This window comes from Leisingera aquaemixtae (genome assembly GCF_001458395.1).
GTDB lineage: Bacteria > Pseudomonadota > Alphaproteobacteria > Rhodobacterales > Rhodobacteraceae > Leisingera > Leisingera aquaemixtae.
The window spans coordinates 166154-221325 of record NZ_CYSR01000010.1 but is presented as its reverse complement, the minus strand read 5'-3'; the positions used below and the strand labels follow the sequence as shown (position 1 = coordinate 221325).

55 protein-coding genes and 1 tRNA gene (2 of these 56 running past the window's edge) are annotated in these 55172 nt (G+C 65.3%); 34 read left to right on the top strand and 22 right to left on the bottom strand.

All coding sequences use genetic code 11. The features are described 5' to 3' along the window. On the bottom strand, positions 1-394 hold the 5' portion of the coding sequence (locus PHA8399_RS04800; RefSeq protein ID WP_058285044.1) for a MauE/DoxX family redox-associated membrane protein. 371 nt of this gene lie to the left of the window's left edge; the window shows 394 of its 765 coding nt (coding positions 1-394); its start codon is at positions 392-394; its stop codon lies beyond the left edge, outside the window. 310 nt (positions 395-704) lie between these two features. Here PHA8399_RS04800 and PHA8399_RS04795 point away from each other — a divergent pair, with 310 nt between their 5' ends. Both PHA8399_RS04795 and PHA8399_RS04790 read left to right on the top strand, forming a co-directional pair. Further along, on the top strand, positions 705-1751 hold the full coding sequence (locus PHA8399_RS04795) for a PAS domain-containing sensor histidine kinase (protein WP_058285043.1): 1047 nt from the start codon (positions 705-707) through the stop codon (positions 1749-1751). Between the two features lie 238 nt (positions 1752-1989). Next, positions 1990-2898, top strand: coding sequence for a hypothetical protein (locus tag PHA8399_RS04790; RefSeq protein WP_058285042.1), 909 nt, complete (start codon positions 1990-1992; stop codon positions 2896-2898). 88 nt (positions 2899-2986) lie between these two features. On the opposite strand, the gene rplT is transcribed toward PHA8399_RS04790, so the two are convergent. The 3 genes from rplT to pyk form a co-directional block, all read right to left on the bottom strand. Continuing rightward, positions 2987-3352 (bottom strand): 50S ribosomal protein L20, encoded by a 366-nt coding sequence (gene rplT / locus PHA8399_RS04785; protein ID WP_008557989.1) that lies wholly within the window; start codon positions 3350-3352, stop codon positions 2987-2989. Between the two features lie 15 nt (positions 3353-3367). Continuing rightward, positions 3368-3568 (bottom strand): 50S ribosomal protein L35, encoded by a 201-nt coding sequence (gene rpmI, locus PHA8399_RS04780; RefSeq protein ID WP_008557770.1) that lies wholly within the window; start codon positions 3566-3568, stop codon positions 3368-3370. Between the two features lie 284 nt (positions 3569-3852). After that, on the bottom strand, positions 3853-5298 hold the full coding sequence (pyk, locus tag PHA8399_RS04775; RefSeq protein WP_058285041.1) for a pyruvate kinase: 1446 nt from the start codon (positions 5296-5298) through the stop codon (positions 3853-3855). A 119-nt stretch (positions 5299-5417) separates the two neighbouring features. Between pyk and PHA8399_RS04770 the strand changes: the two genes are divergently transcribed. From PHA8399_RS04770 to PHA8399_RS04760, 3 genes are all read left to right on the top strand, one after another. Further along, a complete protein-coding gene (locus tag PHA8399_RS04770) occupies positions 5418-6155 on the top strand; it encodes an N-formylglutamate amidohydrolase (protein ID WP_058285040.1) in 738 nt (245 codons plus the stop codon). A 148-nt stretch (positions 6156-6303) separates the two neighbouring features. After that, on the top strand, positions 6304-6543 hold the full coding sequence (locus tag PHA8399_RS04765; protein ID WP_058285039.1) for a DUF6868 family protein: 240 nt from the start codon (positions 6304-6306) through the stop codon (positions 6541-6543). Between the two features lie 80 nt (positions 6544-6623). Beyond that, the gene (locus tag PHA8399_RS04760; RefSeq protein WP_058285038.1) at positions 6624-6938 is read left to right on the top strand and encodes a DUF1244 domain-containing protein; all 315 of its coding nucleotides are present in this window, start codon (positions 6624-6626) and stop codon (positions 6936-6938) included. A 92-nt stretch (positions 6939-7030) separates the two neighbouring features. Here the strand turns inward: PHA8399_RS04760 and PHA8399_RS04755 are convergent, their stop codons facing one another. Then, a complete protein-coding gene (locus PHA8399_RS04755; RefSeq protein WP_244270152.1) occupies positions 7031-7519 on the bottom strand; it encodes a winged helix-turn-helix transcriptional regulator in 489 nt (162 codons plus the stop codon). A 73-nt stretch (positions 7520-7592) separates the two neighbouring features. Here PHA8399_RS04755 and PHA8399_RS04750 point away from each other — a divergent pair, with 73 nt between their 5' ends. After that, entirely contained in the window at positions 7593-8420 is an 828-nt protein-coding gene (locus PHA8399_RS04750; protein WP_058285037.1) for a dienelactone hydrolase family protein, read from the top strand. A gap of 36 nt (positions 8421-8456) precedes the next feature. On the opposite strand, the gene PHA8399_RS04745 is transcribed toward PHA8399_RS04750, so the two are convergent. The 6 genes from PHA8399_RS04745 to PHA8399_RS04720 all read right to left on the bottom strand — a co-directional run bounded on the left by PHA8399_RS04745 (position 8457) and on the right by PHA8399_RS04720 (position 14396). Then, positions 8457-9293: a CE1 family esterase gene (locus PHA8399_RS04745; protein ID WP_058285036.1), complete on the bottom strand. Its 837-nt coding sequence runs from the start codon at positions 9291-9293 to the stop codon at positions 8457-8459. A 198-nt stretch (positions 9294-9491) separates the two neighbouring features. After that, the gene (locus tag PHA8399_RS04740) at positions 9492-9695 is read right to left on the bottom strand and encodes a hypothetical protein (protein WP_058285035.1); all 204 of its coding nucleotides are present in this window, start codon (positions 9693-9695) and stop codon (positions 9492-9494) included. A 328-nt stretch (positions 9696-10023) separates the two neighbouring features. Then, positions 10024-10884 carry a D-amino-acid transaminase gene (locus PHA8399_RS04735; protein WP_058285034.1) on the bottom strand — a complete coding sequence of 287 codons (861 nt, stop codon included), beginning with the start codon at positions 10882-10884 and terminating at the stop codon, positions 10024-10026. A 10-nt stretch (positions 10885-10894) separates the two neighbouring features. Next, entirely contained in the window at positions 10895-11860 is a 966-nt protein-coding gene (dgcA, locus tag PHA8399_RS04730) for an N-acetyl-D-Glu racemase DgcA (RefSeq protein WP_058285033.1), read from the bottom strand. 152 nt (positions 11861-12012) lie between these two features. Continuing rightward, positions 12013-13014, bottom strand: a complete 1002-nt coding sequence (gene dgcN / locus PHA8399_RS04725) for an N-acetyltransferase DgcN (protein ID WP_058285032.1) — start codon at positions 13012-13014, stop codon at positions 12013-12015. Between the two features lie 110 nt (positions 13015-13124). Next, on the bottom strand, positions 13125-14396 hold the full coding sequence (locus tag PHA8399_RS04720) for an MFS transporter (protein ID WP_058285246.1): 1272 nt from the start codon (positions 14394-14396) through the stop codon (positions 13125-13127). A 174-nt stretch (positions 14397-14570) separates the two neighbouring features. Between PHA8399_RS04720 and PHA8399_RS04715 the strand changes: the two genes are divergently transcribed. Beyond that, positions 14571-15530 (top strand): L-malyl-CoA/beta-methylmalyl-CoA lyase, encoded by a 960-nt coding sequence (locus tag PHA8399_RS04715; RefSeq protein WP_058285031.1) that lies wholly within the window; start codon positions 14571-14573, stop codon positions 15528-15530. Between the two features lie 99 nt (positions 15531-15629). Beyond that, positions 15630-16223, top strand: a complete 594-nt coding sequence (locus PHA8399_RS04710) for a hypothetical protein (RefSeq protein ID WP_058285030.1) — start codon at positions 15630-15632, stop codon at positions 16221-16223. A gap of 442 nt (positions 16224-16665) precedes the next feature. Here the strand turns inward: PHA8399_RS04710 and PHA8399_RS04705 are convergent, their stop codons facing one another. Beyond that, positions 16666-17118: an Lrp/AsnC family transcriptional regulator gene (locus PHA8399_RS04705; protein WP_058285029.1), complete on the bottom strand. Its 453-nt coding sequence runs from the start codon at positions 17116-17118 to the stop codon at positions 16666-16668. A 73-nt stretch (positions 17119-17191) separates the two neighbouring features. Here PHA8399_RS04705 and PHA8399_RS04700 point away from each other — a divergent pair, with 73 nt between their 5' ends. The 3 genes from PHA8399_RS04700 (at position 17192) to PHA8399_RS04690 (ending at position 19952) form a co-directional block, all read left to right on the top strand. Then, entirely contained in the window at positions 17192-17788 is a 597-nt protein-coding gene (locus tag PHA8399_RS04700; protein WP_058285245.1) for a LysE family translocator, read from the top strand. A 159-nt stretch (positions 17789-17947) separates the two neighbouring features. Then, positions 17948-18910: an acetyl-CoA carboxylase carboxyltransferase subunit alpha gene (locus tag PHA8399_RS04695; protein WP_058285028.1), complete on the top strand. Its 963-nt coding sequence runs from the start codon at positions 17948-17950 to the stop codon at positions 18908-18910. A gap of 169 nt (positions 18911-19079) precedes the next feature. Next, positions 19080-19952: a DUF1206 domain-containing protein gene (locus tag PHA8399_RS04690; protein WP_058285027.1), complete on the top strand. Its 873-nt coding sequence runs from the start codon at positions 19080-19082 to the stop codon at positions 19950-19952. Positions 19953-19961: 9 nt separating this feature from the next. Here the strand turns inward: PHA8399_RS04690 and PHA8399_RS04685 are convergent, their stop codons facing one another. The 3 genes from PHA8399_RS04685 to PHA8399_RS04675 all read right to left on the bottom strand — a co-directional run bounded on the left by PHA8399_RS04685 (position 19962) and on the right by PHA8399_RS04675 (position 23322). Continuing rightward, entirely contained in the window at positions 19962-20624 is a 663-nt protein-coding gene (locus PHA8399_RS04685) for a GntR family transcriptional regulator (RefSeq protein ID WP_008556941.1), read from the bottom strand. Positions 20625-20705: 81 nt separating this feature from the next. After that, positions 20706-22511, bottom strand: a complete 1806-nt coding sequence (locus PHA8399_RS04680; protein WP_244270151.1) for an adenylate/guanylate cyclase domain-containing protein — start codon at positions 22509-22511, stop codon at positions 20706-20708. A gap of 124 nt (positions 22512-22635) precedes the next feature. After that, entirely contained in the window at positions 22636-23322 is a 687-nt protein-coding gene (locus tag PHA8399_RS04675; RefSeq protein WP_058285025.1) for a M48 family metallopeptidase, read from the bottom strand. A 99-nt stretch (positions 23323-23421) separates the two neighbouring features. On the opposite strand from PHA8399_RS04675, the gene PHA8399_RS04670 reads away from it, so the two are divergent. The 4 genes from PHA8399_RS04670 (at position 23422) to PHA8399_RS04655 (ending at position 26268) form a co-directional block, all read left to right on the top strand. After that, complete coding sequence (locus tag PHA8399_RS04670; protein ID WP_058285024.1) at positions 23422-23748, top strand: TIGR02300 family protein; 327 nt, start codon at positions 23422-23424, stop codon at positions 23746-23748. 185 nt (positions 23749-23933) lie between these two features. Next, positions 23934-24009, top strand: a tRNA-Ala gene (locus PHA8399_RS04665). Positions 24010-24274: 265 nt separating this feature from the next. Further along, positions 24275-24691 (top strand): VOC family protein, encoded by a 417-nt coding sequence (locus tag PHA8399_RS04660; protein ID WP_058285023.1) that lies wholly within the window; start codon positions 24275-24277, stop codon positions 24689-24691. 536 nt (positions 24692-25227) lie between these two features. Beyond that, positions 25228-26268: a radical SAM/SPASM domain-containing protein gene (locus PHA8399_RS04655; protein WP_058285022.1), complete on the top strand. Its 1041-nt coding sequence runs from the start codon at positions 25228-25230 to the stop codon at positions 26266-26268. Positions 26269-26346: 78 nt separating this feature from the next. Here the strand turns inward: PHA8399_RS04655 and PHA8399_RS04650 are convergent, their stop codons facing one another. Beyond that, positions 26347-27144, bottom strand: a complete 798-nt coding sequence (locus PHA8399_RS04650) for a phytanoyl-CoA dioxygenase family protein (RefSeq protein ID WP_058285021.1) — start codon at positions 27142-27144, stop codon at positions 26347-26349. A gap of 99 nt (positions 27145-27243) precedes the next feature. On the opposite strand from PHA8399_RS04650, the gene PHA8399_RS04645 reads away from it, so the two are divergent. Further along, positions 27244-28173: a LysR family transcriptional regulator gene (locus tag PHA8399_RS04645; RefSeq protein ID WP_058285020.1), complete on the top strand. Its 930-nt coding sequence runs from the start codon at positions 27244-27246 to the stop codon at positions 28171-28173. Here the strand turns inward: PHA8399_RS04645 and irrA are convergent. Next, positions 28138-28554, bottom strand: coding sequence for an iron response transcriptional regulator IrrA (gene irrA / locus PHA8399_RS04640; RefSeq protein ID WP_058285244.1), 417 nt, complete (start codon positions 28552-28554; stop codon positions 28138-28140). The genes PHA8399_RS04645 and irrA overlap by 36 nt on opposite strands. A 215-nt stretch (positions 28555-28769) precedes the next feature. On the opposite strand from irrA, the gene fabA reads away from it, so the two are divergent. The 3 genes from fabA to PHA8399_RS04625 are packed head-to-tail and all read left to right on the top strand — an operon-like array spanning position 28770 to position 31352. Further along, entirely contained in the window at positions 28770-29279 is a 510-nt protein-coding gene (fabA, locus tag PHA8399_RS04635) for a bifunctional 3-hydroxydecanoyl-ACP dehydratase/trans-2-decenoyl-ACP isomerase (RefSeq protein ID WP_058285019.1), read from the top strand. A 45-nt stretch (positions 29280-29324) separates the two neighbouring features. Beyond that, positions 29325-30554 carry a beta-ketoacyl-ACP synthase I gene (fabB, locus tag PHA8399_RS04630; RefSeq protein WP_058285018.1) on the top strand — a complete coding sequence of 410 codons (1230 nt, stop codon included), beginning with the start codon at positions 29325-29327 and terminating at the stop codon, positions 30552-30554. Positions 30555-30560: 6 nt separating this feature from the next. Then, a complete protein-coding gene (locus PHA8399_RS04625; RefSeq protein WP_058285017.1) occupies positions 30561-31352 on the top strand; it encodes an enoyl-ACP reductase FabI in 792 nt (263 codons plus the stop codon). A 302-nt stretch (positions 31353-31654) separates the two neighbouring features. Here PHA8399_RS04625 and PHA8399_RS04620 read toward each other — a convergent pair whose 3' ends face one another. Further along, positions 31655-32083, bottom strand: coding sequence for an FKBP-type peptidyl-prolyl cis-trans isomerase (locus PHA8399_RS04620; protein WP_058285016.1), 429 nt, complete (start codon positions 32081-32083; stop codon positions 31655-31657). A gap of 137 nt (positions 32084-32220) precedes the next feature. Between PHA8399_RS04620 and PHA8399_RS04615 the strand changes: the two genes are divergently transcribed. The 11 genes from PHA8399_RS04615 (at position 32221) to PHA8399_RS04565 (ending at position 42232) form a co-directional block, all read left to right on the top strand. Further along, the gene (locus tag PHA8399_RS04615; protein ID WP_058285015.1) at positions 32221-32907 is read left to right on the top strand and encodes a haloacid dehalogenase type II; all 687 of its coding nucleotides are present in this window, start codon (positions 32221-32223) and stop codon (positions 32905-32907) included. Between the two features lie 8 nt (positions 32908-32915). Beyond that, the gene (locus PHA8399_RS04610) at positions 32916-33746 is read left to right on the top strand and encodes an alpha/beta fold hydrolase (RefSeq protein ID WP_058285014.1); all 831 of its coding nucleotides are present in this window, start codon (positions 32916-32918) and stop codon (positions 33744-33746) included. Next, positions 33743-34720, top strand: a complete 978-nt coding sequence (locus PHA8399_RS04605) for a threonine ammonia-lyase (protein WP_058285013.1) — start codon at positions 33743-33745, stop codon at positions 34718-34720. Before PHA8399_RS04610 ends, PHA8399_RS04605 begins: the two co-directional genes overlap by 4 nt. A gap of 43 nt (positions 34721-34763) precedes the next feature. Continuing rightward, on the top strand, positions 34764-35960 hold the full coding sequence (locus tag PHA8399_RS04600) for an endonuclease/exonuclease/phosphatase family protein (protein ID WP_058285012.1): 1197 nt from the start codon (positions 34764-34766) through the stop codon (positions 35958-35960). 132 nt (positions 35961-36092) lie between these two features. Continuing rightward, a complete protein-coding gene (gene pcaD / locus PHA8399_RS04595; RefSeq protein ID WP_058285011.1) occupies positions 36093-36884 on the top strand; it encodes a 3-oxoadipate enol-lactonase in 792 nt (263 codons plus the stop codon). Further along, positions 36877-37587 (top strand): alpha/beta fold hydrolase, encoded by a 711-nt coding sequence (locus PHA8399_RS04590; protein ID WP_058285010.1) that lies wholly within the window; start codon positions 36877-36879, stop codon positions 37585-37587. The genes pcaD and PHA8399_RS04590 overlap by 8 nt, the downstream gene beginning before the upstream one ends. Continuing rightward, complete coding sequence (locus PHA8399_RS04585) at positions 37587-38924, top strand: class-II fumarase/aspartase family protein (protein ID WP_058285009.1); 1338 nt, start codon at positions 37587-37589, stop codon at positions 38922-38924. Before PHA8399_RS04590 ends, PHA8399_RS04585 begins: the two co-directional genes overlap by 1 nt. Before the next feature lie 183 nt (positions 38925-39107). After that, on the top strand, positions 39108-40196 hold the full coding sequence (locus PHA8399_RS04580) for a Zn-dependent alcohol dehydrogenase (RefSeq protein WP_058285008.1): 1089 nt from the start codon (positions 39108-39110) through the stop codon (positions 40194-40196). Positions 40197-40220: 24 nt separating this feature from the next. Further along, a complete protein-coding gene (locus PHA8399_RS04575; RefSeq protein ID WP_058285007.1) occupies positions 40221-40589 on the top strand; it encodes a hypothetical protein in 369 nt (122 codons plus the stop codon). Between the two features lie 3 nt (positions 40590-40592). Further along, entirely contained in the window at positions 40593-41825 is a 1233-nt protein-coding gene (locus PHA8399_RS04570; RefSeq protein ID WP_058285006.1) for a mandelate racemase/muconate lactonizing enzyme family protein, read from the top strand. A 122-nt stretch (positions 41826-41947) separates the two neighbouring features. Beyond that, positions 41948-42232 (top strand): ArsR/SmtB family transcription factor, encoded by a 285-nt coding sequence (locus PHA8399_RS04565; RefSeq protein ID WP_058285005.1) that lies wholly within the window; start codon positions 41948-41950, stop codon positions 42230-42232. 140 nt (positions 42233-42372) lie between these two features. Here the strand turns inward: PHA8399_RS04565 and PHA8399_RS04560 are convergent, their stop codons facing one another. Further along, a complete protein-coding gene (locus PHA8399_RS04560; RefSeq protein ID WP_058285004.1) occupies positions 42373-43221 on the bottom strand; it encodes a fumarylacetoacetate hydrolase family protein in 849 nt (282 codons plus the stop codon). Positions 43222-43253: 32 nt separating this feature from the next. Further along, a complete protein-coding gene (locus PHA8399_RS04555) occupies positions 43254-46199 on the bottom strand; it encodes an ABC transporter transmembrane domain-containing protein (RefSeq protein WP_208856268.1) in 2946 nt (981 codons plus the stop codon). A 247-nt stretch (positions 46200-46446) separates the two neighbouring features. Between PHA8399_RS04555 and PHA8399_RS04550 the strand changes: the two genes are divergently transcribed. Next, on the top strand, positions 46447-46839 hold the full coding sequence (locus tag PHA8399_RS04550) for a DUF3307 domain-containing protein (protein ID WP_058285002.1): 393 nt from the start codon (positions 46447-46449) through the stop codon (positions 46837-46839). A gap of 123 nt (positions 46840-46962) precedes the next feature. Here the strand turns inward: PHA8399_RS04550 and PHA8399_RS04545 are convergent, their stop codons facing one another. Next, on the bottom strand, positions 46963-47421 hold the full coding sequence (locus PHA8399_RS04545) for an Lrp/AsnC family transcriptional regulator (protein WP_058285001.1): 459 nt from the start codon (positions 47419-47421) through the stop codon (positions 46963-46965). 147 nt (positions 47422-47568) lie between these two features. Between PHA8399_RS04545 and PHA8399_RS04540 the strand changes: the two genes are divergently transcribed. Beyond that, on the top strand, positions 47569-50991 hold the full coding sequence (locus PHA8399_RS04540; RefSeq protein WP_058285000.1) for an indolepyruvate ferredoxin oxidoreductase family protein: 3423 nt from the start codon (positions 47569-47571) through the stop codon (positions 50989-50991). A 32-nt stretch (positions 50992-51023) separates the two neighbouring features. On the opposite strand, the gene PHA8399_RS04535 is transcribed toward PHA8399_RS04540, so the two are convergent. Further along, positions 51024-51689, bottom strand: a complete 666-nt coding sequence (locus tag PHA8399_RS04535; RefSeq protein ID WP_008556855.1) for a TetR/AcrR family transcriptional regulator — start codon at positions 51687-51689, stop codon at positions 51024-51026. A 418-nt stretch (positions 51690-52107) separates the two neighbouring features. Here PHA8399_RS04535 and PHA8399_RS04530 point away from each other — a divergent pair, with 418 nt between their 5' ends. Further along, on the top strand, positions 52108-53889 hold the full coding sequence (locus PHA8399_RS04530) for an ABC transporter ATP-binding protein (RefSeq protein WP_058284999.1): 1782 nt from the start codon (positions 52108-52110) through the stop codon (positions 53887-53889). Then, on the top strand, positions 53882-55172 hold the 5' portion of the coding sequence (locus PHA8399_RS04525; protein WP_058284998.1) for an ABC transporter substrate-binding protein. It continues 623 nt past the right edge of the window; only the first 1291 of its 1914 coding nucleotides appear in the window; it begins with the start codon at positions 53882-53884; its stop codon lies off the right edge, out of view. Before PHA8399_RS04530 ends, PHA8399_RS04525 begins: the two co-directional genes overlap by 8 nt.

The following is a 55172-nucleotide window of genomic DNA, read 5'->3' as shown; positions in this document are numbered from 1 at the left end:
GCAGCGTCCGCCCGCCCGCCAGCGCCCCGAAGGCGGTCCACTGCGCTGCCAGTGCGATCCCCAGCGCCATCGCAAACAGCGCAATCACCGGCACATAGGTGGTCTCCCCCTCAGCACGGACCGGAATGCCGAAATGGGCGCGCAGGTCCTCATAGCCGCCAATCCGCTCGCCGCCGATATAGGTCTGCGGCGTTGTTTCGACCCCCGCCTGCTCCTGAAAGCGCTCAACCTCCTCGCGGGTGGTCAGCCGGTGGTCCTCGACCTCATACCCCTTCCAGCGCAGCAGCGCCCTGGACTTCAGCCCGTAGGGGCACAGATGGCCCGGCATATCCATCCTGTAGAGTGTTGCTGTCTTCTGTGCGGCATCGCTGTGCGCGGGGTCTGCGGCGGTCATTGCGTGCTCCTGTTCCGGTCCCGGCCAATGGGTTGTCGTCACTGGCTCAACGCCGCACCCCCGCCCCTAAGTTCCGCCTGACGTCCGCTGGCCCGCAAACAGCAGCAGGGCAGCGCCTTTGGGCTCCGGCACCGCCTCCCTGCCCCAGCCGGCGCCCGCTTCCGCCCCTGTGGCACCAGGCCTAGCGGCCAGGCGTGGCAGCGGAGGATCAGAGGCGGCATTTTGGCTGCCAGACCGGCATGTTAGCACTTGCAAGGCGGGGGTTTGCATGCGCACGGTAAACGGCACCTTGCAAAATGGATGTACCGCCATGCCGACGCACCTGGACCGGAGCACCTTGACCTGGAAGGTCACCCCCGACCTTCTCGGCGTCGTTGACGCTTCCGGTGTCTTCACCGACACCAACCCCGCCTGGTTCACCACGCTGGGCCTGTTGCCCGAGGAAATCGAAAGCCGCCAGTTCTTCCACTTCGTGCACCCGGACGACATCTCCCGGACAGAGGCTGCGTTCGAGCGCGTCAAGCACGGCCATCCGGTCCTGCAATTCGAAAACCGCTACCGGCACAAGGACGGCTCCTACCGCTGGCTGTCCTGGAACGCGGTGCCGGAAGGGAGCCGTTATTTCTGCAGCGCCCGTGACATCACCCGCGCCAAGGAGAACGAAGCCAACCTTGCCACCCGCGAGCAGGAGGCCCGTTTCCGCGAACAGTTCATCGCGGTCCTGGGCCATGACCTGCGCAACCCGCTGTCGGCCGTCGGCGCGGCGCTGCGGCTCCTGGAGAATGAACCGCAATCCGCCAAGGCGCTGGAGATCCTGGCCCTGGGCCGCCAGTCCGTCACCCGCATGTCGTCGCTGATCAACGACATTCTCGATTTTGCCCGCGCCCGCCTTGGCAACGGCATTGAGATCGAGCGCGCCCGCAAGTCAGAGCTGCGGCCGGTGCTGAGCCAGACCGTGGAGGAAATCCGGCTGGCCAATCCGGGCACGCCGCTGCGCGAAGAGTACAGCTTCCAGGATCCGCTCGACTGCGACCCTGAGCGCATGGCCCAGCTGGTTTCGAACCTGCTGTCGAATGCGGTGACGCATGGCACCCCGGGCAAACCGGTGACGGTGGCCGCGCGCGACGACGGCGGCGATTTCCTTCTGTCCGTCACCAACGCGGGCGTGCCGATCCCGGCGGAAACCATGGATCGCTTGTTTGAGCCGTTCACCCGCGCCGAGATGCGGGACTCGCAGAACGGGCTGGGGCTGGGGCTGTTCATCGCCCAGCAGATCGCCAAGGGCCACGGCGGCCTGCTGACGGCGCAATCGAACGATGAGCAAACCGTTTTCACCCTGCGCCTGCCCAGAGGCTGACCTGCACCAATCAGGTTTTTGACTGAATTTCCACACGCCCCTAGCCGGTTGCGTGTTTTAAGCAATTTAAAAGCATCATTTTAAAGACGAATCCAGATGGCAATGTGCAATCTCTGATTGCTCACTATTCATCGAAAGGGTTTGCAATGGACGGCGCATTCAGCAAGGAACTTCCGGTTTTTCCCAGAACGAAATCAAGGAGCTCAAAGAGAGCGGCGGCAAGATCGTTAAGCACCACATGGGCGGCGGCGGCGGCGGCCGGTTCGACCCTGTTTCCCTGCGCGAGTTGCGCCTCAAAACCGGCACTCTGATTGACGCCATTTTCCTCAACGGCGATCGTCACGGCGGCGAGGGTGGTGGTATGGGCGACTCGGTCACTCTGTCGCCAGATATTCTCGTCCAGGATATCGGCTACGACATACGTGACAGCTTTCTCAGCGGGCTCAAATTCTATTTTACAGACGGCACAACACTTCAGGGCGGCATCCTGAATGACGAAAAACTGCTGTCCGCGGAACTGGGCTGTTCCCGGGAGGACCTGCTTGTGATCGCCCTGGGCGGCAGCAGCGGGAACTTCCTCGATTCACTCGATGCCGTTTGCGTGGTGGGCTACAGCAGCAGCACGGTCCTTGCCCGGGACGTCACCGCCATTGTTGGAGCGATCACCCCCGGGATGGAGCTCACCGAGTATACCGAAGTTGCCTCCCGCAAAACGGAATCCTACGAACGCGCGCTGTCCCAGACCCACAGCGTGACAACCAGCGCCTCCGTTTCCGGCACCTATTACGTCACCGCCTCGGTGGAAACCGAATACGCTTACAAGTGGTCCTCCCAAACCACGATCGGCCGGGACTTTGAAGAAGTGCTCGCAAACAAGACAACCCAGAAGATCAGCGTGCCAGAGAACGCCTGGGCCTATCTGGAAGTCACCCGCGGCGACATTATCTCACCCGATGGGAGCCCCAAAAAAAGCGTGTTCATTCCGTCGGGCAATAACGCAATCAACTACCGTCTGGTCGACGAGCAATCATTCACCAACCTGGCTGGGTACTATGATCTGAACGGCTATTGCGCAAATCTGCCCGCCGACCGCGTGTCAACACGGCTGGACGAAACCACGGGGCTGATGATCGTGGAATGCAACTGAGACTGCGCCGCAACTGACAGCGCCCGCCAATAAAAAAGGCCGCTCCACACCGGAGCGGCCTTTTCTGAATTCAGATCCGTCTGGAGCCTTAGGCTGCCAGCGCGTCCTGTGCCTGGCGCACGATCGCACCGAAGGCTTCGGGCTCGTGCACGGCCAGGTCGGCCAGAACCTTACGGTCCACTTCGATGCCGGCCAAGGTCAGGCCGTTGATGAAGCGGGAGTAGGTCAGCGCTTCGTCATGCGAACGCACAGCCGCGTTGATCCGCTGGATCCACAGCGCGCGGAAGTTGCGCTTGCGGTTCTTACGGTCGCGGGTTGCGTACTGGTTCGCCTTGTCGACGGCCTGACGGGCAACCTTGAAGGTATTCTTGCGGCGGCCGTAGTAACCTTTGGCTGCCTTGATGACCTTCTTGTGACGGGCGTGAGTCGTGGTACCACCTTTAACGCGGGACATATCTCAGATCTCCTCTTAGCGGTCGTAGGGCATGAAGCCCTTGACGATCTTTGCGTCGGGGGCCGACAGAACCGTGGTGCCGCGGGCGTCACGGATGAATTTCTTGGTGCGTTTGATCATGCCGTGGCGCTTGCCGGCCTGACCTGCGATAACCTTGCCGGTCGCAGTCACCTTAAAGCGCTTCTTGGCGCTCGATTTTGTCTTCATCTTGGGCATTTCCGTCTCCTTCAATGCGGGTTCGCTAGACGCGCGACTCGGCATGCCTCGACGGCCGGCCGCGCGGAACAGAGCTGCCCTTTAAGCAAACCTCACCCGGGGGGCAAGCGGAATCTCTGGAATTAGCGCCGAGGATCCCGGAAAACGCCCCAGGCCAGTCTTTCCCGGCATCCCAGCCGGGCTTTGCCGCCCAGGCATAGGTGAGCAGTTGGGCGCCGCCCGCGCAAGGCGGCATCACCGGGGGCGCAACGCCCCCGGCAATCAGCCCGCTAAGCGGGGTGCGGTTACTCCGGGTCGGTGCTGTAAATCAGCCGCTCGTCGCAGGGGGCAATGCGCAGGATGTTGGTGGTGCCCGGCACGTTGAACGGCACCCCCGCGGTGACCACGATCTGGTCGGTGTCCCCGGCATAGCCGCCCGCCCGGGCCGCGCGCGCCGCATTCACGACCGCGCCCTTGAAGCGGTCCAGCTCCGGTGTCATCACGCATTTGCAGCCCCAGCTGAGGCACAGCCGCCGCGCGGTGGCGCTGACCGGGGTCATCGCGATGATCGGCACGCCGGGACGCTCGCGCGCGGTCAGCAGCGCAGTGGTGCCCGATTGGGTAAAACAGCAGATCGCCTTAATCTCGGTCTTCTCCGCAATCTCCCGCGCCGCGGCGACGATGCCATCGGCCACCGTGGTGCCCTTGGCAGAGCGCGAGGCGGCGATGATCTGGGTATAGGTCGGGTCGGCCTCCACCTCGATCGCCACCTTGTCCATGGTCTGCACCGCCTGCACCGGATACTGGCCGGCCGCGCTTTCGGCGCTCAGCATCACCGCATCGGCGCCCTCATAGATGGCGGTCGCCACGTCGGAGACCTCGGCCCGGGTCGGCATCGGGCTTTCGATCATGCTTTCCAGCATCTGTGTCGCCACGATCACCGGCTTGGCGGCGGCCCGGCACTTGCGCACCAGCCGCTTCTGGATCGGCGGCACCGCTGCCACCGGCAGCTCCACGCCCAGATCGCCCCGCGCCACCATGATACCGTCCGAGGCGTCCAGGATCGCCTCGAAATCCTCCACCGCCTGCGGCTTCTCGATCTTCGACAGCACCGCGGCGCGGCCATCGGCCAGCGTGCGCGCCTCATAGACGTCCTTGGCCCGCTGCACGAAAGACAGCGCCAGCCAGTCGACGCCCAGATTGCAGACAAATTCCAGATCCGCCCGGTCCTTCTCCGACAGCGCCGCCAGCGGCAGCACCACGTCGGGCACATTCACCCCCTTGCGGTTGGAAATCGTGCCGCCGGCCTCCACCGTGCAGTCGGCAAAATCCGGGCCGCAGGCGTCCACCACCAGGCGGATCTTGCCGTCATTGACCAAAAGATGCGCGCCCGGCTCCAGCGCCTGAAAGATTTCCGGATGCGGCAGGCAGACGCGGCTGGCATCGCCCTCGGCCTTATCCAGATCGAGGCGGAACTTGGCCCCCTCCTCCAGCTCCTCGGCCCCATTGGCAAAGACCCCGACGCGCAGTTTCGGCCCCTGCAGGTCCGCCAGGATCGCAATCGGGCTGTCGAGATCCTGTTCCACCTGCCGGATGATCTTGTGCTTTTCGGCAATCTCCGGGTGGCTGCCGTGCGACATGTTCAGCCGGAACACATCGGCACCGGCCTCATGCAGGGCGCGGATCGTTTCATAGGTTTCCGAAGCCGGCCCCAGGGTGGCGACAATCTTGACATTGCGCGAGCGTTTCATCGGGGTCTACTCCTCCGGACCTGAAATATGTTATCGCAAACAGCGTTGAGCTGCTTATCCCCTAATTCCCATTTTCCCGCAACTCCCCTAAACAGCCGTCACCAAAAGATGACAGGCCCATGACATATACACCCTATTTCGTGCACGGCGCCGACCGTCCCGCCCGCTGGCTGATCACCTGCGATCATGCGACAAATGTTGTGCCGCCCTTTGCCGGCGGCGGCGACCTGGGCCTCCCCCGCGAGGATATGGAGCGCCACATCGCCTATGACGTTGGCGCCTATGAGGTGTCGAAACTCTTGGGCGAAATGCTGAATGCGCCGGTGGTGGCGTCGAATTTCTCCCGCCTGGTGATCGACCCCAACCGCGGCGAGGATGACCCGACCCTGCTGATGAAGCTTTATGACGGCACCATCATCCCCGCCAACCGGCACGCCGGCGCGGCAGAGCTGAAGGAACGGCTGGAGAATTGCTACCGCCCCTACCACCGCGCCTTGGCACGGCTGGCGGAACGGCCGCGCACGGTGATCGTCTCGGTCCACAGCTTCACCCGCCAGCTGCGCGGCCGGCCGCCGCGGCCCTGGGAAATCGGTATCCTGTTCCCCGAAGGCGAGCGGTTCTCGCCCTTCGTGATTGAGGAACTGAACCGCGAGGACGGCCTGTGTGCCGGCGTCAATGAGCCCTACACCGGCCACCTGCCCGGCGACGCGATCGAGACTCACGCCACCAAGCCCGGCCGCCCCAACACGCTGATCGAGCTGCGCAACGACCTGATTGCCGAGCACGCAGGCCAGCACGTCTGGGCCGAGCGCCTCGCCCGCATCCTGCCCCGGGCACTGGACGCCTCCGGTCTCTGACCCGGAATTCGGCGCGAATTCCGGCTCGGAAAACACGTGTTTTCCGGGCCGTTTTCCGCGCCGGAAAACAGCTGCCCGCGTTGCCGAACCGGCCCCCCGCCCCCATATCTGTAACAGAAACGCGGGATTTTCCGGAAAGGGAGCCGTCATGACCCAGGAAGCCCTCTCTGCCTTTTTCGGCTGGCTGACCGTCTTGCACATCGGCCTGTTCACCCTGTCGGCCATTCTGCTGATGCTGATGCACGACTGGGCCGCCGGCCTGCACGCCCGCCTGTTCGGGCTGGCGCCTGCCGATGTCAGCCTCACCTTCTACCGCTGGCTCGGCACCTATAAGATCATTATCTTCGCAACGGCCTTGGGCCCCTGGCTGGCGCTGCAGCTGATCTGACCGCGGCCCGCCATTGCCCGCCCCTGCCGCGGCTGCTAGGCCTGTGCGCATACGCGCCGATTACCCGAGGATTTTCTGCTATGGACAAGCAAACCGAGATCGAAATCCAGGCCGCCGCCTTCCGCCGCCTGCAAAAGCACCTGATGGAAGACCGCACCGATGTGCAGAACATCGACCTGATGAACATGGCCGGCTTCTGCCGCAACTGCCTGGCGCGCTGGTACCAGGAGGCCGCCAACGAGCGCGGCATCGACATGGACAAGACCGAGGCGCGCGAGATCTACTACGGCATGACCATGGAAGAGTGGAAAGCCAGCTACCAGACCGAGGCCAGCCCGGAGAAGCAGGCCGAATTCAAGGTGGCGTTCAAGGAAAACGTCACGGACAAGCAGTAAGCGGCGGCAGGGGCGCTGCCCCTCTTGGCCTGACGGCCAATTCACCCCGGAGTATTTGACCAAAGGTGAAAAGAGGTGGTGCGGCCGCGGCCTCAGCGCCTCAGCCGCAAGGCTGCGCGCGCAGGATCGGCCGGCGCGCCCTCCGCATCCACCAATGCAACGTGCAGCGGCGCGCCGGTCTCCCGGTCCACAACCCCGACCGGCGCGGCGCCGCCGGTCACATGCGCCTCCCCCCATTGCGCCAGCGCCAGAAAGGTCAGCGCCAGCCCCTGCCCGGCCTGCGTCAGCACATAGGCCTGGCGCACCCGGTCGCCCGCCTCCTGATAGGGCCGCTTTTCCAGGATCCCCCGAGCCACCAGACTGTTCAGCCGGTCCGTCAGGGTGGAGCGCGGCGCCTTCAGGTCTTCGCGCATATCGTCATAGCGGCACACCCCGTAAAACGCCTCCCGCAGGATCAGCAGCGTCCAGCGGTCGCCCAGGATTTCGGCGGCCAGCGCCATCGGGCACTGCTCCTTGGGCACCAGGGCGCGGCGGCGGACGGCGGGCGGGGTTTCACGGGAATCAGAAGCTGAGTTTGACATGCAGACCCAGATAGGGGATTTCTATCTGAGTTCAAAATTCAGACTTAGATTCGCAGGCAGGAGGGACACCCCAATGACCCAGCAACACCCCATGGACCGCGACGACGCGCTTGAGGATTTCGAGCCGCGCCGGATCACTCTCAACAATTCAGAGAAAACCGTGCATGTGTCCGGCAAGGGCCCGGCGGTGATCGTGATGGCGGAGATGCCGGGGATCAGCCCGCATGTGGCCCGCTTTGCCCGCTGGGTGCGCGATGCGGGGTTCACCGTCTACATGCCCTCGCTGTTCGGGCGTGACGGCGCTGCGGCCACGGCAGAGGACGGCGCCGAAGTGTTCCGCCGCGCCTGCGTCAGCGCCGAGTTCCGCGCCTTTGCGGGCGGCGGCGCCAGTCCCGTAACCCAGTGGCTGCGGGCGCTGGCGCGGTTGGCTCATCGCGAATGCGGCGGTCCCGGCACCGGTGCCATCGGCATGTGCTTCACCGGCAACTTTGCCCTGTCGATGATGCTGGAACCCGCCATGCTGGCACCGGTTCTGGCGCAGCCGTCGCTGCCGCTGGACACTCCCGCAGGCCTCGAAAGCCCGCCCGAGGAGCTGGCCGCCGTGCGCGAGCGGCTGGAGCGCGAGGACCTCACCGTTCTGGCCTACCGGTTCCAGGGCGACGCCTTCTGCCAGGCACAACGCTTTGCGGCCTACGCCGAGGCTTTGGGAGACCGCTTTGACGCCCGCACCCTGCCGGACAGCGCCGCCGCGCGGGAGGTGCCGCCGTTCTTTGCCAAACACGTCCCCACCCCGCACAGCGTGGTCACCGCGCATCTGGTGGATGAGGCAGGCCACCCGACCCTGCAGGCGCGGGATGAGATCCTGGCGTTCTTCAGGCAGCGGCTAACGCAGGGCGGCTGATCGCACAAACGGCAGGGCAGCCCTGCCCTGCCCCGCTCAGCGCTCCAGCCCTTCGAACCAGTCGAGCGCCATGGCGCTCCAGCCCTTGGGCAGGCCATGGCCGCCTTGGTGCACGATCAGCTCCAGCCCGCCGGCCTGGCACTCCCAGCGCTTGCGCCAGACGCCGTCTGCGGCCTCATGGCCCGCGGCATTGCTGGGGCAGGTGTTCTGCCGCCGCCACAGCTGCAGCCCCTGCCAGATATCGCCCTGCACGATCCCAGCTTCGGAGCCCGGTATCGCGCGGCCTTCCAGCGGCACAACCGTATCGGCAAAGCCATGAATATGCAGCAGCTGCACCGGACCCTTGCACTCCTGCGTCATCGGCAGCCAGAACCCGCCCGACACCGCCGCATAGGCGGCGGCAAAGCCGGGCGCCAGACAGGCCACCTCCCAGACCATCGACCCGCCGCGGGAAAACCCGCTCAGCAGCAAACGGTCCGGATCGACGCCGGCATTCGCCGCAGCATCCGCCAGCACCGCGCGCAGAAAGGCCAGGTCGTTGCGGGGATAGGTGTTCCAGCCGTCGCGCACGGACCAGTCCGCGGGCTTGCCCTGCCTCCAGGGCAGGCCGCTCGGGGCAATCACCGCATAGCCCCGAGCGGTGAAAGCCTTGACCAGCCCGGTGTTTGCTATGACCTTGGCGCCGCTGCTGCCATAGCCGTGCAGAAACATTACAGCGGGGCCGCCCTGCCAGCCCGCCGGCAAGGCAATGCGGTATTCGCCGCCCGCAACCGCGCAGGGGATTTCGCCGCCGCACCCTGCCGTTTGGTCCGCTGCCGCCGCGGGCGCGGCAATCAGCACCGCTGCCAGCAGCATCCAAATCCGGCTCAGCATCTGCACCCCTCCCTGCCTGGTTCACCGCCCCAGACTAGCACATTCCGCCGCGGTCACTGCCGCTTGCGCCGTACAGCAGGAAAATTCTCGCAGGCGGCAAAAAAGGCCGCCCGATCCGGGCGGCCTGCATTTGAATTTCCTTAAACAATAACCGGCGGCCGTTCCGCAGCCGGGCGCGCTCCCCCCCCGGATGCGCGCCTAGCCGCGGAACCTGCCGACCAGCCGTGCCGCCAGCGACCCGGCAAACCAGCCCCCCCGAGCGGGAGCCTGAGCGTAGCCGGGATGCTCCACCACCTCGGCGGTCAGCACCCGGCGGACGGCTGCAAGAATTTCGGTGTCGCTGGGCTCCGCAGCCTGCGCCGCCGCCATCTGACCCATTTCCGGCTGATAACACTGTTCCATCTGGCCCCTTCGCGGCTTGTTACTCTGGCAGGCGGCCCGTCCCCCGGCGCCTCTTCAACTGAAATCCAGACTATCCTATTTCGCCGTTGACGCGCCCATTTTGTATAAAATTAGTTAAAATCCTGAGCGGAAGCGCCGGCTTCCGGCGACAGTGGCGCAGCTGCGGCAGCGATTATTGACGAATCTCGAACAGTACCCCTGCCTGGCAGACCCGGATCGCGCCCTTTTCACGCAATTTTACCGCCCGGCATCGCGCCGCATGATTCCCCAAAACGCGAAAAAGCCGCCCACACCGGGGCGGCTTTCCAATCCGTGCCGGCAATCCGCCTCAGACGGCTTTCTTGCGGCTTTCTTCCAGATAGATCTCGCGCAGGCGCTTCGCGATAGGGCCCGGGGTGCCGTCGCCCAGCTGCACGCCGTCGATCTCCACCACCGGCATCACAAAGGCGCTGGCGGAGGTGGTGAAAGCCTCATCCGCCTCCTTGGCTTCCTCGATGGTGAACAGGCGCTCCTCGATCTCCATCTGCGCTTCTGCCGCCAGCCGCAGAACCGCGGCGCGGGTGATGCCGTGCAGGATGTCGTTGCTGAGCGGCCGGGTCACGATCTTGCCGTTCTTGACGTAATAGGCGTTGTTAGAGGTGCCTTCGGTCACATAGCCGTCCTCGACCAGCCAGGCGTCATCGCAGCCTGCCTTCTTGGCCATCATCTTGCCCATCGACGGGTACAAGAGCTGCACCGTCTTGATGTCGCGGCGGCCCCAGCGGATGTCCTCGATCGAAATCACCTTGGCGCCCTTTTGCGCGGCCGGGCTGTCGGCCAGGCCCGGCTTGTTCTGGGTGAACAGCACCAGCGACGGCGGGGTGTCCGCGGAGGGGAACACGAAATCCCGGTCCCCGTCGGAACCGCGGGTCACCTGCAGGTACACCAGGCCCTCTTCGATGCCGTTCAGCTCCACCAGCTTGCGGTGGATCTCCAGCAGCTCTTCCTTGGAGCAGGGCGACGCCATGTCCAGCTCTTTCAGCGAGCGCTCCAGGCGCACGGCGTGGCCGTCGAAGTCGATCAGCTTGCCGTCGAGGACCGAGGTCACCTCATAAACCGCATCGGCGAACAGAAAGCCGCGGTCAAAGATTGAAACCTTGGCTTCACCTTCGGGCAGGTATTCGCCATTCACATAAACGGTACGGGTCATTGTTGTCTCCTCAGCCCCACAGGGCAGCCTTGGGCGGGTGCACGCCCCCGGCATCAAATGTCAAAGGTTCCTCGCGGTCTTCGGCCAGCAAGAGCGGCCCGTCAAGATCCGTTACCGCCGCACCCTGCGCCACAAGCGTCGCGGGCGCCATCGCCAGCGAGGATCCGACCATGCAGCCGACCATCACCTGATAACCCTCAGCCAGCGCCGCCTCGCGCAGCTTCAGTGCCTCAGTCAGGCCGCCGGTCTTGTCCAGCTTGATGTTGACCACGTCGTATTTGCCCTTGAGGCCGGGCAGGCTCTCGCGGTCATGGCAGCTCTCATCGGCGCAGACCGGCACCGGGCGCTCCATCCCGATGAGGGCCTCGTCCTCGCCCGCGGGCAGCGGCTGCTCCACCAGCTCTACGCCGAGGCGCACAAGATGCGGGGCGAGTTCGGCGTAAACCTCAGCCGACCAGCCCTCATTGGCGTCGATGATGATCTTCGCCTCCGGCGCGCCAGCCCGCACCGCTTCCAGGCGCGGCATGTCGTCGGGGGTGCCGAGCTTGATTTTCAGCAGCGGCCGGTGGGCGTTCTCCGCTGCCTGCGCCTGCATCTTGTCTGCTGTGTCCAGCGACAGCGTGTAGGCGGTGATTTCCGCCTTGGGCTCCGGCAAGCCTGCCAGTTCCCAGACGCGCTTGCCGGCCTGCTTTGCCTCCAGATCCCACAGCGCGCAATCCACTGCATTGCGGGCGGCACCGGCGGGCAGCAGCGATTGCAGCTCCTGCCGCGTGAAATCGGCGGGCAGGCCCTTGATCTCGGCGGTCACGCTCTCCAGCGTCTCGTTATAGCGGGCATAGGGCACGCATTCGCCCCAGCCGGTGACGCCGTCCTTCTCCACCCGCACGGTCAGCACCTTGGCCTCGGTGCGCGAGCCGCGTGAGATGGTGAAGACCTGCGCCAGTTTGAAGACGTCCGGGGTGACGGTGATTTTCATGAAACTGCCCTTTCCTGCGGCCCTGCGCGCAACAGCAGCGGGCCTTGGCGCGATGCCCGGCAACCGGGGCACCTGCCTTTTCATCTTTCCCAAAATACTCCCGCCGGAGGCATCCCTGGCTGCGCCTGGGCACCTCCGGCGGGGCTGTTAGATCAGAGCGCGGCCAGCGCGTCCACCAGACGGCCGGCGCCGTGGCGGTAGGGGTCAACGGCGGGCAGGCCCATCCGTTCTTCGACCTCGGAGAGGTATTTCACCGCCTCGTCCTCGGACAGATGCTGGGTGTTGACCGAGACGCCGACCACCTTGCAGGCCGGGTTGGCGCGCTGTGCCAGCGGCAGGGCCACGTCGCGCAGCTCTTCCAGGGTGGGCACGTCATAGTCCGGCAGGCCGCGCATATGGGTGCGGGTCGGCTCGTGGCACAGGATCAGCGCGTCCGGCTGGCCGCCGTGCACCAGCGCCATGGTGACGCCCGAGTAGGAGATGTGGAACAGCGAGCCCTGGCCCTCGATCAGGTCCCAGTGGCCGTCATCGTTGTCCGGGGTCAGATATTCGATCGACCCCGCCATGAAGTCGGCGATAACCGCGTCCAGCGGCACGCCGTGGCCGGTAATCAGGATGCCGGTCTGGCCGGTGGCGCGGAAGGTCGACTTCATGCCGCGCTTCTGCATCTCGGCGTCCATCGCCAGCGCGGTGTACATCTTGCCGACCGAGCAGTCGGTGCCCACCGCCAGGCAGCGCTTGCCCTTGCGCGGTTTGCCGTTGGCGATCGGATAGCCGACGGTGGGCACGCGCACGTCGTGCAGGGTGCCGCCATGGGTCTGGGCCGCGGCCACCAGGTCGCCTTCGTCGCGCAGCAGGTTGTGCAGGCCGGACGCCAGATCATAGCCCATCTCCAGCGCCTCGATCAGCACCTTCTTCCACGCGGGCGAGATCACGCCGCCGCGGTTGGCAACGCCGATCACCAGGGTCTTGGCGCCGGCTTCCTTGGCCTCGGCCAGGGTCATTTCGGTCAGCCCCAGGTCCGCGCCGCAGCCCGGCAGGGTGATCTGGCCGATGGCGTGGTCGGGGCGCCAGTCACGGATGCCGATGGCAACTTTGGCGGCCAGCATGTCGGGCGCGTCGCCCAGGAACAGCAGATAAGGGGTTTCGATCATGGCGGGTTTCCTCTTCACTCTTGCCGGTGAGTTTGCGGAGATTCCTGCACAAGTTCATACCTTTTCCGCCGCGCGCCGCCTTCGAGACGCAAGATTATCCTGTTGTTTTGTCATTTTGCAGGAGATTCCCGCGTTACGTCACCCTTGCTGACATTATTTTCCTCCTCCAGCCAGGATTCGGCCTGAAGCACCCCGGTTTGGGGCGCGCCAAGCACTGCAATCGCCTGCTGAGAGCCGGTTTCCTCTGGCGCATCGGCCTGACTGCGCCGCAGCGCGGCAACGCCTGCAACCATAAAACACAGGACTGCGAGCAGGATCAGCAATCCATTTCCGTCAGCAATTCTGACCATATTTGGGGCGGCCAGCGTGCCGGTGAACTGGCCGACGTTCAAAAGGAACACCATGGTGCCGCTGGCGGGCACGATCTGCGCCGGTTTCAGCTGGTCGTTGGCATGGGCCGAACAGACCGCATACATCGGCAGGCTGGCGCCTGCGAGCACCGCAAAGCCGATCACCAGCGCCTGCGGCGCGGGGGTGGCCAGCATCCACAGGCAGGCAGCGCCGCCGATCACGCCCAGCCCCATCAGCACCAGCCGCCGGTCGGTCTTGTCGCTGATCCAGCCGGCCGGATACTGCACCACTGCGCCGACAACCATCGCCACCACCAGCACGCCGGAAGCCTCTGCCGCACTCATGCCGCGCGACAGCGCATAAAGCGGCAGCGCGATAAACCAGCCCGCCACAGCGGCGGCGCTGACCAGATTGCCGAGCACCGCCATCGGCGACACCCGGTAGAGCTTGCGCACCGGCATCCGGTCCGGCATCTGGTATTCCGGCGCCTTGTTGCCCGACAGCAGCAGCGGCACGATCGACAGCGAAATCAGGATCGACACCACCCCGAACAACAGGTTGCCGCCGGGATCGGGCAGCGCCACCAGCGCGGTGCCTATGGCCGGCCCTGCCATCCAGATCATGAAATAGATCGACAGGATCTGCGCCCGGTTGCTGTTTTCCGACTTCGCCTGCAGCCAGCTTTCGGTGATCACATACATGCCGGGATAGCAGAAGCCAGCCAGGAACCGCATCGCCGACCAGGAATAGGGATCCGAGGTCAGCAGGTGCAGGATCGCCGAGATCGACACCAGCGACGCCAGCGCCGAAAAGGCCCGGATGTGGCCCACCTTGGCCACCATCCCCGGCGCCAACGCGGTGCCCAGCAGGGCGCCAGCCGGATAGGCCGCCTGCATGATCGAGATGGTAAGGTCGGAGAAGCCCAGCCCCGCGCCCCGGATTGTCAGCAGCGTGACCAGCAAGCCGTTGGCCACCATCAGCATCAGCATGCCCAGAAACAGGGCCCAGTTTTCAATGAATGCGCGTCTCATGCCCGGTTGCTCGCACGGACGGCCTGCCCCTGCGCGCCTGTTTGCGGCAATGTTTGCGGCGCCGCAGCGCAGCGGCGCTTTCTGCATGTGCAAAATTCCCTTGCACATGCCAGCGCAACTTTCTAACACTTCACCCCAGCAGAATTGAAATGTCATTACCCGGAGGATTGCCCCATGAGCTTCCGTATCCAGCCCGCCGCCCCGGCGCGCCCCAACCGCTGCCAGCTGTTCGGCCCCGGCTCCAAAGTGAAGCTGTTCGAGAAGATGGCGGCCTCCGCAGCGGATGTCATCAACCTCGACCTGGAGGATTCGGTGGCGCCCAGCGACAAGGACCAGGCCCGCGCCAATGTGATCGAGGCGATCAACAGCGTCGACTGGGGCAGCAAATACCTGTCGGTGCGGATCAACGGGCTCGACACCCCCTACTGGTACCGCGACGTGGTGGACATTTTGGAGCAGGCGGGCGATCGGCTCGACCAGATCATGATCCCAAAGGTGGGCTGCGCCGAGGATGTCTATGCGGTGGACGCGCTGGTCACTGCCATCGAGCGCGCCAAGGGCCGGACAAAGCCGGTGTCCTTTGAAGTGATCATCGAATCCGCAGCGGGCATCGCCCATGTGGAGGAGATCGCCAAATCCTCCCCGCGGCTGCAGGCGATGAGCCTGGGCGCTGCGGATTTTGCCGCCTCGATGGGGATGCAGACCACCGGCATCGGCGGCACGCAAGAGAATTACTACATGATCCGCGAGGGCCAGAAGCACTGGTCCGACCCCTGGCACTGGGCGCAGGCGGCGATTGTCGCGGCCTGCCGCACTCATGGCATCCTGCCGGTGGACGGGCCGTTCGGGGATTTCTCCGACGAGGAGGGCTATATCGCGCAAGCCAAGCGTTCGGCAACGCTGGGCATGGTCGGCAAATGGGCGATCCACCCCAGCCAGATCGCGCTGGCCAATCAGGTGTTCACCCCGTCCGAAGAGGCGGTGGCAGAAGCCCGCGAGATCCTGGCGGCGATGGAAGAGGCCAAGGCGTCGGGTGCCGGCGCCACCGTCTACAAGGGCCGTCTTGTCGACATCGCGTCGATCAAGCAGGCTGAGGTGATTGTGGCGCAGGCCGAGCTGATCGCGGGCAGCTGACGCCGGTCCGCGCGTGAAGGTTTCAAGGGCGTCCCGCGGGGGCGCCCTTTTTGGTTGGAGAGAAGCCCGCGGGGGCGCCCTTTTTGGTTGGAGAGAAGAATGCCGGATTTGACCTTGCTGCATACGGCTGCGGTGCATGTGGAAACCTTTCGCGCTTTGGCGCCGGGGGCGGATCTGGACCAGCAGGTGCGCGCCGACTGGCTGGACCGGGCGCAGGATGGGATTGATGCCGCCCTTGGGGCGGAAATTGCCGCGGCGGTCGCCGCAGTTAACGGGCCGGTCCTATGCACCTGCACCACCCTCGGCCCGGCGGCGGAGGCAGCCGGCGCCACCCGCATCGACTGGCCGATGATGCAGGAAGCGGCGCGCATTGGCGGGCCGGTGCTGATGGCCTATTGCCTGCAGAGCACGGCAGAGCCCTCAGCAGCGCTGCTCCGCCGTGCCTTCGGCGTGTGCGACCCGGACCTCACCTGCCTGGAGCTGGGCCGCCACTGGCCGCTGTTTGAGGCCGGGGACAGCGCCGGGTTTGCGGCTGCGATCGCCGGGGATGTTTGCGAAGCGCTGGCGGCGATGGATTTTGCCTGCGTCGTGCTGGCGCAGGCTTCGATGGCGGGGGCGGCAGAGCTGCTGCGGCAGCAAACTGAGGTGCCGGTGCTGGCTTCGCCGGAGATTGCGGTGCGCGCGCTGCTGTAGGGCGGGCGATTCCGCCCGCTCAACGGGTCACGCGGTTTTACCCGGCCAAGGCCCCTGCCCTGCCGGTCTGCTGCTTCCGTGTCTGGCTGTGTCCGGTATGCCGGTTCAGCGAAGGCGGTTAAGGACTGACGGCGCCGCCAGAATGGCGGAGATGGACGGGCGTATCCGCCCGCGTGCTAAACGTTGTCTCTGCACGGCCCCGCTGCCAGGCGGGAGTCCGGTTCCAAGGGTGCCGGGGAGCCAAGCCCCGGCGGGTGATCGCGACCGGGGCCAAGACTGCCACCGGCGGCTTAAGATCCCGTGAGAGCGGCGTACGCAGGGTGCGCAACACCTGCAGCCGCGCGTCTGAAGCCAACGCAGCGCAGTGAGTATTTGGGGAAAGATGAAGCGCATCAGTCTTTCATCTTTCCCCAAATACTCAATATCCAGCCTCAGCCAGAGTTCACGCCCGCAGATCCTTGGGCGAGCCCATCACCACATAGGTGGTGATCGCGGTGACATAGGGCGAGGTGCCGAGGATATCGGTGTGGAACCGCTTGTAGCTCGGCAGGTCGGCGCATTCGACGCGCAGCAGGTATTCAATGGTGCCGGTGATATTGTGGCATTCGACCACTTCCGGCGCCGCCTGCATTGCGCGCTCGAAAGCTTCCTGCGCCTCTTTGGTGTGCTCCCCCAGGCCGACGCCGATGTAGGTGGCAAAACCCACACCCAGCTTCTGCCGGTCCAGCACCGCGCGGTAGCCGGTGATGACGCCTGCGCGCTCCAGCTCCTGCACCCGGCGCAGGCAGGCGGAGGGGGAGAGGCCCACGCGCTCTGCCAGCTCAAGATTGCTGATCCGGCCGTCGCGGCTGAGTTCTTGCAATATTTGCTGGTTTATCTTGTCATTTTTCGCCATTGGTTGCGAAAATAGGCGCAGAACACAGCAAAACGCAATTTCATTTGGCGCGTTTGGCGCAATGATTTTGCGCATGACTTATGAACTCCTCACCGCGCTGGCGCTGTTTGCCTTTGTCTCCTCGATCACGCCGGGGCCGAACAACCTGATGCTGATGGCCTCCGGCGCCAATTTCGGCTTCCGCCGCACCATCCCGCATATGCTGGGGGTGGCACTGGGGTTTGTGTTCATGGTGCTCTTGGTGGGTGCCGGGCTGGTGCAGGTGTTTGATGCCTTCCCGGTCAGCTACACGGTGCTGAAGGTGGTGTCGGTCGCCTATCTGCTGTGGCTCGCATGGAAAATTGCAAATGCCGCGCCGGTGCAGGCGAAGGGGGCGGAGGGCCGCCCGATGACGTTTCTGCAGGCGGCGGCGTTTCAGTGGGTGAACCCCAAGGCCTGGGCGATGGCCCTCACGGCGATCAGCGTCTACACGCCGGATCAGACCCTGGCGGCGATCCTGCTGGTGGGGGTGGTGTTTGGCGCCATCAACCTGCCCTCTGTCGGCTCCTGGACGGTGCTGGGCCAGCAGATGGCGCGGTTCCTGACCAGCCCGCGCCGCCTGGTTCTGTTCAACTGGACCATGGCGGCGCTGCTGGTGGCCTCGCTCTATCCGGTGATCTGGCCGCAATAAGGCGGGGCCCTCTCTCTGTCCGGGCTTAGCGCTTGGCGGCGCTGCTGCTGCCGCGCGGTGGCAGCCTGTGGCGCCCAGGTCGGTGATCCCGGATCTTGCCGAGTTGCATCTTGCGGCGCAGAAGGCCATATAGCTGCAAACCTGCAGAGCAGAGGCAACATGACCCAGTATCTGGAATTCGAAAAACCGCTGGCCGAAATCGAGGGCAAGGCGGAAGAGCTGCGGGCGCTGGCGCGCGCGAATGAGGAAATGGATGTGGCGGATGAGGCCAAGGCGCTGGACGCCAAGGCGGCGCAGCTGCTGAAGGACCTCTACAAGAGCCTGACGCCCTGGCGCAAATGCCAGGTGGCGCGCCATCCCGAACGCCCTCATTGCAAGGATTACATCGAGGCGCTGTTCACCGAGTACACGCCGCTGGCCGGCGACCGGAATTTTGCCGATGACCTGGCGGTGATGGGCGGGCTGGCCCGGTTCAACGACCAGCCGGTGGTGGTGATCGGCCATGAGAAGGGCAGCGACACCAAATCCCGGATCGAGCGCAACTTCGGCATGGCGCGGCCCGAGGGCTACCGCAAGGCGGTGCGGCTGATGGAGATGGCCAGCCGGTTCAAGCTGCCGGTGATCACCCTGGTGGATACGGCCGGCGCCTATCCCGGCAAGGGCGCCGAAGAGCGCGGCCAGTCGGAAGCGATCGCGCGGTCGACCGAGATGTGCCTCAAGATCGGCGTGCCGCTGATTTCGGTGATCATCGGCGAAGGCGGGTCTGGCGGCGCGGTGGCCTTTGCCACCGCCAACCGGGTGGCGATGCTGGAGCACTCGATTTACTCGGTGATCTCGCCGGAGGGCTGCGCCTCGATCCTGTGGAAGGATGCAGAGAAGATGCGCGAAGCGGCGGAAGCGCTGCGGCTGACGGCGCAGGATCTGAACAAGCTGGGCGTCAATGACCGGATCATCCCGGAGCCGCTGGGCGGCGCACACCGGGATCCGAAAGCGGCAATTAAGGCCGTTGGCGGCGCCATCCAGGAGATGCTGGACGAGCTCATGGACAAGGACGCCGCCGAGCTGGTTAAGGACCGGCGCCAGAAGTTTCTGGACATCGGCTCCAAGGGGCTGGCGGCATAACAGCCCGGACAATCTGGTGAATTTGGAAGCCCGGCCGCTGTGCCGGGCTTTGCCGTTTCAGGGCCGCGCCGCCGCGGCGGCGCGGGCGCGGTAACAAGCGGGAACAAAACCGGGTTTGGCGCATTGAGTTAGAGAGAGCCCTCTCTTTGCCCAGCCGGGATTTGATGCCATGACCTCTGACAGCTTTTTCACCGATGCCCGCCGCAAGCGTCTGCAGGATGTGGATCCGGCGGATTTTGCCTGGGCGGTGCCGGTGATGCGAACCGGATATGCGGGCCGCGCCCTGGTCTATCTGGCGGTGGCCGGCGTGTCGCTGCGCTCGATCTGGGAGGGCGGCGAGGCCAAGGGCACGGCGGCGGCGCTGGAATGGCTGCAAGGCGGCTGGGGCACGGCGGTCATCATCCTCATCACGATCGGGCTGTTTGCCTATGCGGTGTGGCGCATGGCGGACAGTTTCTGGGATTTGGAAGCCTACGGCAGCGGCGCGAAAGGGCTGATCGCGCGCGCCGGCATGATTGTGACCGGGCTGATCCACCTGGGCCTTGGCATTCTGGCCCTGTCGGTGCTGACCGGATCCGGCGAGGCGGCGGAAGGCGGCGGCGGCTTGAGCGGCTATTTCAACAGTGCGGCCGGAAAGGCCGCGCTGGGGATAGCGGGGATCCTGACCATCGGGGCCGGCGGGTATTACATCCGCAAGGCCTGGAAAGAGACCTACCGCAACCACCTGCGGGCCAATCCTGTCACCCTGCACCTGAACTCCGCCCTGAAGGCCGGGCTGGCGGCGCATGGGGTGGTGATTGCCATTATCGGGTTCTTGATCCTGCAAGCAGCCTTGTCTGCCTCCGGCGCGCCTGAGGCCGGTATCGGAACTGCGTTCGACTGGCTGCATGACAAGGTGTATGGCCGCATTCTGGTGACCGTGCTTTGCGTCGGCCTGCTGGGGTTCGCTCTGTTCTGCCTGGTCAATGCACTGTACCGGATTGTGCCGAAAGCCTCGGACAGCGCGACCGAAACCCTGCGCGCGGCGCTGGACAAAAGCTGAGGCCCGCGCCTAGCCCGCCAGCAGCCGCAACCCTTGGGTCACATCGGAGCGCACGGCCAGCCGCAGGCCCGGCTCATCCCCTGCCTTGAGCGCCGCGATGATCAGCCGGTGGTTTTGCGGCGGGTCGGTGCGGCGCAAGCGGCCGTACAGCGCCCGCATGGTGGGGCCAAGCTGCAGCCAGACGGTTTCCGCCATCGCCAGCATCGCCGGCGCCTGGGCGCGCAGGTAGAGGGTGCGGTGAAACTCCAGGTTGGTGCGGATGTAGCCGACCGCATCGCGTTTGGAGACCATCTCGGCCACCGTTGTGTTGATCATCTGCAGCCGGTCGATCAGGGCGATATGGGCGCGCGGCAGGGCGCGGCTGGCAAGCTCCACCTCCAGCAGGGCACGCAGGGCGGCCAGCTCCTCGATCCGCTCGTTGCTGAGTTCCGGCGTCGACACCCGGCCCGAGGAGGACAGGAACAGCGCGCCTTCGGCAGCCAGCCGCCGCACCGCTTCGCGCGCGGGCGTCATCGAGACTTCGAATTCGCGGCCGATGCCGCGCAGGGTGAGCGCGGCGCCGGGCGTGATCTCGCCATGCATGATGCGGGTGCGCAGGGACCGGTAAACACGGTCATGCGCAGGAACGGAGGCAGAGGCGGCATCCTGAGAGGAGCGGGCAGTCAGATTCATGCCCTCATGTGATCACAAACCACGCCCCGGTCAAGCGGACAGTTCCGCGCGCAGTGACGCGCACTGTAACCGTGCAACTGGTCAGGGGCGGCCGGACAGCCCGGCCAGGCTGAGACCGGTGCGCAGCCGCCGCAGCGGCGCCTGCGCCGTGTAGGGAAAGCCTGCGGCCGCCTGATCCAGCGTCAGCGGCGCGCCGGCAAGCCTGCCGCAGGCCGCTGCTGCCTCCTCGAAGCTGCCGAGGGCGGCCAGGCTGGCGCAATGCAGAACCAGCGCATGCTGGGCCCCGGGCTCCAGCGCCAGGGCTTCGGCGGCAGCGGCGGCAGCCTCCGCCTCGTGCCCGGCGGCCAGCCGGATGGCGGCCTGCACGGTCAGAACGGCCGGCTGCGGGACCGGGTCAAGGCGGCGGACCTGATCCAGCACCTTCTGCGCCGCACCGCCCTGCCCCGCCAGATGCAGCAGCCAGGCGCGCGTCAGCTGGCCCGAAGCGTCATTGGGGTAGTCCTCCGCCAGGGTTTCGGCGCGTTGCAACGCCTCGGCGGATTGGCCCGCGAATTGCGCCGCCAGCGCCCGCAGCTGCAACACGGCGGCCCCTTGCGGCAAGCCCGCGGTCATCTGCGCGGCCTCAGGAGCACGCTGCGGCAGGCCCGCCAGCGGGCCGGACAGCGGGTCCAGGTGCCACAGCGCGGCAAGCGCCTGCGCCTCCGGCCAGTCCGGTGCCAGCTGCAGTGCCCGCTGCAAGGAATGCTTTGCGCCGCTGCGGTCGCCCTGCTGCATCATGCTGCGGGCTGTGAAGAGCTGCAGGACGGCGTCATCTGAGGTAGCGCCCGAGGGGGCAAGTTCCGGCACCGCCTTGCCGAAATACCGGACAACACTGGCCGCCAGCGCCGCGGCAAGCCCGGAGACCGCATCCTGCGGCTGCGGCGGCAGGATGCTGAGCGGCTCCGCCCCGGTGCCGGCCTGGAGGATCTCCAGCCTGACCCCATCCTGCAGACGGCCCGGCAGATGGCCGGTGACCACAAAATCCGCGTCCAGAAGGGCGGCCGCTTCGGCGGGCAGCAGGCCCTCGGCGGCGCGGGTGCTGCCCGGTGCGATGACGCGGATCCCCCCGGCCGGCGCCAGGCTGCGGATCACCTCCTCTGACAGCATACGGGCGACAGCGGGCTGCAGCTGGCCTGCGGTGAAGGGCAGGACAGCGATCACCGGGCGGCCCTCGAAGGCGGCGGCAGCCGGGCTGCCGGGCGCCACCGCCGCGGCGCTGTTCTGCTGCGCCGCCTGCTGCCAGCCCCAAAGGCCGGCCGCAGCGGCGGCGACCGCGAGGCTCCCTGCCAGAACCAGCACGGCAGGCCGCATGGCCTTGTGCGGTCTGGCAGCCCTGGGTTTGGGCGGCGGCGGTCTGCTGCGCAGGCTGGGCAGCGAGGTCAGCTCCTGCCCCAGCACATAGACATGCACCGGCTGCGGAATGTTCTTGACCTCATGCAGGCCCAGATCCTCAAACGCATAGGGGATGCGGCCCTGCACCTGCGCGTAAGCCGCAGCCGACAGCGCCACCCCGCCCAGCGGTGCCAGCGCCTCCAGCCGGGCGGCGATATTGACGTCGTCGCCGTAGACATCGCCCTGGGCAATCAGCACCTCGCCCAGGGTAACGCCGATCCGCAGTTGCAGATGACGGTTGCGGGCGGCGCCGGCCTGCACCTCCGCCGCGGCCTCCACCGCCGAGATCACGCTGGGAAAGATGGCCAGCACCCCGTCGCCCATCAGCTTGACGATGCGGCCCTGACGGCCGCGGATCGCCGGGGCGATCAGGCTTTGCTGCTGCGCCAGAACCTGGTTCAGCGTGCCGGCGTCATCCTCGGCCATCAGGCGGCTGAACCCGGCGATATCCAGCACGAAGATGGCAGCAAGGCGTCTTTGCGGTTTGTCTGGCACGGGCTGGCCTCAGGAACCGGGGCAACAGGGAGCGGAAACGTGATGCGAGCTTAGCCCGCGCGGCCCGGCCCGCAAAGCACTGCGTTCATTCGCCGAACCGGTAGCGGTGCAGGCTGGCGCCGTTTTCCCGCAGCCAGGCGCGGGGGGCTTGCCAGCGCCCGTGGATCCGCTCCACCGTGTCCCAGAACGCCTGCGAGTGGTTCATTTCCGCAAGATGCGCGACCTCATGGGCGGCCACATAGCGCAGCACCGCAGGCGGCGCCAGGATCAGCCGCCAGGAATACATCAGCGCGCCGTCCGCCGTGCAGGAGCCCCAGCGCGAACGGGTGTCGCGCAGGGTCAGCCGGCTGTAGCCCTTACCGAGCCGCGCGGCATAGAAATCGGAGGCCTCTGCCAGACGGTTGCGCGCCAGCTCCTTCAGGTAGCGCTGCAGCGGCCGCGCCGGGCGGTCCCCCGGCACAGCAATCCGCCCCGCCTCCAGCTGGATCCGCCGCCCGACGGCACGCTCGACCACCCGGTCCTGGCCGTCGATTGGCAGCAGCGCGCCAAACTCCGCCTGCACCGCCTCGGGGTGTTTTTGCAGATGGCCGCGGATCCAGTCGGCCTTTTCCTCGGCGAAGGCCAGCGCGGCGCGTTCCGGCAGGCTTTTGGGCAGGGTCAGCGTCACCCGCCCGTCGAGCGAGGAAATCCGCAGGCTGATCCGCCGCGCCCGCCCCGACCGGCGCAGGGTCAGCGGCACCGGCGGATCTCCGGGCAGGTGATAGTCGGCCATGCGCGCCCCCTTCCAGGCAAAGGCTTTGACAGTGCCCCCCTCATATGGCAAGGCACCGGAATCGTCGATACGACTCACCAGTAAATCAAGGGGATCCACATGCCCAAGGAAGAATGGGGTGTAAAGCGCGTCTGCCCTACCACTGGAAAGCGCTTTTATGACCTGAACAAGAACCCGATCGTCAGCCCCTACACCGGCGAGGTCGTGGAGCTGGATACCGGTAAGACCCGGATGATCGAGGCGGATGCCGAAGACGCGGCAACCCTGAAGGCCAAAGAGAACATGGACACGGATGACGTGGTCCTGGATGATGACGACGACGTTGATGTCGATCTGGGCGATGATGTCCTGGATGATGACGATGATGACGACAACGTCTCGCTGGACGATATTGCCGACATGTCGTCGCCGGACGACGATTCCTGAGGCAATTCAAGCTGTTCGGGGAAGCGTTTGGCCTTCCCCGGACCGCACTCCAGGGAGGGGCGGAAAAAAATCGGACACCGGCGCATTTTCCGCTTGCAGCCCGCGCCGCCGTCCCGTAAACGACGCTCACACCGCAAGACGGGCCGCACCGGCAACGGAACGGACACTGAAAAGCGGACAGGTTTGGGGCCTTAGCTCAGTTGGGAGAGCGCTTGCATGGCATGCAAGAGGTCAGGGGTTCGACTCCCCTAGGCTCCACCAAATCTTCATGAAACGCATCGTGTAGTTCAGCTGCCTTTGGCATACGCATTTCTGTTCCTTACGCAACCGGCGCCATGAACCTCCCTGCTCTGCCACGTGCTTGCGGATCAGCCCTGCGGGACGACGTGATCTTTCACCGTATGCTCAACAAGGCCCGCTTCTAACGATTAGAAAGGGGCCGTTTGCAGTGACGAATCCTGCGCAGGCCTGCAATATTGCAGAAGCTTCACTGCAATGACCGGCCTTCCGGAAAGAACCGCAAAGCATGATTGCCTATATCACAGTCGGTGCGGATGATCTCGCGCGCGCGAAACGGTTTTATTCCGCGTTCCTGCCCGCCCTTGGTTACCAGCTGAAGGAGGGGCCTGCGGGACTGAGTTTCAGCCTGCCGGTCAAACCGGGTCAATCCCCCGTGCAGCCGGACTTTTACGTTAAACCCCCTTTCGATGGACGCCCGGCCTCGGCCGGCAACGGCTCTATGGCCGCGTTCGAGGCGCGCAGCCAAAAGCAGGTGCGCGATCTTCACGCCGCCGCGCTTCTCGCAGGCGGTTCCGGCGAGGGCCAGCCGGGCTTTCGCGCCGATTACGGACCGCACTTCTACGCCGGCTATCTTCGCGACCCCCAAGGCAACAAGATCGCACTTTTCTCCAGCAATCCGAATGAGCCAGGGCGCGACGGATAGCGGGGATACCGCGGCGGACAACAGCCATCCGCCGCATTGCGGAAGGCCGGAATAACCGGCGCTGACCGCGCATCCGCCGCCCCGGACTGAGCGTCGGCCCGGCACGGGCACACCCCGAACTGTCAGGACATTGCCGGGCAGCGCCCGGATGCCGGCGGCGCTGGAGCCCGGATGGGATCAGGGGAGGCAGCCCCCTTTGCGGATAGCGGCGTTTGCCTCCAGCTGCAGGCAGCTGCGCCGCGCTGCCTTGAAGTTCATCCCGCTGCGTTCAAGCGGTTTTACCCCGGAGGCCAACAGGTGCGCCCTTTGCCGCCTTTCAATCCACTGACTAATCTGCGCACAATGGGGCGCACGTCTTCTGGTGCGCATTCAGATCAGGCCGCTGCCGGTCCGGCGCCCCCCTCCAAGGCACCGCTTCGACGGACGGCGCGCTGCGGCGGCTCACGTAATGCTCACAAACCGTGACGCGACAAAAGGTTGCCTGCCACTCCCTGAGCCTTAAGGTAGGTTCTGCCAGCCCCTGCGGAGATCCTCGCATGAAAGATCAAGCCCCCGCGCCGGACCTCCGTCCGGACACCGCGCAGCCAGACCTTCCCGCCAAGCCGCCCGGGCTGCATGAGCGGGCGCTGCATCTGATGGCCCGGCTGCTGCCGCTGGCCTTTTTCCGCCGCCCGCCCAAGATCATCATCATCGACGCCACCAACAGCTGCAACCTGCGCTGCCCGGTCTGCCCCGTCACCTTTGCGATGAGCCGCAAGCGCGGCATGATGAAACCGCATGTGTTCCGCAAGATCATCGACGACTTCAAGGATCAGCCGGAAAAACCCGCGATCTACTTCAGCTTCTCGGGTGAGCCGACGCTGCACAAGGACCTGCCCGATTTCATCGCCTATGCCCATGAAAATGGCCACGACACCTACTTGTCCACCAACGCCACCCGCCTGACGCCGGAGATGAGCGAGCGGCTGATCCGCTCCGGGCTCGCACGGGTGAACCTCTGCATGGACGGGTTCTCCAAGGAGGCGCAGGAGGCTTACCGGGTCAATTCCGACTTCGATAACGTCAAGGCAAGCATCGAGGAATTCCTCAGCATCAAGAAAGACCTGGGCTTCAAAACCCCAATCACCGTGCTGCAGACGCTGCTGACCAGCTACTCTGAGCCGCAGATGGACGAAATGGAAGCCTGGGCGCGGGAGGCGGGTTTTGACCGGGTGCGGTTCAAGACCTTCTCGATCGGCTCTTACACCTCTGCCGATCAGAAACGCGAGTTCGCCCACTTCCTGCCGCGCCAGAAGAAACTGCGCCGCCACCCGCGCCACACCAGCCACGCGCTGTGCACGGTGCCGCTGTTCCAATCCGTGGTGTTCTGGAACGGCGACCTGGGCCTGTGCTGCATCGACTATGACCAGGTGATTCAGCTGCCCAATGTGGAGGAGGACGGCTTCCTGGCCGCCTACCGCTCGGACGAGGCCGCCCGCGCCCGCAAGCGCGGCTTCCTGAAGCAGTTCGGCATCTGCAAGACCTGCTCCTTCTCCAACGCCGAAAACATGGGCATCCGCCGCGACCTGAAAAAATAGACTTTTGCGGCCTTCATCTTTCCCCAAATACTCTGGGGGTGAAGGCCGCCAGGCCGAGGGGGCAAAGCCCCCTTCCCTTTACCGCTGCAGCAAGATCGGGAACCAGTCTTCGCGCAGGCGCTGGCCGGGCTGCATACCGTGGCCCGGAAACGGCGGCGAGGTGCGGCCCGGCCGCTCCACATAGCGCGCGTCATCGCCCACCAGCCGCAGCGAAAACGCGCGGCGGCGAGAGGCCGAGGTATTGCCGCGGGCGCCGTGCAGGGTCTTGTAGTTGAAGGCCACCGCATCGCCCGGCTGCATCGGGTATTCCAGCACCGTCATGCCTTCGGCATCCGGATCCGGGACGGGCATGTACTGGCCCTCGTCCGGAAAGAAATCCTCCTCCGATACCCAGCGGGTCGGCAGCACTTCCTTCTCCCATTTGTGGGAGCCGGCCACGCAGCGCAGGGTGGCCTCTTTCACCTCATCCAGCGGCGACCAGAAGCTGATGGTCTGCTCCCCCTCGACAAAATAGTAGGGGCCGTCCTGATGCCAGGGAGTGGCCATCGAGGTGCCCGGCTCCTTGACCAGCACATGGTCATGGAACATTTGCACTGACTGGGATTGCATCAGGTCGGCGGCGACTTCGGCAACCGGGGATTCTTCAATCGCTTGCTGGAATTCGGGAATGCGGGTCCAGTTACAGTAGTCATCAAAGAACCGGCCGGTCTGCCCGGCCTTTTCGTTGTCCGACGCATAAGGCCCGGGGTTTTCCATATTGGCCGCAACGCCTGCACGCAGCAGTTCGGTTTGATCTGCGAACAGGCCGCGGATCAGGACCACGCCGTCGCGCTGGAACTGCGCCACATGTTCCGGGGTGATGAGGGGGTGGACCATTGCTGTCTCCGCTGCTGAATGATGCAATTCCGATGCGCCATTCCTGCCGCGGTAGAGGTATAGTTTCAAATCATATCTTTTTAAGGTACCCTTCGACACATGTTATACCTGACCCTGCGCCATTACGAATATGTCTGCGCCGTCGCCCGGCACGGCAGCCTGTCGGCGGCGGCGGATGCCGTTCATGTAAGCCAGCCCGCGCTTTCGGCGGCGCTGAGCCGGATCGAGGAGCACTTGGGCCATGCGCTGTTTCTGCGCAGGCGCGGCGCGGCGCTGGCGCTGACGCCGCAAGGGCGGCGGTTTGCCGGGCAGGCGCAGGCGCTGCTGGATCAGGCGGCGCGGCTGGAAAACTCCAGCAACGCCGGTGCCATGCACAAGATGACTCTGGTCTGCTTCTCCGACTTGGCCCCGTTTTTGCTGGCCCCTGCCCTGAAGGCCCTGCGCGCGGCCCTGCCCGATGTGGAGGTCAGCCACCGTGCCTGCGGCTTTGAACCGTTGATTTCCGCGCTGAGCACAGGCGCGGCGGATCTGGCCATCACCTATGACCTGGGGCTGGATGCGGCTTTCAGCCGGGCCGAGCTGGACAGGATCGCGCCGCATGCGCTGGTGCCGCCGGAGCATCCGCTGGCACAGCGTCGCGGCCTGTCGCTGGCGGAGCTGTCGCAGCACCCGCTGGTGCTGTCGCAGGAAGGGCTGTCGGTGCAGCACATGCTGGGTCTGTTCAAGATGCAGGGACTGGTGCCGCGGATTGCGCACCGGGCGGAGACGCTGGAGCTGCTGCGCAGCCTGGCTGCCAATGGCGAGGGCGTGGGGATCAGCTACAGCCTGCCGCCCGGCGGAATCAGTTATGACGGCAAAGCCCTATGCGCGGTGCCGGTCACGGATGCGGCGGCGCAGGAGCCGGTGATTCTGGCAGCCCACACAGGAATGCCGGAGGCGTCCCCGGCCTTCAAAGCACATGAAATTCTCCGCAAAGCGCTGAGCGCCCGCCGGTCAGACCTTGCGCAGGCGGATCACCACATCGACTGAGGCGATCTCCATCCCCTCCGGCGCTTCCGGCAGCTTGTGAATCACCAGATCCTGCGCGGGCGCATCGCTGACCCGGCCCTCGTCCTCCCAGAAGAAATGCGGGTGGTCATGGGTGTTTGTGTCGAAATAGCTTTTGGAGCCGTCCAGCGGGATTTCCTGCAGCACGCCCGCATCGCAGAACGCGCGCAGGGTGTTGTAGACGGTCGCCAGCGACACCGCGGCACCCTTTTTCTTGGCCGACTCGAACAGGCTTTCGGCGGTGATATGGCGGTGCTTGCCGTCGCCGACCAGCAATTCGGCAAGCGCAACCCGCTGCCGGGTGGGTCTCAGCCCGGCCTCTGTCAGCCAGCGTGTGGCCACTTCTTCGCTGTTTGGCGTCATGAACAGGTCCTGCATCGCGTTGCTGACCGTATATATAGGAGCAACACCCAAGGTTTTTCAAATGAAATTCATTCTCAGCTGAACTCCCCTTTCCGGTGCGTCTGTGGCACATTCAGCGCAGGAAGTGACGCGGGGTCCCCTTGCAGGACCCTTTCGCGCGGTGCTACAGGGAGCCAGATATATAGACCCGAACCCCAGGCAGGAGAGACGCCCGAATGGCCGATTACCCCAGCAGCTTTGACAAGAACGATTTGCTGAAATGCGCGCGGGGCGAGCTGTTTGGGCCGGGCAACGCCCAGCTGCCGGCGCCGCCGATGCTGATGATGGACCGCATCACCGAGATTTCCGGCGACGGCGGCGAGCATGGCAAAGGCCATGTGATAGCAGAGTTCGACATCACCCCGGACCTGTGGTTTTTTGACTGCCATTTCCCGGGCAACCCGATCATGCCCGGCTGCCTGGGCCTGGACGGCCTGTGGCAGCTAACCGGCTTCAACCTGGGCTGGCGCGGCTGGAAGGGCCGCGGCTATGCGCTGGGTGTGGGTGAGGTGAAGCTCACCGGCATGGTGCGCCCGGACCGCAAGATGCTGACCTACCGCGTCAACTTCACCAAGGCGGTGCAAACCCGCCGCCTGACCATGGGTGTCGCCGACGGCATCGTCGAGGCCGACGGGGACGTGATCTATCAGGTCAAAGATATGAAAGTGGCCCTGTCCGAGAGCTGACAGGCTTTCCGGCAGGACAAGAGTCACAGGAACAGGAGTACGCACATGCGCCGCGTCGTCGTCACCGGTCTGGGGATTGTCTCCTCCATCGGGAACAATGCCGAAGAAGTCACAGCCTCGCTGAAAGCCGGTAAATCCGGCATCGTTGCCAGCCCGGAAATGGCCGAGCACGGTTTCCGCAGCCAAGTGGCCGGCACGCTCAAGATTGATGTGGCTGAGCATGTGGACAAGCGCGCCCTGCGTTTCATGGGCCCCGGTGCGGCCTACGCCCATATCGCCATGAGCCAGGCGATTGCCGATGCGGGCCTCAGCGAAGATCACGTGGTGAACGAGCGCACTGGTCTGGTGGCCGGGTCCGGCGGCCCGTCCACCTCGGCCATGCTGGCGGCGCATCAGACCGTGCTGAAGACCGGCGCGACCAAGCGCATCGGCCCGTTTGCGGTGCCGAAGTGCATGTCCTCGACCATCTCGGCCAACCTGGCGACCGCGTTCAAGATCAAGGGCATCAACTACTCGATCACCTCGGCCTGCTCCACCTCGCTGCACTGCATCGGCAATGCGGCCGAGCAGATCATGATGGGCAAGCAGGATGTGATGTTCGCGGGCGGCGGCGAGGAGCTGGACTGGACGCTGAGCTGCCTGTTCGATGCGATGGGGGCGATGTCCTCCAAGAAGAACGACGCGCCGGAAAAAGCCTCCCGCGCCTTCGACAAGGACCGCGACGGGTTCGTGATCTCCGGCGGCGGCGGCATCGTGGTGCTGGAAGAGCTGGAGCACGCCAAGGCCCGCGGCGCCAAGATCTATGCCGAGGTAACCGGATTTGCCGCAACTTCTGACGGCCACGACATGGTGGCGCCGTCCGGCGAAGGCGGCGAGCGGGCGATGCGGCTGGCGCTGGCCACCCTGCCCGAGGGCCGCAAGGTGGATTACATTAACGCACACGGCACCTCGACCCCGGTCGGCGATGTCGGCGAGGTTGAAGCCGCGCGCCGGGTGTTCGGCGAGGGCAAGGTGCCGCCGATTTCCTCCACCAAGTCGATGACCGGCCACGCCCAGGGCGCTGCCGGCGCGCTGGAGGCAATCTTCTGCCTCCTGATGCTGGACAACGACTTCATCACGCCGTCGATCAACGTCGACACCCTCGCCGAAGGCATCCTGCCGGGCGAGATTGCCACCGGCCTGGTGGAAAACGCCGGCCTCGACTCGGTGATGACCAACAGCTTCGGCTTTGGCGGCACCAATGGCTCGATGGTTCTGAGCAAGTACAAGGGATAAGTGACGATGGCGGGACTTCTGACCGGCAAGCGCGGCCTGATCATGGGCGTTGCCAACGACCGCTCCATCGCCTGGGGCATTGCCAAGGCCATGGCGGACGCCGGGGCCGAGCTGGCCTTTACCTATCAGGGCGAGGCCTTCGGCAAGCGGCTGGAGCCGCTGGCCCAAAGTGTCGGCTCGGATTTCATGGTCGACGTGGATGTGACCGACGACGCCTCGCTGGACGCCGCGTTCGAACAGCTGGCGGCACGCTGGCCCACGATCGACTTCGTGGTGCATGCGATTGCCTATTCCGACAAGTCGGAGCTGACCGGGCGGTTCCTGAACACCACCCGCGCCAACTTCAAGAACTCGATGGATATCTCCGCCTATTCCTTCATCGAGGTGGCGCGCCGCGCCTACCCGCTGATGAAGGACAATGGCGGTACCCTCCTGACCCTGACCTATCAGGGGTCGAACCGGGTTGTGCCGAACTACAACGTGATGGGCGTGGCCAAGGCGGCGCTGGAATCGGCGACCCGCTATTTGGCCAACGATCTGGGCCCGGAAGGCATCCGGGTGAACGCGATCTCGCCCGGGCCGATGAAGACCCTGGCCGGTGCTGCCATCGGCGGTGCGCGCAAGACCTTCAAGCACACCGCCCAGAACGCGCCGCTGCGCGACAACGCAACGCTGGAGGCCGTTGGCGGCACTGCTGTCTACCTGGCCTCGGACGCCGGCGCCTGCACCACGGGCGAAATCATCCGGGTGGACGGCGGCTTCCACGTGCTGGGGATGCCGCAGCAGGATCACCTGTAACCGCTTCCCCAAAGACCCCTGTTCAAAAAAGGCGCTCCCCCAGGGGGCGCCTTTTTCTGTCTCTTCTCCAAGCTTCAAACAGCGCGCGGTGTTCTGCATCCGGCCTGCGGCGCGCTCCCGCCCGTCGCCGGGCTTCTGGCGAAGCCCGCTCCCGCCCGTCGCCGGGCTTCTGGCGAAGCCCGCTCCCGTTGGGCGTGGCACCGCGCTCTGCGCGGTGCCACGCCCAAGGCCACCAAGCGTCCGCTGGCGCAGCCGGGGGACCTGCGGGCGCGGGAGCACTCCCCGCCCCCGCAGGTGGAACCTTAGTTGATAGACACCAGCTCGATGTCGAAGACCAAATCTTTGCCTGCCAGGAAGTGGTTGGCATCCAGCGTCACGGTCTCTTCGGTCACTTCGACCACGGTGACCGGCAGCACATGGCCGTCGGGGCTTTGCATTTGCAGCTGAGTGCCCAGGTCCAGCGGGATGTCGGCGGGAATGCCTTCGCGCGGGATCTGCTGGCGCGCCTCGGGATTGATCGGGCCGTAGCCATCGGCACAGGCGATTTCCAGCGTCTTCTTCTCGCCGGCTTCCATGCCTTCCAGACCGGCATCCATGCCGGCAATCACCTGGCCTGCGCCCACGGTGAACTCCAGCGGGTCGCGCCCTTCGGAGCTGTCGAAAACGGTGCCATCCGTCAGCTTGCCTGTGTAGTGGATGCGCACGGTGTCGCCGTTTTTTACCCCGGTCATGAGACCTCCAATCGGTTGCGGGTTGATAAAGGGGCGCAGCCTAGCGCCCGCAGATGTGATGTAAACCCGTATGCGGGCAATTTCCGGCTTTGCCAGCCCGCCGCCTTCGTGCAACTCTCGCGGCAACGGAGGGAGCCATGCCGATTACCACCTGTATCTTTGACGCCTACGGGACCCTGTTCGATGTGGCAGCCGCTGCCCGCCAGGCCGCCGGCGAGCCGCAGTTTCCGCATCTGCAGGACAACTGGGCAGACCTGGCCAGCCACTGGCGGCTGAAGCAGCTGCAATACACTTGGCTGCGCGCCATCACCGGGGCCCATGCGGATTTCTGGGATGTGACCCAGGACGGGCTCGACTGGGCGATGGAAGCCGCCGGGCTGGACGGTGACGCCGCCCTGCGCCAGCGGCTCCTAGATCTCTACTGGGAGCTGCAGGCCTACCCGGAGGTGCCCGCGATGCTGAAGGCGCTGAAAGACGCTGGGATGAACACCGCGATCCTGTCGAACGGCTCACCTGCGATGCTGGACGGTGCGGTGCAGTCAGCAGGCCTGGGCGGCGTGCTGGACGACGTGCTGTCGGTGGAAAGCGCCGGCATCTTCAAACCAGACAGCCGCGTTTACGATTTGGTGGGCAAGCGTTTCGGCTGCGCCAAAGACAATGTGCTGTTCGTGTCCTCCAACGGCTGGGATGCGGCGGGGGCTGCGGGGTACGGCTTTGTCACCGCCTGGGTGAACCGGGCGGGGGAGCCGGTGGACAGGCTGCCTTGGAAACCCGCGCATATCCTGCCGGACCTCACCACAATTCCCGACCTTGCCAGGAGCTAGGCGCACCGATGGCGTACTTTGAAACTTCTGACGGGCTGCGGCTGTATTACACGGACAGCGGCGCGGGCCTGCCGCTCCTCTGCCTCGCAGGCCTCACCCGCGACAGCCGGGATTTCCGCTATTTCGCGCCACATGCCGGGCAGTACCGGATGATCACCCTGGACGCGCGCGGCCGGGGGCAGTCGGCGCATGATCCCGCCTTCGCGAACTACAACGTGCTGCGCGAGGCGCAGGATGTGCTGGAGCTGCTGGACCATCTGGGACTGGAGCGCGCCGCGGTGCTTGGAACGTCGCGCGGCGGACTGGTGGCGATGACGCTGGCGGCAATGGCCAAGGACCGGCTGGCGGCGGTGATCCTGAATGACGTGGGCCCGGAGATCCCCCCGGGCGGCATTGCCCGGATCATGGAGTATGTGGGCCGCCGCCCGGCCGCCAAAACCCATGCGCAGGCCGCGCAGACGCTGGCGGCGCTGACGGCGCCGGCCTTCCCGGACGTGCCTGCGTCGCGCTGGCGCGAGGAAGCGGAGGCGTTCTATGACCAGAGCGCAGAGGGGCTAAGCCTGCGCTATGACCCGCGGTTGCGTGACGCACTGCTGGCGCAAGCCGAGGCTGGCCCGGCCCCGGATCTGTGGCCGCTGTTCCTGTCGCTGGAAGGGCTGCCCTGCGGCGTGATCCGCGGCGCGAACTCGGACATTCTGAGCGCCGGAACCTTCGCAGAAATGCAGCGCCGCCTGCCCGGCCTGCACGCGGCGGAGATTGCAAACCGCGGCCATGTGCCGTTTCTGGACGAACCCGAAGCGCTCGCCCTCATTCATTCAGTTCTGGACCACCTCAAATGACCTCTATTGCTATGGTCGACGCCGCGGCGGAGCGGCTGAAGGGCCATGCCCGCGTCACCCCGCTCCTGTCCTCGCCGTTTCTGGACGAGATCGCCGGGCGCCGCCTGTTGGTGAAGGCGGAGTGCCTGCAGCATACCGGATCGTTCAAGTTCCGCGGCGGCTGGTCGGCGGTCTCGGCACTGCCGGAAAAGACGCGCAAGCGCGGTGTCATCGCCTATTCCAGCGGCAACCATGCGCAAGGTGTCGCAGCCGCCGCCAAGGCGCATGAGGTGCCAGCGGTCATCGTGATGCCCGTCGACGCGCCCCGGCTGAAGATCCAGAACACCCGCGATCTGGGCGCCGAGGTGGTGCTGTATGACCGCGCGGGCGGCGAGAGCCGCGAGGCGGTCGGCGCGCAATATGCGGAAGCGCGCGGGCTGACCCTGATCAAGCCCTATGATGAGCCGCAGGTGATCGCGGGCCAAGGCACGACGGGGCTGGAGATCGCGGCACAGGCCGCCGCTGAAGGCGTCACCCGGGCGGATGTGCTGGTCAATTGCGGCGGCGGCGGACTGTCCTCGGGCATTGCGCTGGCGCTGGAGGCCCGCGCGCCGGGCCTGCGGGTGCGGACGGTGGAACCGGAAGGCTTTGACGACGTGGCTAGATCGCTGGCGGCGGGCGAAATCTGCCGGAACCCCAGCCAGTCCGGCTCGATCTGCGACGCGATCCTGACACCGCAGCCGGGGGAGATCACCTTTCCCATCCTCAGCCGGCTGTGCGGGCCGGGGCTGGTGATCACCGAGGAGGAGGCGATGCGGGCGATGGCGCTGGCCTTCCTGCGGCTGAAAATCGTGCTGGAACCCGGCGGTGCGGCATCGCTGGCCGCCGCACTGTTCCACCCCGACCGGATCACCGGCGCCGCGGTGATTGCGGTTGCGACCGGCGGCAATGTCGATGCGGAGCTGTTCCGGGAGGCGCTCTCGCGCTATGCTTGACCCCTGGCCGCGCGTTTCATGGCGCGGCAGTCAGGGGGCCGTCATGACACGCTTCACAATCGCCTCGTTCAACGTCAAGAATCTGATCGGACCGGAGCGGGAATACTACCGCTTTCAAAGCTACACGCCGGAGGAATACGCCTGGAAGGCGGATTGGTTGGCCGACCAGCTGCTGACGCTGAACGCCGACATCGTGGGGTTTCAGGAGATCTTTGACGAAGCGCCGCTGCGCCAGGTCATCGCAGAAACCGACCGGCGCGGGGCGGAGGCCAACGCCGCCAGCATCCCCGACCCTTCCAAACGCTATCACCGCAAGGCGGTTTTTCAGAAGCTGGCGTATGGCTCTTACGCCGAAGCGGAACTGGCCTTTGCCCCCAACCTGAACGACACCGGTGATCCGGGCGAGCGGCGGCCCGGACTGGCAGTGCTGTCGCGGCTTGGCTTTGCGGATGATCCCGAGGTGATTCAGGACCTGGATCAGCCGCTGGACATCCCGATGGCCTGCCTGGGCGAGGAAGAGGACGCAGGTTTTTATACCCTGCGCCGGCTGTCGCGGCCGATCCTGAAGGTGCGGGTGCCGGTTGGGGATCAGGTGATCACCGTGTTCAACTGCCACCTGAAATCGAAACTCGGCGAATACATCAAGCCGCCGGGCGCGCCCTATCCGCCCGAAACCGTGCTGACCGCCTATGATGCGGCGGGACGGGCGATGGGATCGCTGCGGGCGGCGCTGAGGCGGATGGGCGAGGCCTGGGTGCTGCGCCGCGCGGTGCTGGACGAGCTGGAGCAGGGACGCCCGGTGATGGTGCTGGGGGATTTCAACGACGGCGAACCTGCGGTCAGCAGCGAGATCATCGCCGGCGAGATGCCGTTCACGAACTACGCCTGGATGCTGCGCCATGATGCCCGGCACCCCGGCGACCGTTACAGCGCGGAGGAAGACAAACAGATCCGCGAGGACGTCGACCGGGTGCGGCTGCGCTCTGCCGAGAAGATGTTCCTGAATAGATCTTTGCGCAATGTGGTCTATACCACCGCCTTTGGCGGCGTGCATGAAAGTGCCGACCAGATCTATATGTCGCGCCATTTCGACCCGTCCTGGCCCGGTTCCATCGGAGAAATGCAGTATTACAGCGTCTTCAACGATCATCTGGCCGACGGCAGCCACCCGGAGGCGCCTTACAACAAGCCGGCCTCCGATCACGCGCAGATCATGGCCCACATGGAGCTGCGCGGCTGAGGCGGGCCGGAAAAACAGGTTTTTCCGGCCAATTTTCTTTGGAAAGAAAATTCCCCCGCCCGCGGCAGGCGGCTGGTTTACCTCGCCGCCTTGGCGCAGGTAAAGTGCGGCGGAACAGCAAAGAGGCGCTCCATGCAGATTGCAGACCTGGGCGATGTCCAGCTTCATTACCGCATTGACGGGGACCCTGACGGCGCCCCAATCGTTTTTGCCAACTCGCTTGGCACCGACCTCAGGGTCTGGGATGCGGTGGTAGACCGGCTGCCGAAGGGCCTGCGCATCATCCGCTATGACAAGCGCGGGCACGGGCTGTCCTCCTGCCCGCCCGCGCCCTATTCGATGGGTGCGCTGGTGCGCGACGCGGAGCGGCTGCTGGATCACCTGCAAGTGCGCGACTGCATGTTTGTGGGGCTGTCGATCGGCGGCATGATCGCGCAAGGCCTGGCGGTGAAGCGGCTGGATCAGATCAGGGCGCTGGTGCTGTCCAACACCGCCGCTAAGATCGGCACCGCGGAGATGTGGAAAGAGCGGGTGCAGACAGTGCAGTCCGACGGCATCGAAGCGCTGGCCGAAGCGGTGATGGAGCGCTGGTTTGCCCGCGGCTTCCGCGCCACGCCAGAGCTGCAGCTGTGGCGCAACATGCTGGTGCAGCAATCCCGCGACGCCTATGCCGGCTGCTGCGCGGCAATTGCTGGCACCGATTTCTATACCCCCACCAGCGGGCTGCGGCTGCCCTGCCTGGGCATTGCGGGATCTGAGGACGGCTCCACCCCGCCCGATCTGGTGCGCGAGACGGTGGACCTGATCCCCGGCAGCCAGTTTCACCTGATCCGGCGCGCAGGCCACATCGCCTGTGTTGAGCAGCCTGACGAATACGCCGGGCGCCTGACCGCGTTTCTGAGGGAGACCGGGCACATTGGCTGAGTTTCTTCTGGTTCACGGCTCCTGCCATGGCGCCTGGTGCTGGCGCGATGTTGTCCCGGCCCTGGAGGCGCGCGGCCACACCGCCCGCACCCTCACGCTGCCCGGCCATGGCGACGGGCGCGATCCGGCGGGGATCACACTGGCGGAAACTGCTGAGGCAGTGCTGGCGGCCTCGACGCCTGACACCATCGTGCTGGGCCATTCCTGGGCCGGGTTTCCCATTTCCGCCGCGGCAGAGGCCGGTCCTGACAGGTTGCGCGGCCTGATCTACCTGTGCAGCTATATTCCGGTCAGCGGCCTGTCCCTGATTGGCATGCGCAAGGCCGGACCGCGGCAGACGCTGACGGGCGCCACCGCCAAGAACGCGGCTGGCACCAGCTACAGCTTCGTGGCAGAGACCGCGCCGGAGCTGTTCTATCATGACTGCCCGGCTGAAACGGTGGAGTTCGCGCTGGAACACCTGTGTCCGCAGCCGATCCCGCCGCAGGACACGCCAATCCGGCTGGGCGACCGGTTCGAAGGCGTGCCCAAGGCCTATATCCGCTGCACGCAGGACCGGGTGATCCCGCCGGAATACCAGGCGCAGATGGCGGCACAGCTGCCGCCGCAGCGGGTCTTTGAAATGCAAACTTCCCATTCGCCCTTCTTCGCGGACCCCGAGGGGCTCGCGGATCTGATCGGGCACATCGCAAAGGACTTCTGATGGCAGGTTCAGTTTTTGACAGCCAGGTGTATGGCGGCCTGTTCGGCTGCGGCGAGGCTAGCCGCCTGTTTTCGGACAGTGCGGAGGTGCGCGCCATGCTGCTGGTGGAGGGCGCACTGGCCAAGGCCCAGGGCGACGCGGGCGTGATCCCGCAGGAAAGCGCCGCCGCCATCGCCCGTGCGGTGGTGGAAATCGCCGTTGACCCCGGCGTGCTGAAACAGCCCAGCGCGCAGAATGGCGTGCCGGTGCCGGGGCTGGTCGCCGCCTTCCGCGAGGAGATGAAAGCGCCGGAGCACGCGCAGTATGTGCATTGGGGCGCCACCTCGCAGGACATCATGGACAGCGCGCTGATGCTGCGGCTGCGTCAGGTTCTGGCGCTGGTGGAAGCAGACGTGAAGGCCGCTGCGGTATCGCTTGGCGCGCTGGCCAGAGCCCATGCGGACCTGTCGATGGCTGCCCGCACCTATGGGCAGCACGCCACCCCCACCAGTTTCGGGGCGGTGGCGGCTGGCTGGGGCACACCGCTTTTGACCCTGCTGGAGGAGCTGCCCGCGCTGCGCCAGTCGTGCCTGCTGGCCTCCCTGTCGGGTGCAGCGGGAACCTCCGGCGCGCTGGGGCCAAAGGCAGCAGAGGTGCGCGCTGCGATGGCCAAGGGGCTGGCCCTGCAGGATCCGGGGCGCAGCTGGCACACCGATCGCACGCCGATCCTACGGATCGCGGACTGGCTGCTGCGGGTGACGCTGGCGTTCGGCAAAACCGGCGAGGACTGCATCGCGCTGGCGCAGAGTGGCATTTCGGAGATTTCGCTGGGCGGCGCCGGCGCCTCCTCGACGATGCCGCAGAAGCAGAACCCGGTGGCGCCTTCGGTGCTGGCGGCGCTGGCGCGGCAGGGCAGCGGCTTGTTCTCTGTCCTTCAGGGGGCCTCGGTGCAGCAGCATCAGCGCGACGGGGCGGCTTGGTTCAGCGAATGGATGAGCCTGCCGCAGATCGTTCTGGGCGCGGCCAGCGCCGCAAAGACGGGCAAGGACCTGTGCGCTGGCCTGGCACCCGATCCGGAGGCGATGGCCGCCGCGCTGTCCTGCGGGCTGGGCATGATCCACGCCGAGGCGCTGAGCTTTGCCCTGGCAGAGCAGATGCCGCGGCCCGAGGCGCAGGCGGCAGTGAAGGCGCTGTGCCGGGAGGCGCAGGCCTCGCAGACGCCGCTGCGGGAGCTGGTGGCGCGCGACTATCCGGATCTCAACGCGGCGGCGCTGTTCGACCCGGCGCAGCAGATGGGCCGGGCGCCGTGGGATGCCTTGCAGTTTGCCAAACGGGCTGAGGAGCTGGGCAAGCCGTAAAGGACGCCGCGCTCTATCTGCCCGGCGCGCCCTTCTGTCCGGTGCTGCGGCTGATTACCATCGGCTGCACTGCATTCCAGCGCAGCACGTCTTCCGTAACGTAAAACCGAAGCCGGGCTGCCGTATTCCGGCTTGATGCAGCCAAGCCGCCGCGCCACCCTGCCTGAAACGGGGAGGAAAACCATGCAAACCATCAAAGCCGCCGTCTGCCATGCCTTCGGAGCCCCGCTGGTGATCGAACAGGTGAAGCTGGCCCCGCCCGGCATGGGCGAAGTGGAGGTCACGCTGGACGCGGTTGCCATTTGCCACAGCGACATCTCCTATGCCGAAGGCGCCTGGGGTGGGCATCTGCCTGCGGTCTACGGGCATGAGGCCGCCGGGGTGATTACCCGCCTCGGCGGGGGTGTGCAGGGGTTTGCCGAAGGCGACTCCGTTGTGGTCACCCTGATCCGCAGCTGCGGCACCTGCCCGTCCTGCGCAGGCGGCAGGCCGGTGATCTGCGAAACGCCCTATGACGGTGTGAACGGCCCGCTGAAGACAGCCGAAGGCGGGCCGCTGGAGCAGGCCATGGCCTGCGGCGCCTTTGCCGAGAAGGTGGTGGTGGATCAGCGCCAGATCGTGAAGATCCCGGCTGAGATGGGCAAGGACGTCGCGGCGCTGTTGTCCTGCGGGGTGATCACCGGCGTTGGCGCGGCGGTCAACGCCGCCCAGCTGCGGGCGGGGCAGGACGTGGTGGTGATCGGTGTCGGCGGTGTCGGGCTCAACGCCATCCAGGGCGCCCGCATTGCCGGCGCCCGGCGCATCGTCGCGGTGGACATGAGCCAGGAAAAGCTGGACATCGCCAAGGAGTTCGGCGCAACCCACGGGGTTCTGGCAACTGAGGACAAGCCGTGGAAGGCGGCCTTTCAGGCGCTTGGCGGCCGCGGTGCAGACGCGGTGTTGGTCACCGTCGGCGCCATCCCTGCCTACGAGCAGGCCCCGCGCTATCTGGCGCGCGGCGGCAAGGCGGTGCTGATCGGCATGCCGCATTCCGGCGCCAAGGCCAGCTATGAGCCGGTGGTTCTGGCCGCCGTGGGACAGGGGCTGATCGGCTCCAAGATGGGTGATGTGGTGATCCAGCGGGACATTCCCTGGATGGTCGACCTTTACCAGCAGGGCCGCCTGAAACTGGATGAACTGATCTCTGGCCGCTGGTTCCTGGAGCAGATCAACGAGGCCATTGCCGACACCAAGACTGGCTCTGCCAAGCGCAATGTGATTGTGTTTGACTGACACGCACAAACCGGAGCGCAGCACGTGCTGAAATTCCTGACCAGCCTGTTCAAGCCTGAGCCGGTGAAACCGGCCCCGGCCACCTCGGACACGTCGATGCTGTTTGCGGTGGAGGAGATTGTCCCCTTCCTGACGCGGCTTGCGAACAACCCCCGTTTCGGCCTGCCGGGCGGGCTGGCGGCCTCGGTCGCCGCAGGGCTGCCGGACCTTGCCGAGCAGCAGAGCCGCCGCTGGCGCATCGACGGCGGCTTTGACAGGGTGCCTGCGCATTTCGAAATTGAGGTGGTGATGGAGCGCGGCGGCGAGGCAGATGTCACCTTCTTCGCCCCGCAGCCCGCGGTGGAGGAAATCAACAGGGAACTGGCCGCCTTTGATGCGGCGGCGGAGCGGTAGATCATGAAGCTGCAAGACCTGGACGTCATCGTCACTGCCCCGCCTGCTCCCGGCTGGGGCGGGCGCTACTGGATTCTGGTGAAGGTCACCACCGACACCGGCATCACCGGCTGGGGCGAATGCTACGCATCCTCCGTCGGGCCGGACGCAATGACCCATGTGATCCGGGATGTGTTCGAGCGGCACATGGCCGGGGAAAACCCCGAGAACATCGAGCTGATGTTCCGCCGGGCCTATTCCTCAGGCTTCACCCAGCGCCCGGACCTGACGGTGATGGGCGCGTTTTCGGGACTGGAGATCGCCTGCTGGGACATCCTCGGCAAAGACCGGGGGCGTCCGGTTCACGCCTTGCTCGGCGGGCGGATGAACGAGCGCATCCGCGCCTATACATACCTCTACCCGCTGCCGCAGCATGATATGACCGCCTTCTGGACCTCGCCCGGAATGGCTGCCGAGGCCGCAGCGCAGAAAGTGAGCGAAGGCTACACCGCGCTGAAGTTCGACCCGGCAGGCCCCTATACCCTGCGCGGCGGACACATGCCTGCAATGTCCGACATTTCGCTGTCGGTGGCGTTCTGCAAGGCAATCCGCGAGGCGGTTGGCGATAAGGCGGATCTGCTGTTTGGCACTCACGGCCAGTTCACCACCGCAGGCGCCATCCGCCTGGGTCAGGCGCTGGAGCCCTATTCGCCGCTGTGGTTCGAGGAACCCACCCCGCCCGACAACATCGAAGACATGGCGCGGGTTGCCCGCAGCGTGCGCATTCCCGTGGCCACGGGCGAGCGGATGACCACAAAATCCGAATTCGCCGCGGTGCTGCGCGCCGGGGCCGCAGAAATCCTGCAGCCCGCCCTGGGACGGGCCGGCGGCATTTGGGAAATGAAAAAGGTCGCGGCGATTGCCGAGGTCTTCAACGCCCAGATGGCACCGCATCTGTACGCTGGGCCGGTGGAATGGGCCGCGAACATTCACCTCGCCGCCTCGATCCCCAACATTTTGCTGCTGGAGACCATCGAGACCCCGTTCCACGACCAGCTGATCAAGGGCTCGATCCGGGTCGAAAACGGCTTTGTCACTCCGCCGGATGCGCCCGGGCTGGGCATTGATGTGGACGAAGCTCTGGCGCGCGCGCATCCCTTCACCGGCAGCGATCTGCACCTCAACATGCAGCAGGCGCCCTGCGATTATGCCAAGGGCAATGCCTTCGCCGGTGGCTCTCCGCCTATTGTGGAATGAAACGCAACTGCGGGGTGACTCGGCTGCCGGAAGTGGTCATGTTGCCGGCAAAAGACGACCGCAGGACCTGAGCATTGACCCTTTCGCCCCAAGACGCCCTTCCCCCGGAAACCCCTCAGAACATGCAAGAAAGCGCCGCCGCCGCGGCTGCCTTCCTCAAGGCGCTGGCCCATGAGGGAAGGCTGATGATTCTGTGCCACTTAGGCGCGGGCGAACGGTCGGTCGGTGAACTGGAGGCGCTGTTGGACATGCGCCAGGCTGCGGTTAGCCAGATGCTGGCCCGGCTGCGCGAGGAAGGCCTGGTTGCCACCCGGCGCGACGGAAAAACGGTGTATTACTCGCTGCAGGATCCGAAGACAGAAGAAACCATTGCCCTGCTTTACAAGCATTTCTGCAGCGGCATCTGAGCGGCCGGGCAGCAGCCCGTTCTGAAACCAATGGCCTGCCCCGAAGCGGCAGCCGCGCTGCGCTTTGCGCAGCGCCACGCCCAACCGGAAGGGCGCATTCTGCGAATGCGCCGGAACGGGCGGGAGCCCCCTGCCTTGCCTCAGCTGGCTGCGCGCACGGTCTGGGTCTGGACGCCCAGGCCCTCGATCTCCAGCCGCATCACGTCGCCCGGTTTCAAATAGACCGGCGCGGGCTTGATCCCCATGCCAACGCCCGGCGGTGTGCCGGTGGCGATCACGTCGCCGGGGTGCAGGGTCATCAGCTGGCTCAGATGCGCGATGATCTGCGCGACTGTGAACACCATCGTGCGGGTGCTGCCGGTTTGCCTGCGCTCGCCGTTCACGTCGCAGGTCAGCCACAGGGTCTGGGGATCGGGCACCTCGTCGCGGGTTACCAGCCAGGGGCCTACGGGGCCGAAGGTGTCGCAGCTTTTGCCCTTGGTCCATTGGCCGGTCAGCTTGGTCTGAAAATCGCGCTCCGACACATCGTTGATCACGCAGTAGCCCGCCACGTGGTCCAGCGCCTCTGCCTCCGGCACATATTTGGCAGCGGTGCCGATCACCACGCCCAACTCCACCTCCCAATCTGACGCCACCGAGCCGCGCGGCAGGATCACGTCGTCATTTGCGCCGGTAATCGAAGACGTGGCCTTGAGGAACAGAATCGGATGCTCCGGCAGCGCCATGTCCATTTCTTCGGCGTGATCGGTGTAGTTGAGGCCGATCCCCAGGAATTTGCCCGGCTGTCCGACACACGGCGCCAGGTCCGGCGTGCCCGGCACCAGCGGCAGCGTCTGCGGGTCCAGCGCGGCCAGCCGGGCCAAGGTTGCGTCATCCAGCACAGCCCCGGTGATGTCCGGCACATGCGCCGACAGATCACGGACCGCGCCTGCGCTGTCCAGCAATCCCGGACGCACATCTCCACCAATGCGGTATCGCAGAAGTTTCATGAGTGTCTTCCCTGTTTCCTGTTGGTTCCGGTTCAGTTGGAGACGTAGCCCGCCACCACCTGCAGCAGCTTGAAGGCGGTTGAGGCGTCGTTTTCGACGACCGCCAGGAATTCCTCCTCGCCGATCCGCAGGCAGCGCAGGTCGCTTTCCGCAATCATGCTCAGCGCCCGCGGCTCCTGCCGGATCAGGCCCAGCTCCCCCACCAGCCGACCCGGGCCGACCCGGGCAATCAGCCGGTCCTCCCCGCCCTCTTGCGGCAGGTAAAGCCCGGCCTCGCCTTCGAGGATCATATAGGCGCCGTCCGAGGCCTCATCATCCTTGAGGAAAACCGCCTCGCCCTTGGCGGCCTCATACCAGCGCGCGCCAAAGGCCAGCAGGCGCAGCTGGCGGCGGTTCAGGCCAGAGAACAGTTCCGTCTGCTCCAGCGCCCGCAGCTTGCGGGCAAGGTCCTGGCTGGCCGCCCCCTCGCTTGCCGCCACTGCCTGCGCCTCGTCGCTGACCAGGCGTCCCTGTCGCATTTCATAGAACACGTCGAACACATCGGGATTCTGGAAACCGGACGCTAGGTAAATCAACGTGGTGTCCGGCAGCAGCTTGCGCAGGTTCTTATGCACCGCCACCCGGGTTTCGAGGTCATAGCTTGCCATGGCGGTATCCAGGATCAGGATGTCCGGCCGCTTGATGGTGGCCCGGCAGAAGGCCAGCGGCTCGGCAAAGCTGGCCGCCAGCCCCTGCCCGCCGACGGCGATCGGCATGTCGAAGATCAGCTCCACCACCTTATCGCGCAGGCCTTCGCGCACCATCAAATCGGAAACCAGCTTGCGCACCTCATCCGCCTTGGAGCCGGCCGCATCCGAAATTTTGCCGAACAGCGCGTTTTCCAAAACCGTCAGGGTGGGGGCGAAACTGGCCCTGGAGAACGGCACGAAGCTGGACCCCAGCGAGTCCAGGAGGCTCTGCCCGTGGCTGCGGCGGAAGCCCAGGATTCGCTCTTTCATCCTGTCTTCGAAAGCCGGGCCAATCTGTTCGGCAGATATGGTGAAGGGCACGATCAGCAGCTGCGCAAGTTCTTCGCGGCTGAGCTTTGCGGCATTGCCGGAACCTTGCCGGTCCATGAGTGCAATCGCCGCCTCATAGGCCTCCACATCCAGCCCCAGCTTGCGGAACAGCGGGTGGCCGGTGCCATCCATGCCGAAGATCTGCCGCAGCATTTCCACCACATCGCGGGTCAGCGACACCAGCCCCTCGTCCAGCCCCAGCTGTTTGAGCTGGGCCAGGAACTCCGCGTGACGCAGCAGCGTTTCAACCGTCATCGCCTCCTGGGACGCGGCAAACAGCAGGTTCTCCGCGACCGGCAGCGCGGGGTTGTAGCTGTCTGCGTCCAGAAACCGAACATGCACGTCCAGGCCCGCGTCCTCGATGGCCTGGCGCACAGCAGGACGCAGCCTGACCAGCTGGTCTGCCAGGCCCGGGTGGGTGGGGGCCTCGAAGAACTGGTCGATGCCGCGGCGGAACAGAGCGGTGTCGGACCCTATCCCTTCCACCAGTTTCAGCCACCAGCCCCGCAGCTCCTCCTCGCTCGTGAACCCGGCGAGCTCAGGATCCAGCCAGCGCGCGTCAAAGGGATCGGGGCTGTTGCCTGCGCGAATGGCAGTGTCCAGCCGCTCCAGGTCTTGGCCCTGGTCCAGCGGGCGCAGCCGCATCGGCATCATCACATTGTCGCCGAACGAGCCCTGGAACAGAACCGGCCGCGAGGTGGCATAACCGATCCGCGCCGCCAGCGTGGCCTGGTGCAGGCCGCTGAGGTTCTGATCGGCGACCGTGACGGTGCCGGAGGACGGCAGGATTTCCCGGGTCAGCAGTTCCGCCAGGGCGCGCCTGTCTTCCTCCGAGGGGGCGGCAATCCCGATCACCTGCCCGGCGGGGAAAGCCGCGCTCAATTCTTCCAGCACAAGGTTTCCATCGGCGTCCCGCACGGTGACGGAGTCCAGCACAATATCGCCGTTGAGATGCGACAGCTCCTCCGGCTCGCCGGTCATCAGCTGCTCGCCGACCATCCCCTGCGGTGCAAAACGTTCCAGGACCACGTCCCAGCGCAAGCTCATGTCCTGGGTCTGGTTGTAATAGGCCAGAAGCTCTTTCCAGGGGGCGGCGAGATCCTTGTAGGCAGCCAGCGCCGCCACCAGCGCCCCCAGCGAGACCTTGCCCTGCAAAACGAGGTAGCCGCCGATTGCGTAGAAAAAGAACGGCGTCAGCTGGGTGATGAAGTTGTTGAGGAACTTCATGAAGAATTTCTTCTGGTAGATCTGGAAGCGGATATCATACAGCCACCCCAGCCGGTCGGTGATCACCGCCATCCGGTAGCGCCAGCCGCCGTTGATCCTGAGCGTCGCGGCCCCCGCGGCGCTTTCGCCGATCTCGGTCGCGAGGGCGCGCACCTGTTTGATCCGTTTCTTGTTCAGCTGGTTGATCTGCCGCTGCAGCATCGGGATCAGCCAGCCTTGCACCGGAATGAGCGCAATCGCCGCCATCCCGAACCAGAAGTTCTGCAGGAACAGAAAGAACAGGATGGTCAGCATTTGGCCCGCCTGCAGCACCGGCTGGCTGACCGCATCCCCCATCAGCCCGCCCATCGGTTCCGACTCCGAGGTCACCATCGACACCAGTTCGCCCTGGCTGACGCGTTCAAAATACGGTTGCGGAAACCGCAGGACCCGGGCGATCAGCTGATAGCGGAAGCGGCGCAGCATCCGCTCGGCCAGCACCCCTTTCATGGTGTTGATCCGCATTTTCAGCAGCCCGTGGCACAGCACCGACACCAGGAAGGCGCCGCACAGGATCCACAGAAAGGTCAGCTGGTCAAAACTGTATCCCAGCACGGTGACGGTATCGGTTTCCGAGCCGATGGCATCGTTGATGATCCGCTTGGGCAGCTCCAGTGTCAGATACAGCAGCGGGAACAGGCAGGCGGTGACCATCAGCAGCACCAGCTGATCGCGTTTCGAGTATTTCCAGATGAAACGGAACAGAGAGCGTTCGATGGGAAAGCTCCATCAATGGCGGCTTCGGGTGTGGTCTGCCTTATGGGTAGCGCGGTTTGACAGGCACAGGCAATGGGCAGAAACCCGCTTTGTCCCGTTACGGCACCCTGCGGGCACGGCATTTGCCAGGCGGCGAAAAACCCGTAAGGTTCCAGCCAGGTACACTTGCTGGAGGTCAATCGGTTTGCCGGATTATGTCGGTTCTGTTCTGCTGCTGCTCTGTGCTTTGCAGGTCAAGCACCTGTTTGCCGACTTCTTTCTGCAGACGCCGAAAATGCTGTCCGGCCGCTGCGCCTATGTCCACGCCGGGCGCGCGCAGCATGCCGGGGTTCATGTGATCGGCTCGGCCATTGTCTTTTTGCTGTTCGGCGCGCCGGTGACGTTTATCCTAGTGCTGGGTCTGCTGGAGTGGGTGGTGCATTTCCACATCGACTTCGGCAAGGCGCGCTTTTCTGAGCGCAAGAAGCTGAATCCGCAGCAGGCGATGTTCTGGCAGGCGATGGGCTCGGACCAGGCGCTGCACCAGCTGACCTATATCGCCATGGCCTGGGCCTGGGTGAAATACGCCGCGATGTGAGTGCGGCCGCCAGCTGGGGGCCGGCCCCCAGACCCCCGGAGTATTTTCCGGAAAAGTGAAATGCCAGGCTCGTGGTTTCAGTTTTTTTCAGATACGCCGGTCCCGCCTCGGTTGGCGTGGTGTTCAGGGCACCACAGGCCTGTCCCGTTTGATCGTGCGCAGCACCACGTTGGTCTGAGCACTGGCGACAGCAGGCAGGCGGAACAAGAAATCCTCCAAAAACCGGTTGTAAGCGTCCAGATCCGGGGCCAGCACCCGCAGGTGGTAATCCGCCTGGCCGGTGGTGGCGTAACATTCCTGAACCAGCGGGCTGGTTTCCACCGCGCGGATGAATTCCACCAGTTTGTCCGGGTCGTGCCGGGTCAGATGCACATGAACGATGGCCTGGAACCCCAATCCCATTGCGGGCGCGTTCACCACCGCGCCGTAGCGCTCGATGATGCCTGCCTCCTCCAGAGCCCGGACCCGGCGCCACAGGGCAGACGGCGACATGCCCACCGCCTCTGCCAGGTCGGCGTTGGAAATGCGGGAATCCTCCTGCAGCAGGGTCAGGATGCGGCGGTCGCGGCGGTCGAGCTTCATATAACGGTCAAATTTTCCGTGTTCATGTATCCATCCGGTGAATATACCCATAAATCTGCGTAAAACCAGCAAGTATGGCAATTCTTTTCAAGCCAGCAGGATTATCTTTCCGCGATCCATTGAAGCCGTGCAAGGACTCCCCCTGCGATGACCAAGCTGAGCCACGATTTCCGCAGCTACAAGCTGGACGACCGTTATGACATGACCAAGGGCCGGGTGTTCCTGACCGGCACCCAGGCGCTGGCCCGGGTGATGCTGGACCAGGCGCGCCGCGACCGCGAAGCGGGGCTGAACACCGCGGGGTTTGTGTCGGGCTACCGCGGATCGCCGCTGGGCGGCGTGGACCTGGAATTCTGGCGCGCCAAGGCTCGGATGCAGGAAAACCGGATCAAGTTCATGCCCGCCGTGAACGAAGACCTGGGCGCCACCGCCGTTCTGGGCGCCCAGCAGGCGGTGCTGGACCCGCACTGCGAAGTCGAGGGCGTGTTTTCCATGTGGTACGGCAAAGGTCCGGGCGTCGACCGCTCCGGCGATGCGCTGAAGCATGGCAACGCCTACGGCTCATCTGCCAAAGGCGGGGTGCTGGTGGTGGCGGGCGACGACCACGGCTGTGTCAGTTCCTCGATGCCGCACCAGTCCGATGTGGCCTTCATGTCCTGGTTCATGCCAGTGCTGAACCCGGCGGATGTCTCTGAATACCTGACCTTCGGCGAGTACGGCTTTGCCCTGTCGCGCTACTCCGGCACCTGGGTTGGCTTCAAGGCGGTCTCGGAAACCGTGGAAAGCGCGCGCTCGGTCGAATTGCAGCCGGATCGCGAATTTATCTACCCCGAGTTGCCGGACTACCCCGGCGGCTTGCATATCCGCCGCGCCGACCTGCCCTCCCCCGAGATCGAAACCCGTATCCACGCCAAGCTGGACGCGGTGCGCGCCTTTGCCGAGGCGAACCCGATCGACAAGCGGATCTATGACATCAAGGAGGCGCGGTTCGGTTTCGTGTCCACTGGCAAGGGCCATCTGGACCTGATGGAGGCGCTGCGGCTGCTGGGTCTGGATGAGGCCGCCTGCCGCCGTCTGGGCATCGACATCTACAAGGTTGGCATGGTCTGGCCGCTGGACCGCACCGATGCGCTAAAGTTCGTGAAGGGCAAGCAGGAGGTGCTGGTTGTCGAAGAAAAGCGCGGCATCATCGAGAGCCAGTTCAAGGAAAACTTCTATGACTGGCCCGGCAGCAAGCCTGAGAGAATGGTGGGCAAATACGACAGCCAGGGCGAGCCGCTGATCCCCTGGACCGGAGAGCTGAGCCCGCTGCTGCTGGCGCCCATCGTGGCGGCGCGGCTGGACAAGTTCTTCCCCGAAGAAAACCTGCCCGCCAAGGCGGCGGCGCTGACTGCGGAGCCGCCGAAGGTGCTGAACGTGCCCGGCGCCACCCGCACGCCCTATTTCTGCTCGGGCTGCCCGCACAACACTTCGACCAAGCTGCCGGAGGGGTCCAAGGCGTTTTCCGGCATCGGCTGCCATGTGATGGCCAGCTGGATGGACCGCGACACCGCCGGCTATGCCCAGATGGGCGGCGAAGGCGTGCCCTGGACCGTGGCCTCGCAGTTCAACGGCGGCAAGCATGTGTTCCAGAACCTTGGCGAAGGCACTTGGTACCATTCCGGTTCTCTGGCAATCCGCCAAGCGGTCGCGGCGGGCACCAACATCACCTACAAGATCCTTTACAACGACGCGGTGGCGATGACCGGCGGCCAGCCTGTCGACGGGCCGGTCTCTGTGCATGGCATCGCCCAGACCTGCCGCGCCGAAGGGGTGGAGCGGATTGCCCTGGTCTCCGACAACGTCGGCAAGTTCAGCCGCGGCGACTTTCCGGCGGGCACCACCTTCCATGACCGCAGCGCGCTGGACACGGTTCAGCGGGAACTGCGCGAGATTCCCGGCGTCACCGTGCTGATCTACGAACAGACCTGCGCCACAGAGAAGCGCCGCCGCCGCAAGCGCGGCAAGATGGAAGATCCGGCAAAATTCGCCTTCATCAACGATCTGGTCTGCGAGGGCTGCGGTGATTGCTCTGTGGAATCCAACTGCCTGAGCGTGGAGCCGAAGGAGACGCCCTTTGGCCGCAAACGCAAGATCAACCTGTCGACCTGCAACAAGGATTTTTCCTGCCTGAACGGGTTCTGCCCAAGCTTTGTCACCGTCGAAGGTGCTGCCCGGCGCAAGAAAAAGATCGCCGGGCTGGATGCCGCTGCACTGACCGCCAAGCTGCCCGCGCCCGGCCTGCCGTCGCTTGCGGAGCCGTTTGACCTGCTGGTCACCGGGGTTGGCGGCACCGGGGTTGTCACCGTCGGCGCGCTGATCACCATGGCGGCGCATCTGGAGGGCAAAGGCGCAAGCGTGCTGGACTTCACCGGCTTTGCCCAGAAGTTCGGCACGGTTCTGAGCTATATCCGGCTGTCCGCCGCTCCGGACACCTTGAATCAGGTACGGATTGACCAAGGCGGCGCGGATGCCGTGATCGGTTGCGACGTGGTGGTCAGCTCTGCGCCCAAGGCCTCCGTCCATTACCGGGCCGGCACCAAGGTTGTGCTGAACCGGGCAGAGATGCCGACCGGCGATCTGGTGCTGCGCCGGGATGCCGACCTGATGGCAGGCGTGCGCGAAAGGACGATTGCCGAGGCTGTCGGCCCGCAGAACCTCTCCGGCTTCAACGCCAATGAGGCGGCGGAGAAGATGCTTGGCGATGCGGTGCTGGCCAACGTGATGATGCTGGGCTTTGCCTGGCAGAAGGGCCTGGTGCCGGTCAGCGCCGGGGCGCTGGACCAGGCGATTGAGCTGAACGGCGTGGCGATCGACAAGAACCGTCTTGCCTTTGCCATCGGGCGCGCCATGGCGGTGGACCCGGGTCTGGTTGCCAGCCATTACGAGGAAGCGCCGCAGAAGGAGGAAACGCTGGACGAACTGATTGAGCGCCGTGCCACCTTCCTCACCGGTTATCAGAACATGGCTTATGCCAGCCGCTATACCGCAGCCCTGAACCGGTTCCGCGCGGCCCTGCCGCACGACGCCCAGGAAGAGCTGACCGCAGCCGCCGCCCGGTCGCTGTTCAAGCTGATGGCCTACAAGGACGAATATGAGGTCGCCCGGCTGCTGACCAGCGACGGGTTCCAGCATCAACTGGAGGAAGAGTTCGAAGGCGATTTCTCTGTCAAATACCATCTTGCCCCGCCGCTGATGAACTGGAAGCGGGATGCACGGGGGCGCCCGGCGAAACGGGCGTTTGGCGCATGGATGCGCCCGGCGATGAACCTTTTGGCCAAGGGTAAGGCGCTGCGCGGCTCGGCCTTCAACATCTTCGGCTATCACGAAGAAGCCCGGCTGCACCGCGATCTGCTGGCGTGGTATGAGGGCGTGCTGGACACCGTGGCGGGCCGCTACGGCGCAGACAAGCGTGCACAAAGCCTGGAGCTGCTGAGCGCGCCGATGGACATCCGCGGCTACGGCCCGGTCCGCCTGCAGGCCGCCAAGGACGTCCGCGCAAAGGCTGAGGAGACGCTCCGCAACCTGTAAAGCCGACCGCCGGCCCGCCCGGGGCCGGCGCGTCACACATCCCAGTGCTGGCGGGTGAATTCGGTGAAGGCTTCCATCTCCTCCGGCAGCGGCTCGCGCCCGGTGAACACCTTGAGGTACTCCGGCGTCGCCTCCAGCCTGTCGGCGTGGCTTTCGTTCGGGTCTGCCATGTCATAGCCGAGCTGCATGTAATAGAGCACCTTGGCGCGTGTGACCGCCTCGCGCTGCGGATAGCCGTAGCGTTCGAACATGGCGGTCAGCGCCTCCACCCGGCGGCGGTCCGAGCGGTCCAGCAGGCTGCGCACCTTGCCGGAACGGCGCGACCAGTCGCGCACCGCAAAGTCCAGCGCGGTGTTGAACAGGTCGGGGTTGGTGATGCAGTGAAACACGTTCAGCACCGCCCCGGTGATGGTCCCGGCGGGTGCCTCGGCCTGGCGCACCATGCCCGCGGTGTTGGTCTGCTCCCAAGTCTTGAGCAGCGCATCCAGCAGATCCTGGCGCGACTTGAAGTACCAGTAGAAGGACGAGCGCGAGACCTGCATCCGCTCTGCCAGCGCCAGCACCTTCACCCGCTCCACCCCGTCGGAGATCAGCACGTCCATCGCCACGTTCAGCCAGTCGTTGCGGGTGACCTTGATATTGCCGACCAGCGGCTCGGCCTCCGGATTGTCGCGGTGAAGAACAGGTTTCTGCGCCATATGCGTCCCTTGGGATCGTTCGCCTTTGCGGTCATCTTATGCCCGGGCGGCTGCTGGCGCCAACATGGCAATGCCGCCGCCCGGCGATAGCGGCACGGTGCAAGTGGCCTGAAGGCCACAGGCCCAGCGCGGCCGGGCGGCAATGCACCTGAACACCCCGAATACGCAAGTGTGACCAGGCGTGAAGACCCTGTTCCCGGCAAGCTGAACCGTCACGCAGCCGGGGCAGATAGCGGCAGACGCCCTGGCGCAGCGCAGGGCTGCACCGCGCAAATACCGGTGAAATCTCCCTTTCCCCGCGCCCCTTTGACCAAATGGGGTTTGACTAAGCAGGCCCCGGCGCGCGATGGTGAGGCCAAAAAACAGGGGAACACACGATCTCATGCACGCCTTGAACCGGCCGGGCGGACACATCTGAATGCGCCCGCTGCTGTCCGTCGAAAACCTCAGCATTGGTTTTAACAAGGACGACTCCGTCGTGAAAGACGTGAGCTTTGCCGTCCGGCCGGGCGAAACCCTGGCCCTGGTCGGGGAAAGCGGCTCGGGCAAGACGATCTCCTGCCGCGCGGTTCTGCGCATCCTGCCGAAAGTGGCGCAGCTGCGTTCCGGGCGCATTCTGCTGGACACCGGCAAGGACCAGCTGGATTTGGCCACGCTGGAGGAACGCCGGATGCGCGACGTGCGCGGCAACATCGTGTCGATGATCTTTCAGGAGCCGATGCGCTCCCTGTCCCCCTTGCACCGGATCGGCAACCAGGTGTCTGAGGTGCTGTGGCTGCATGGCCGCAAAAGCGAGCGCGAGGCCCGCAAACTGGTTTTGGAGTGTTTTGAGCGGGTCGGCTTCCCGGAGCCCGAACAAACCTACCGCTCTTACCCATTCGAATTGTCCGGGGGGATGCGGCAGCGGGCGATGATCGCCATGGCGATGGTGGCCAAGCCTCAGCTGCTGATCGCCGACGAGCCGACCACGGCGCTGGATGTGACCACTCAGGCGCAGGTGCTGGGGCTGATGAAGGATCTGCAGCGCGAGACCGGCATGGCGATGATACTGGTGACGCATGATCTGGGCGTGGTCGCCAATATGGCTGAACAGGTGGTGGTGATGCACAAGGGCCGGGTGATGGAATCCGGCGGCGCAGAGCCGATGCTGCGCGCCCCCGCCCATCCTTATACCCAGGCGCTGTTCAAGGCCGCACCCGGTATCCCGGATGAAGCGGTGGTCGCCATCCCGCCCTCGCGCGAAGACCTGATCCTGGAGATGAGATCGGTCTCCAAGACCTACACGCTCCGTGCCGGCAGGGGCTGGCAGGCGCCGACCCTGATCCACGCCTGCCGCGAGATCGACCTGCGAATGACCCGCGGCGAGACACTGGCGGTCGTGGGTGAGAGCGGCTCCGGCAAGACCACCGCAGCGCGGATCGCGCTGGGCGCAGAATTGCCTGACCCCGGCGGCGAGGTGCTGTTCCGCCCGGCGCAGGGAGAGCCGCCGGTCACCGTCCATGACATGGACCGCGCCGCGCGCACCGCCTTTCAGCGCCAGGCGCAGATGGTGTTCCAGGATCCCTACTCCTCTTTGTCGCCCAGGATGCGCATTCAGGACACGCTGATGGAGCCGCTGGACATCCACCGCATCGGCAGCCGTGCTGAGCGCCGCGACAAGGCGGCGGAAATGCTGCGTCTGGTCGGACTGTCGCCGGACATGCTGAAACGCTACCCGCACGCGTTCTCCGGCGGCCAGCGCCAGCGCCTGTCGATCGCTCGCGCCCTGATGCTGGACCCGGCGCTGATCGTCTGCGACGAGCCGACCTCGGCGCTGGATGTGTCTGTGCAGGACCAGATCCTGCGGTTGCTGGAAGAGATCCGCGATCAGCAGAAACTGTCCTATCTGTTTATCAGCCACGATCTGGCGGTGGTTGCCCGGATTGCCGATGAAGTGGCCGTGATGCGGCGCGGCCTGATCGTCGAGCAGGCGCCGCCGGAAACCCTGTTCTACAACCCCCAGCACCCCTACACCAAGGCGCTGATCGCCGCCCAGCCGGAACCCGATATCGACCGGCCCATCGACTTGAAACTGGTGGCCCAAGGCGCCGGTGCGCCCGAATTCTGGCCCGAGGAGTTCCGCTTTGACGGCGCCGAGGCGCCGCCGCTGGTGAACATGCTCCACCTGGAACACGGCCACAAGGTACGCTGCCATGTTTGATGCCCTGAAACCGTTCCTCGCCGCCGCACTCTGCTTGGCACCGCTCGCCGCACAGGCAGAGCCGGAAGTGCAGGAAAGCGCCTTCTGGCAGTCCGAGGTCAAGGCCGGCTACATGCCGCCCGCCGCCAAGCGTATTCCCGACGTGCCGCTGGTGGTGGATCTGGCGGCCAAGGGGCGGGAATTCGGCATTCAGGGCGGCACCCTCAATACCATGGTCACCCGCTCAAAGGACATCCGCCAGATGGTGGTCTATGGCTATGCGCGGCTGGCCGGTTATGACGAAAACTATCAGCTTAAGCCGGACATCCTGCTGAGCTTCGAGGCCGAAAACAACCGCCGCTTCACCCTGAAACTGCGTCCCGGCCACCGCTGGTCCACCGGCGATCCATTCACCTCGGCCGATTTCCGGTACTGGTGGGAGGACGTTGCCAACAACGAATTGCTGAGCCCGGCCGGGCCGCCCGACTTCATGCGGGTGCTGGGCAAGCTTCCGCGCGTGAGCTTTCCGGATGAGACCACTGTCATTTATGAGTGGGACGCGCCCAACCCGGCCTTCATGCACATGCTGGCCCAGGCCCGCCCGCCATTCATTTACCGGCCGGCGGAGTACCTGAAGCAATTCCATGCCGATTATGCCGATCCGGAGGTTCTCGCCGAGGAAGTCGACTATGCCCGCGTCAAGAGCTGGGCGGCGCTGCACAACAAATACGACAACATGTACAAGTTCGATAACCACGAGCTGCCGACATTGCAGCCCTGGATCAACGCGTCGCCCGGCAAGAAGATCCGCCATCAGTTCGTGCGCAACCCCTACTACCACCGCATCGACAGCCGCGGCGTGCAGCTGCCCTATATCGACACCGTGGAGATGGAGATCGTCACTGCCGGTCTGGTGGCGGCCAAGTCGAACGCGGGCGAAGCCGACCTGCAGGCCCGAGGCCTTGGGTTCCGCGACATTCCGATCCTGCGCAAGGGCGAGAAGGACGGCAGGGACTACAAGACCTACCTGTGGGCGTCCGGCGCCGCCTCTCAGATTGCCATCTATCCGAACCTCAACGTGAACGACCCGGTCTGGCGCGAGATCCTGCGCGACGTCAGGGTGCGCCGGGCCCTGTCTCTGGCCATCAACCGGCGCGCCATCAACCGTGCGCTTTATTTCAATCTGGCCGAACCCGGCGCGATGGCAGTGCTGGAGCAGAGCGAATTCTTCGATCCCGCCCTGCGCGAGGCTTGGGCGGATTTCAATCCGGAGCTGGCCAACCAGCTGCTGGACGAGGCAGGCC

Coding starts and splice junctions, on each gene's coding strand:
- PHA8399_RS04795 (WP_058285043.1), top strand. CDS start 705: ATGCCGACGCACCTGGACCGGAGCACCTTGACCTGGAAGGTCACCCCC.
- PHA8399_RS04790 (WP_058285042.1), top strand. CDS start 1,990: ATGGGCGGCGGCGGCGGCGGCCGGTTCGACCCTGTTTCCCTGCGCGAG.
- rplT (WP_008557989.1), bottom strand. CDS start 3,352: ATGTCCCGCGTTAAAGGTGGTACCACGACTCACGCCCGTCACAAGAAG.
- rpmI (WP_008557770.1), bottom strand. CDS start 3,568: ATGCCCAAGATGAAGACAAAATCGAGCGCCAAGAAGCGCTTTAAGGTG.
- pyk (WP_058285041.1), bottom strand. CDS start 5,298: ATGAAACGCTCGCGCAATGTCAAGATTGTCGCCACCCTGGGGCCGGCT.
- PHA8399_RS04770 (WP_058285040.1), top strand. CDS start 5,418: ATGACATATACACCCTATTTCGTGCACGGCGCCGACCGTCCCGCCCGC.
- PHA8399_RS04765 (WP_058285039.1), top strand. CDS start 6,304: ATGACCCAGGAAGCCCTCTCTGCCTTTTTCGGCTGGCTGACCGTCTTG.
- PHA8399_RS04760 (WP_058285038.1), top strand. CDS start 6,624: ATGGACAAGCAAACCGAGATCGAAATCCAGGCCGCCGCCTTCCGCCGC.
- PHA8399_RS04755 (WP_244270152.1), bottom strand. CDS start 7,519: ATGTCAAACTCAGCTTCTGATTCCCGTGAAACCCCGCCCGCCGTCCGC.
- PHA8399_RS04750 (WP_058285037.1), top strand. CDS start 7,593: ATGACCCAGCAACACCCCATGGACCGCGACGACGCGCTTGAGGATTTC.
- PHA8399_RS04745 (WP_058285036.1), bottom strand. CDS start 9,293: ATGCTGAGCCGGATTTGGATGCTGCTGGCAGCGGTGCTGATTGCCGCG.
- PHA8399_RS04740 (WP_058285035.1), bottom strand. CDS start 9,695: ATGGAACAGTGTTATCAGCCGGAAATGGGTCAGATGGCGGCGGCGCAG.
- PHA8399_RS04735 (WP_058285034.1), bottom strand. CDS start 10,884: ATGACCCGTACCGTTTATGTGAATGGCGAATACCTGCCCGAAGGTGAA.
- dgcA (WP_058285033.1), bottom strand. CDS start 11,860: ATGAAAATCACCGTCACCCCGGACGTCTTCAAACTGGCGCAGGTCTTC.
- dgcN (WP_058285032.1), bottom strand. CDS start 13,014: ATGATCGAAACCCCTTATCTGCTGTTCCTGGGCGACGCGCCCGACATG.
- PHA8399_RS04720 (WP_058285246.1), bottom strand. CDS start 14,396: ATGAGACGCGCATTCATTGAAAACTGGGCCCTGTTTCTGGGCATGCTG.
- PHA8399_RS04715 (WP_058285031.1), top strand. CDS start 14,571: ATGAGCTTCCGTATCCAGCCCGCCGCCCCGGCGCGCCCCAACCGCTGC.
- PHA8399_RS04710 (WP_058285030.1), top strand. CDS start 15,630: ATGCCGGATTTGACCTTGCTGCATACGGCTGCGGTGCATGTGGAAACC.
- PHA8399_RS04705 (WP_058285029.1), bottom strand. CDS start 17,118: ATGGCGAAAAATGACAAGATAAACCAGCAAATATTGCAAGAACTCAGC.
- PHA8399_RS04700 (WP_058285245.1), top strand. CDS start 17,192: ATGACTTATGAACTCCTCACCGCGCTGGCGCTGTTTGCCTTTGTCTCC.
- PHA8399_RS04695 (WP_058285028.1), top strand. CDS start 17,948: ATGACCCAGTATCTGGAATTCGAAAAACCGCTGGCCGAAATCGAGGGC.
- PHA8399_RS04690 (WP_058285027.1), top strand. CDS start 19,080: ATGACCTCTGACAGCTTTTTCACCGATGCCCGCCGCAAGCGTCTGCAG.
- PHA8399_RS04685 (WP_008556941.1), bottom strand. CDS start 20,624: ATGAATCTGACTGCCCGCTCCTCTCAGGATGCCGCCTCTGCCTCCGTT.
- PHA8399_RS04675 (WP_058285025.1), bottom strand. CDS start 23,322: ATGGCCGACTATCACCTGCCCGGAGATCCGCCGGTGCCGCTGACCCTG.
- PHA8399_RS04670 (WP_058285024.1), top strand. CDS start 23,422: ATGCCCAAGGAAGAATGGGGTGTAAAGCGCGTCTGCCCTACCACTGGA.
- PHA8399_RS04660 (WP_058285023.1), top strand. CDS start 24,275: ATGATTGCCTATATCACAGTCGGTGCGGATGATCTCGCGCGCGCGAAA.
- PHA8399_RS04655 (WP_058285022.1), top strand. CDS start 25,228: ATGAAAGATCAAGCCCCCGCGCCGGACCTCCGTCCGGACACCGCGCAG.
- PHA8399_RS04650 (WP_058285021.1), bottom strand. CDS start 27,144: ATGGTCCACCCCCTCATCACCCCGGAACATGTGGCGCAGTTCCAGCGC.
- PHA8399_RS04645 (WP_058285020.1), top strand. CDS start 27,244: ATGTTATACCTGACCCTGCGCCATTACGAATATGTCTGCGCCGTCGCC.
- irrA (WP_058285244.1), bottom strand. CDS start 28,554: ATGACGCCAAACAGCGAAGAAGTGGCCACACGCTGGCTGACAGAGGCC.
- fabA (WP_058285019.1), top strand. CDS start 28,770: ATGGCCGATTACCCCAGCAGCTTTGACAAGAACGATTTGCTGAAATGC.
- fabB (WP_058285018.1), top strand. CDS start 29,325: ATGCGCCGCGTCGTCGTCACCGGTCTGGGGATTGTCTCCTCCATCGGG.
- PHA8399_RS04625 (WP_058285017.1), top strand. CDS start 30,561: ATGGCGGGACTTCTGACCGGCAAGCGCGGCCTGATCATGGGCGTTGCC.
- PHA8399_RS04620 (WP_058285016.1), bottom strand. CDS start 32,083: ATGACCGGGGTAAAAAACGGCGACACCGTGCGCATCCACTACACAGGC.
- PHA8399_RS04615 (WP_058285015.1), top strand. CDS start 32,221: ATGCCGATTACCACCTGTATCTTTGACGCCTACGGGACCCTGTTCGAT.
- PHA8399_RS04610 (WP_058285014.1), top strand. CDS start 32,916: ATGGCGTACTTTGAAACTTCTGACGGGCTGCGGCTGTATTACACGGAC.
- PHA8399_RS04605 (WP_058285013.1), top strand. CDS start 33,743: ATGACCTCTATTGCTATGGTCGACGCCGCGGCGGAGCGGCTGAAGGGC.
- PHA8399_RS04600 (WP_058285012.1), top strand. CDS start 34,764: ATGACACGCTTCACAATCGCCTCGTTCAACGTCAAGAATCTGATCGGA.
- pcaD (WP_058285011.1), top strand. CDS start 36,093: ATGCAGATTGCAGACCTGGGCGATGTCCAGCTTCATTACCGCATTGAC.
- PHA8399_RS04585 (WP_058285009.1), top strand. CDS start 37,587: ATGGCAGGTTCAGTTTTTGACAGCCAGGTGTATGGCGGCCTGTTCGGC.
- PHA8399_RS04580 (WP_058285008.1), top strand. CDS start 39,108: ATGCAAACCATCAAAGCCGCCGTCTGCCATGCCTTCGGAGCCCCGCTG.
- PHA8399_RS04570 (WP_058285006.1), top strand. CDS start 40,593: ATGAAGCTGCAAGACCTGGACGTCATCGTCACTGCCCCGCCTGCTCCC.
- PHA8399_RS04565 (WP_058285005.1), top strand. CDS start 41,948: ATGCAAGAAAGCGCCGCCGCCGCGGCTGCCTTCCTCAAGGCGCTGGCC.
- PHA8399_RS04560 (WP_058285004.1), bottom strand. CDS start 43,221: ATGAAACTTCTGCGATACCGCATTGGTGGAGATGTGCGTCCGGGATTG.
- PHA8399_RS04555 (WP_208856268.1), bottom strand. CDS start 46,199: ATGGTCACCGCCTGCCTGTTCCCGCTGCTGTATCTGACACTGGAGCTG.
- PHA8399_RS04545 (WP_058285001.1), bottom strand. CDS start 47,421: ATGAAGCTCGACCGCCGCGACCGCCGCATCCTGACCCTGCTGCAGGAG.
- PHA8399_RS04540 (WP_058285000.1), top strand. CDS start 47,569: ATGACCAAGCTGAGCCACGATTTCCGCAGCTACAAGCTGGACGACCGT.
- PHA8399_RS04535 (WP_008556855.1), bottom strand. CDS start 51,689: ATGGCGCAGAAACCTGTTCTTCACCGCGACAATCCGGAGGCCGAGCCG.
- PHA8399_RS04530 (WP_058284999.1), top strand. CDS start 52,108: ATGCGCCCGCTGCTGTCCGTCGAAAACCTCAGCATTGGTTTTAACAAG.